Origin of the sequence: Clostridium zeae, assembly GCF_017312485.1 — a bacterium.
Classification (GTDB): Bacteria; Bacillota; Clostridia; order Clostridiales; family Clostridiaceae; genus Clostridium_AR; species Clostridium_AR zeae.
The window spans coordinates 173,015-230,685 of sequence record NZ_BMBA01000002.1; the positions used below are offsets into that span (position 1 = coordinate 173,015).

At 30.2% G+C, this 57,671-nt stretch carries 53 protein-coding genes, 1 riboswitch and 1 other annotated feature (2 of these 55 running past the window's edge); of the genes, 18 read left to right on the forward strand and 35 right to left on the reverse strand.

The window, feature by feature from the left end; translation table 11 throughout:
- Positions 1-1,582, reverse strand: partial view of an alpha-galactosidase gene (locus J3477_RS10115; RefSeq protein WP_206869840.1) — the 5' portion only. 614 nt of this gene lie to the left of the window's left edge; only the first 1,582 of its 2,196 coding nucleotides appear in the window; the start codon lies at positions 1,580-1,582; the stop codon falls past the left edge of the window.
- A 391-nt stretch (positions 1,583-1,973) separates the two neighbouring features.
- On the opposite strand from J3477_RS10115, the gene J3477_RS10120 reads away from it, so the two are divergent.
- Both J3477_RS10120 and J3477_RS10125 read left to right on the forward strand, forming a co-directional pair.
- Positions 1,974-2,468 (forward strand): RNA polymerase sigma factor, encoded by a 495-nt coding sequence (locus tag J3477_RS10120; RefSeq protein WP_206869841.1) that lies wholly within the window; start codon positions 1,974-1,976, stop codon positions 2,466-2,468.
- Entirely contained in the window at positions 2,461-3,849 is a 1,389-nt protein-coding gene (locus tag J3477_RS10125) for a serpin family protein (protein WP_206869842.1), read from the forward strand. Before J3477_RS10120 ends, J3477_RS10125 begins: the two co-directional genes overlap by 8 nt.
- A gap of 149 nt (positions 3,850-3,998) precedes the next feature.
- On the opposite strand, the gene J3477_RS10130 is transcribed toward J3477_RS10125, so the two are convergent.
- The 6 genes from J3477_RS10130 to J3477_RS10155 all read right to left on the reverse strand — a co-directional run bounded on the left by J3477_RS10130 (position 3,999) and on the right by J3477_RS10155 (position 9,356).
- Positions 3,999-4,388, reverse strand: a complete 390-nt coding sequence (locus tag J3477_RS10130; protein WP_206869843.1) for a (deoxy)nucleoside triphosphate pyrophosphohydrolase — start codon at positions 4,386-4,388, stop codon at positions 3,999-4,001.
- Positions 4,389-4,653: 265 nt separating this feature from the next.
- Positions 4,654-5,025 (reverse strand): DUF3052 family protein, encoded by a 372-nt coding sequence (locus J3477_RS10135; RefSeq protein WP_206869844.1) that lies wholly within the window; start codon positions 5,023-5,025, stop codon positions 4,654-4,656.
- A gap of 349 nt (positions 5,026-5,374) precedes the next feature.
- Positions 5,375-6,109 (reverse strand): amino acid ABC transporter ATP-binding protein, encoded by a 735-nt coding sequence (locus J3477_RS10140; protein ID WP_206869845.1) that lies wholly within the window; start codon positions 6,107-6,109, stop codon positions 5,375-5,377.
- A 17-nt stretch (positions 6,110-6,126) separates the two neighbouring features.
- Entirely contained in the window at positions 6,127-6,903 is a 777-nt protein-coding gene (locus J3477_RS10145; protein ID WP_206869846.1) for an amino acid ABC transporter permease, read from the reverse strand.
- Between the two features lie 245 nt (positions 6,904-7,148).
- Positions 7,149-7,985 (reverse strand): transporter substrate-binding domain-containing protein, encoded by an 837-nt coding sequence (locus J3477_RS10150; RefSeq protein ID WP_206869847.1) that lies wholly within the window; start codon positions 7,983-7,985, stop codon positions 7,149-7,151.
- A 250-nt stretch (positions 7,986-8,235) separates the two neighbouring features.
- Positions 8,236-8,419, reverse strand: a riboswitch (Lysine riboswitch).
- A gap of 196 nt (positions 8,420-8,615) precedes the next feature.
- Positions 8,616-9,356 (reverse strand): SDR family oxidoreductase, encoded by a 741-nt coding sequence (locus tag J3477_RS10155; RefSeq protein WP_206869848.1) that lies wholly within the window; start codon positions 9,354-9,356, stop codon positions 8,616-8,618.
- A gap of 229 nt (positions 9,357-9,585) precedes the next feature.
- Between J3477_RS10155 and J3477_RS10160 the strand changes: the two genes are divergently transcribed.
- Positions 9,586-10,521, forward strand: coding sequence for an AraC family transcriptional regulator (locus J3477_RS10160; RefSeq protein ID WP_206869849.1), 936 nt, complete (start codon positions 9,586-9,588; stop codon positions 10,519-10,521).
- Between the two features lie 158 nt (positions 10,522-10,679).
- On the opposite strand, the gene J3477_RS10165 is transcribed toward J3477_RS10160, so the two are convergent.
- Both J3477_RS10165 and J3477_RS10170 read right to left on the reverse strand, forming a co-directional pair.
- Complete coding sequence (locus J3477_RS10165; RefSeq protein ID WP_228731263.1) at positions 10,680-10,928, reverse strand: DUF1858 domain-containing protein; 249 nt, start codon at positions 10,926-10,928, stop codon at positions 10,680-10,682.
- 188 nt (positions 10,929-11,116) lie between these two features.
- A complete protein-coding gene (locus tag J3477_RS10170; RefSeq protein WP_206869851.1) occupies positions 11,117-11,488 on the reverse strand; it encodes a pyridoxamine 5'-phosphate oxidase family protein in 372 nt (123 codons plus the stop codon).
- Positions 11,489-11,628: 140 nt separating this feature from the next.
- On the opposite strand from J3477_RS10170, the gene pdxR reads away from it, so the two are divergent.
- On the forward strand, positions 11,629-13,056 hold the full coding sequence (gene pdxR / locus J3477_RS10175; protein ID WP_206869852.1) for a MocR-like pyridoxine biosynthesis transcription factor PdxR: 1,428 nt from the start codon (positions 11,629-11,631) through the stop codon (positions 13,054-13,056).
- A gap of 88 nt (positions 13,057-13,144) precedes the next feature.
- Here pdxR and J3477_RS10180 read toward each other — a convergent pair whose 3' ends face one another.
- The 3 genes from J3477_RS10180 to htpG all read right to left on the reverse strand — a co-directional run bounded on the left by J3477_RS10180 (position 13,145) and on the right by htpG (position 16,539).
- Positions 13,145-13,624, reverse strand: a complete 480-nt coding sequence (locus J3477_RS10180) for a hypothetical protein (protein WP_206869853.1) — start codon at positions 13,622-13,624, stop codon at positions 13,145-13,147.
- A 208-nt stretch (positions 13,625-13,832) separates the two neighbouring features.
- Positions 13,833-14,561, reverse strand: coding sequence for an alpha/beta hydrolase (locus J3477_RS10185; protein ID WP_206869854.1), 729 nt, complete (start codon positions 14,559-14,561; stop codon positions 13,833-13,835).
- Between the two features lie 97 nt (positions 14,562-14,658).
- Positions 14,659-16,539, reverse strand: coding sequence for a molecular chaperone HtpG (gene htpG / locus J3477_RS10190; RefSeq protein WP_206869855.1), 1,881 nt, complete (start codon positions 16,537-16,539; stop codon positions 14,659-14,661).
- 397 nt (positions 16,540-16,936) lie between these two features.
- On the opposite strand from htpG, the gene J3477_RS10195 reads away from it, so the two are divergent.
- Positions 16,937-18,847, forward strand: a complete 1,911-nt coding sequence (locus J3477_RS10195; RefSeq protein ID WP_206869856.1) for an NAD(+) synthase — start codon at positions 16,937-16,939, stop codon at positions 18,845-18,847.
- Positions 18,848-18,987: 140 nt separating this feature from the next.
- Here the strand turns inward: J3477_RS10195 and J3477_RS10200 are convergent, their stop codons facing one another.
- Positions 18,988-19,413, reverse strand: coding sequence for a YaaR family protein (locus J3477_RS10200; RefSeq protein WP_206869857.1), 426 nt, complete (start codon positions 19,411-19,413; stop codon positions 18,988-18,990).
- A gap of 357 nt (positions 19,414-19,770) precedes the next feature.
- Between J3477_RS10200 and J3477_RS10205 the strand changes: the two genes are divergently transcribed.
- Positions 19,771-22,389 carry a calcium-translocating P-type ATPase, PMCA-type gene (locus J3477_RS10205; RefSeq protein ID WP_206869858.1) on the forward strand — a complete coding sequence of 873 codons (2,619 nt, stop codon included), beginning with the start codon at positions 19,771-19,773 and terminating at the stop codon, positions 22,387-22,389.
- 140 nt (positions 22,390-22,529) lie between these two features.
- Here J3477_RS10205 and J3477_RS10210 read toward each other — a convergent pair whose 3' ends face one another.
- From J3477_RS10210 to J3477_RS10220, 3 genes are all read right to left on the reverse strand, one after another.
- Positions 22,530-23,384, reverse strand: a complete 855-nt coding sequence (locus J3477_RS10210; RefSeq protein ID WP_206869859.1) for a ComEC/Rec2 family competence protein — start codon at positions 23,382-23,384, stop codon at positions 22,530-22,532.
- A 185-nt stretch (positions 23,385-23,569) separates the two neighbouring features.
- A complete protein-coding gene (locus tag J3477_RS10215; RefSeq protein WP_206869860.1) occupies positions 23,570-24,403 on the reverse strand; it encodes a CvfB family protein in 834 nt (277 codons plus the stop codon).
- Between the two features lie 14 nt (positions 24,404-24,417).
- Positions 24,418-24,918, reverse strand: coding sequence for a gamma carbonic anhydrase family protein (locus J3477_RS10220; protein ID WP_206869861.1), 501 nt, complete (start codon positions 24,916-24,918; stop codon positions 24,418-24,420).
- A gap of 208 nt (positions 24,919-25,126) precedes the next feature.
- Between J3477_RS10220 and J3477_RS10225 the strand changes: the two genes are divergently transcribed.
- A complete protein-coding gene (locus J3477_RS10225) occupies positions 25,127-26,152 on the forward strand; it encodes a CehA/McbA family metallohydrolase (RefSeq protein ID WP_206869862.1) in 1,026 nt (341 codons plus the stop codon).
- 9 nt (positions 26,153-26,161) lie between these two features.
- On the opposite strand, the gene J3477_RS10230 is transcribed toward J3477_RS10225, so the two are convergent.
- Positions 26,162-26,494, reverse strand: coding sequence for a hypothetical protein (locus tag J3477_RS10230; protein ID WP_206869863.1), 333 nt, complete (start codon positions 26,492-26,494; stop codon positions 26,162-26,164).
- A gap of 355 nt (positions 26,495-26,849) precedes the next feature.
- Between J3477_RS10230 and J3477_RS10235 the strand changes: the two genes are divergently transcribed.
- The 3 genes from J3477_RS10235 (at position 26,850) to J3477_RS10245 (ending at position 28,842) form a co-directional block, all read left to right on the forward strand.
- On the forward strand, positions 26,850-27,308 hold the full coding sequence (locus tag J3477_RS10235; protein WP_183276733.1) for an Lrp/AsnC ligand binding domain-containing protein: 459 nt from the start codon (positions 26,850-26,852) through the stop codon (positions 27,306-27,308).
- A 131-nt stretch (positions 27,309-27,439) separates the two neighbouring features.
- The gene (locus J3477_RS10240; RefSeq protein WP_206869864.1) at positions 27,440-27,661 is read left to right on the forward strand and encodes a DUF378 domain-containing protein; all 222 of its coding nucleotides are present in this window, start codon (positions 27,440-27,442) and stop codon (positions 27,659-27,661) included.
- A 374-nt stretch (positions 27,662-28,035) separates the two neighbouring features.
- Positions 28,036-28,842, forward strand: a complete 807-nt coding sequence (locus tag J3477_RS10245) for a putative ABC transporter permease (RefSeq protein WP_228731264.1) — start codon at positions 28,036-28,038, stop codon at positions 28,840-28,842.
- Between the two features lie 49 nt (positions 28,843-28,891).
- On the opposite strand, the gene J3477_RS10250 is transcribed toward J3477_RS10245, so the two are convergent.
- Both J3477_RS10250 and J3477_RS10255 read right to left on the reverse strand, forming a co-directional pair.
- Positions 28,892-30,637, reverse strand: a complete 1,746-nt coding sequence (locus J3477_RS10250; protein WP_206869865.1) for a phosphoenolpyruvate carboxykinase (ATP) — start codon at positions 30,635-30,637, stop codon at positions 28,892-28,894.
- Between the two features lie 346 nt (positions 30,638-30,983).
- Complete coding sequence (locus tag J3477_RS10255) at positions 30,984-31,709, reverse strand: lysophospholipid acyltransferase family protein (RefSeq protein WP_206869866.1); 726 nt, start codon at positions 31,707-31,709, stop codon at positions 30,984-30,986.
- Between the two features lie 196 nt (positions 31,710-31,905).
- Between J3477_RS10255 and J3477_RS10260 the strand changes: the two genes are divergently transcribed.
- On the forward strand, positions 31,906-32,781 hold the full coding sequence (locus J3477_RS10260; protein WP_206869867.1) for a ComEC/Rec2 family competence protein: 876 nt from the start codon (positions 31,906-31,908) through the stop codon (positions 32,779-32,781).
- Between the two features lie 72 nt (positions 32,782-32,853).
- Here J3477_RS10260 and J3477_RS10265 read toward each other — a convergent pair whose 3' ends face one another.
- Together J3477_RS10265 and J3477_RS10270 are read right to left on the reverse strand one after the other, a co-directional pair.
- Positions 32,854-33,537, reverse strand: coding sequence for a ribonuclease H-like domain-containing protein (locus tag J3477_RS10265; protein WP_206869868.1), 684 nt, complete (start codon positions 33,535-33,537; stop codon positions 32,854-32,856).
- Positions 33,538-33,552: 15 nt separating this feature from the next.
- Positions 33,553-34,281, reverse strand: a complete 729-nt coding sequence (locus J3477_RS10270; protein WP_206869869.1) for an HAD-IB family hydrolase — start codon at positions 34,279-34,281, stop codon at positions 33,553-33,555.
- 332 nt (positions 34,282-34,613) lie between these two features.
- Between J3477_RS10270 and J3477_RS10275 the strand changes: the two genes are divergently transcribed.
- Genes J3477_RS10275 through J3477_RS10285 form a run of 3 tightly spaced genes read left to right on the forward strand, consistent with a single transcriptional unit; the run spans position 34,614 to position 36,809 of the window.
- Complete coding sequence (locus tag J3477_RS10275) at positions 34,614-34,835, forward strand: FeoA family protein (protein WP_200274054.1); 222 nt, start codon at positions 34,614-34,616, stop codon at positions 34,833-34,835.
- 26 nt (positions 34,836-34,861) lie between these two features.
- Positions 34,862-36,625 carry a ferrous iron transport protein B gene (feoB, locus tag J3477_RS10280; RefSeq protein WP_206869870.1) on the forward strand — a complete coding sequence of 588 codons (1,764 nt, stop codon included), beginning with the start codon at positions 34,862-34,864 and terminating at the stop codon, positions 36,623-36,625.
- 13 nt (positions 36,626-36,638) lie between these two features.
- Positions 36,639-36,809 carry a FeoB-associated Cys-rich membrane protein gene (locus tag J3477_RS10285; protein ID WP_206869871.1) on the forward strand — a complete coding sequence of 57 codons (171 nt, stop codon included), beginning with the start codon at positions 36,639-36,641 and terminating at the stop codon, positions 36,807-36,809.
- Between the two features lie 3 nt (positions 36,810-36,812).
- Here the strand turns inward: J3477_RS10285 and J3477_RS10290 are convergent, their stop codons facing one another.
- The gene (locus tag J3477_RS10290; RefSeq protein ID WP_206869872.1) at positions 36,813-37,616 is read right to left on the reverse strand and encodes a ribonuclease H-like domain-containing protein; all 804 of its coding nucleotides are present in this window, start codon (positions 37,614-37,616) and stop codon (positions 36,813-36,815) included.
- Between the two features lie 2 nt (positions 37,617-37,618).
- Positions 37,619-39,310: an arginine--tRNA ligase gene (gene argS / locus J3477_RS10295; RefSeq protein ID WP_206869873.1), complete on the reverse strand. Its 1,692-nt coding sequence runs from the start codon at positions 39,308-39,310 to the stop codon at positions 37,619-37,621.
- A 150-nt stretch (positions 39,311-39,460) separates the two neighbouring features.
- Positions 39,461-39,667: a binding site (T-box leader), on the reverse strand.
- 188 nt (positions 39,668-39,855) lie between these two features.
- Here argS and J3477_RS10300 point away from each other — a divergent pair.
- Positions 39,856-41,373, forward strand: a complete 1,518-nt coding sequence (locus J3477_RS10300; protein WP_206869874.1) for a Ppx/GppA phosphatase family protein — start codon at positions 39,856-39,858, stop codon at positions 41,371-41,373.
- 109 nt (positions 41,374-41,482) lie between these two features.
- Here the strand turns inward: J3477_RS10300 and J3477_RS10305 are convergent, their stop codons facing one another.
- The 9 genes from J3477_RS10305 to J3477_RS10345 all read right to left on the reverse strand — a co-directional run bounded on the left by J3477_RS10305 (position 41,483) and on the right by J3477_RS10345 (position 51,252).
- The gene (locus J3477_RS10305) at positions 41,483-41,722 is read right to left on the reverse strand and encodes a DUF3892 domain-containing protein (protein ID WP_206869875.1); all 240 of its coding nucleotides are present in this window, start codon (positions 41,720-41,722) and stop codon (positions 41,483-41,485) included.
- A gap of 271 nt (positions 41,723-41,993) precedes the next feature.
- Positions 41,994-42,632 (reverse strand): tRNA (guanosine(46)-N7)-methyltransferase TrmB, encoded by a 639-nt coding sequence (trmB, locus tag J3477_RS10310; RefSeq protein WP_206869876.1) that lies wholly within the window; start codon positions 42,630-42,632, stop codon positions 41,994-41,996.
- A gap of 17 nt (positions 42,633-42,649) precedes the next feature.
- Entirely contained in the window at positions 42,650-43,285 is a 636-nt protein-coding gene (locus tag J3477_RS10315; protein ID WP_206869877.1) for a site-2 protease family protein, read from the reverse strand.
- Positions 43,286-43,632: 347 nt separating this feature from the next.
- Positions 43,633-44,673: a hypothetical protein gene (locus tag J3477_RS10320; RefSeq protein ID WP_206869878.1), complete on the reverse strand. Its 1,041-nt coding sequence runs from the start codon at positions 44,671-44,673 to the stop codon at positions 43,633-43,635.
- An 11-nt stretch (positions 44,674-44,684) separates the two neighbouring features.
- The gene (locus J3477_RS10325) at positions 44,685-45,686 is read right to left on the reverse strand and encodes a phosphodiester glycosidase family protein (protein ID WP_206869879.1); all 1,002 of its coding nucleotides are present in this window, start codon (positions 45,684-45,686) and stop codon (positions 44,685-44,687) included.
- A 24-nt stretch (positions 45,687-45,710) separates the two neighbouring features.
- Positions 45,711-46,586 carry a M15 family metallopeptidase gene (locus J3477_RS10330; protein ID WP_206869880.1) on the reverse strand — a complete coding sequence of 292 codons (876 nt, stop codon included), beginning with the start codon at positions 46,584-46,586 and terminating at the stop codon, positions 45,711-45,713.
- A gap of 302 nt (positions 46,587-46,888) precedes the next feature.
- Entirely contained in the window at positions 46,889-48,265 is a 1,377-nt protein-coding gene (locus J3477_RS10335; protein WP_206869881.1) for a PhoH family protein, read from the reverse strand.
- Between the two features lie 393 nt (positions 48,266-48,658).
- Positions 48,659-49,768, reverse strand: a complete 1,110-nt coding sequence (locus tag J3477_RS10340) for an LCP family protein (protein ID WP_206869882.1) — start codon at positions 49,766-49,768, stop codon at positions 48,659-48,661.
- A gap of 530 nt (positions 49,769-50,298) precedes the next feature.
- A complete protein-coding gene (locus tag J3477_RS10345; RefSeq protein ID WP_206869883.1) occupies positions 50,299-51,252 on the reverse strand; it encodes an L-lactate dehydrogenase in 954 nt (317 codons plus the stop codon).
- 348 nt (positions 51,253-51,600) lie between these two features.
- Here J3477_RS10345 and rocF point away from each other — a divergent pair, with 348 nt between their 5' ends.
- Both rocF and J3477_RS10355 read left to right on the forward strand, forming a co-directional pair.
- Positions 51,601-52,503: an arginase gene (gene rocF / locus J3477_RS10350; RefSeq protein WP_206869884.1), complete on the forward strand. Its 903-nt coding sequence runs from the start codon at positions 51,601-51,603 to the stop codon at positions 52,501-52,503.
- Between the two features lie 209 nt (positions 52,504-52,712).
- Positions 52,713-53,324: a 3'-5' exonuclease gene (locus J3477_RS10355; protein WP_206869885.1), complete on the forward strand. Its 612-nt coding sequence runs from the start codon at positions 52,713-52,715 to the stop codon at positions 53,322-53,324.
- A gap of 97 nt (positions 53,325-53,421) precedes the next feature.
- Here the strand turns inward: J3477_RS10355 and J3477_RS10360 are convergent, their stop codons facing one another.
- On the reverse strand, positions 53,422-54,723 hold the full coding sequence (locus J3477_RS10360; protein WP_206869886.1) for a M48 family metallopeptidase: 1,302 nt from the start codon (positions 54,721-54,723) through the stop codon (positions 53,422-53,424).
- A gap of 159 nt (positions 54,724-54,882) precedes the next feature.
- Here J3477_RS10360 and rd point away from each other — a divergent pair, with 159 nt between their 5' ends.
- Entirely contained in the window at positions 54,883-55,044 is a 162-nt protein-coding gene (gene rd, locus J3477_RS10365; protein ID WP_206869887.1) for a rubredoxin, read from the forward strand.
- 103 nt (positions 55,045-55,147) lie between these two features.
- Here the strand turns inward: rd and pflA are convergent, their stop codons facing one another.
- Entirely contained in the window at positions 55,148-55,882 is a 735-nt protein-coding gene (gene pflA / locus J3477_RS10370; RefSeq protein WP_206869888.1) for a pyruvate formate-lyase-activating protein, read from the reverse strand.
- Between the two features lie 141 nt (positions 55,883-56,023).
- Positions 56,024-57,671, reverse strand: the 3' portion of a protein-coding gene (gene pflB, locus J3477_RS10375) for a formate C-acetyltransferase (RefSeq protein WP_206869889.1). Its footprint extends 578 nt past the window's final position; 1,648 of the gene's 2,226 nt are visible here — the last part of the coding sequence; its start codon lies beyond the right edge, outside the window; it ends in the stop codon at positions 56,024-56,026.

Consider the following 57,671-nt stretch of genomic DNA (forward strand, 5'->3'; position numbering starts at 1 on the left):
AACAACCCTCAAAAAGAATATCTGTAAACTCATTAGTTAGCTTATCCATAATCTTATATAAGCCCAAAATATATCGATGCGCAGTTTCTCTTTGTCTATCTGCTGAAAGAAGTTTTGATCCTACTTCTGTCATGTTTCTGTTCATATCCCACTTTACATAACTTATAGGTGCACTGCTTAACACCTGCGAAAGAACTTTTATTATATAGTCACAAACATCTTCCCTTGATAAATCTAATATCAATTGAGTTCTTGCAGTAGAACGAGTCCTTTCAGGCACATGTAAACACCAATCCGGATGAGCTCTATATAAATCGCTGTCAGGTGAGACCATCTCTGGTTCAAACCATAGTCCAAATTTCATATTTAAATCATTTATTCTATCACCTAAATTTTTTAGCCCATCAGGTAATTTATTCTTATCTACTATCCAATCCCCTAACGAGCAATCGTCACTATTTCTTTTTCCAAACCAGCCATCATCCAGTACAAAAAGTTCAATACCAAGCTTCTTTCCCTCTTTTGCTATATCTGTGAGCTTTTCTCCATCAAAATCAAAATAGGTAGCTTCCCAATTATTTATTAATATTGGTCTTGTCTTATCCCTATATCTACCTCTGCATAGTCTTGTCCTATATAGCTTATGATAAGTTCTAGACATTGCACCAAGCCCATCAGATGAATATACCATTACTACCTCAGGTGTTTGAAAATCTTGGTCTGGTTCTAATAACCATGAGAAATCAAATGGATTTATACCTAGTGAAACTCTTGTAGATTTATACATATTTATTTCAGCTTGAGCCAAGAAATTGCCACTATACACCAAACTTAACCCATAAGCTTCACCTTTTTCTTCTGTACAATCTTGGCTTATTATTGCAATAAATGGATTATGTTCATGACTACTTGATCCTCTTCTACTTTCAATTGTGTGCATACCTGGAGTCAGCTTCTCTCTGATGATATGCCTCTCTCTAGCCCAAGACCCATTAAGATGTAAGAAATCAAAATCGTCTCTTATAAAATCTACACTCATACTTAATCCGCGTAGGAGTTTTAAATTACTATTTCCTTCATTAACAAATCGCGCACTTCTTGTGATAACATTATATTTTTCAAACACAGTATATAATAGATGTACTCTTAAACCAATCAAGCTATCAATCAACACTATCTCCAAAGTTTCTGCTTCAGCTTCATCTTCAACATAAGTGGCCGGTAAACCATTAAGTTTTGGTTTACCTTTAAAAATCGTATATGATTCATATCTTAAATCAGTTATAGTTGAACCATTTTCAAGCTGAAGTTGATAAGCAGGAGTACGAAAATCAGTATTTCCGTAAGCTGGGTACTCCTGTGGAAGTGTATCTAGCGAGAATATCTTGTCTTTAACATCTGGGTTTGCAGAAAAAGAAGTTCTTCCCCTATAAACCAACATCTCTTTTGCATTTACATTTCTGATTTTTTTACCCCAGTATAGATGAGCAAGATATCCCTCTTTTACAATTTGCATGATATAACTTGTATCTCCTGCTTGTAAGTGAAAAACTTTATTATCTTCATTATATGCAATGCCCATAATCCATCCATCCTTTTATAAAAAACTTAAAAATATATGATTCATCAATACTCTGTTTATCTTAATTTTATGTAATATATTTTACCAAACCGCAATTAAAACGTATACAATGAGATATGATGAATTATTTTTATAAATTTATATAAAATTACAGTGCTTTTTCAACCTGATCCATTTCCACATATTGACTATTATGAAAAATCAATTAACCTTAATATAGATGAACCACTTCCTACTTAAATTTATATTTTCAAATTCTTCTCTCTGAACCCAGAAGAGTTTTGAAAATAGATTACGGATTGAAGTGTTTCATCCTTATATACAAATTTATTACATTAACTGAAACATTTTGAAGTTGCCAATCGTTTATATATTGGAGGGGGGTTAAGGTATGTATACTATATCCCAATATGATAGTGATTACTTTTACGAAAAAATAGAAACCCATGGAAATACAGTTTATAAAATATGTAGATTATATTTGAGGGAAAATGCAGATATTGAAGATGTATTTCAAAAAGTATTTTTAAAACTTATTGAAAAGAAACCCTACTTTAAAAACCAAGAACATGAACATGCTTGGTTTATTAAAGTCACTGCAAATACATGCAAAGATTTTTTAAAAAGTTTTTGGAACAAAAATACTGTTTCTATTAATGACCTTGATTATGTTACAGAGGATATTGAGCTTAGCGAAGTATTTGAGGCTGTATTTAGTTTAGAACCTAAATATAAGATTGTAATTTATATGTATTATTATGAGGGCTATTCTACCTCAGAAATATCTAATATATTAAAAGTTAATGAAGCTACAATTCGTACTCGCCTAAAGAGAGCTCGTGAAAAGCTTAAAAACAAATTAGAAAGGGATGAGTTTTATGAGTGACAAATTTAAAAAAGATTTAAACAATATACAACTAAATGATGATTTAAAGAATAAAACAATGGATATGATAAAACAGACATTAGCTAAAGAGCAAACTTCAAGAAATATATTCTCCCCCAAAAAATCTTTTATTTTTGCTTTTACTTCTTTTATACTAGTGCTACTTATTATAGGCATAACTGTTATTAAGGGACCTTTTAATAATTCAGTAAAAGCAAAAGATTTAATGCAAGGCATTAGTTCTGAAAATATAACCTTAAAAGAAAACCTTTCTAAAGAGTTTTTAGATTCAACTTCAGAATTTTCCATATCAATGTTTAAAGAACTTTCAAAAGAAAAAAATGCTGTTTATTCACCTTTATCATTATGTCTTTCCTTAGGTACTATACTCAATGGTTCTGATGGCACCTCAAAGGATGAGATTTTAAGAACATTATCTAAGTATGGCGTAAGCGAGGCGGATTTAAATATCTACTATAAAACTTTAACTTCAAGATTAATGAAAAACAGCAAAAATCCAATATTAAATATATCAAATTCTATATGGTATGATAATGAGCTTAATATAAATAAAGATTTTCTTGAGCTAAATAAGACTTATTACGAAACTAGTGCTTACAAACTTGACCTTCAATCAGATAACGCTCCAAATTCCATTAATGCATGGATTAATAAAGTTACAAACAAGAAAATAGATACAATGGTAGATACTATAGATAAAAATGCAGTTATGCTCATATTTTCTACTCTTTATTTTAATGATACCTGGAAGTTTCCTTTTACTGAACCCACCCATAAATCAAATTTTACAACAAGTGATAATAAAACTATTAATGCAGATTTCATGACTAATGAAATGAATATAAAAAACATTTCAACTGAAACCGAACAAATTATATCACTTCCATACAAAGAAGGAAATCTATCCTTTATAGCAATGATGCCTAATGATAATATTAACATCCGAGATTATATCGCAAAGCTTGATAAGGATACACTAGCTACTAAAATTAATTCTTTACAAGTAAGTGATACACATGTTATACTTCCGAAATTCCAAGTTGAATACAAAAAATCACTAAATAAAGATTTATCTTCACTTGGAATAAATACTATATTTGATGAGGAAAAAGCTAACCTTTTAAAAATGGGCTCAACAAAAGGCAACATTTTTGTAAAAGATATAGCTCAAAAGACCTACATAAACGTAGGTGAAAAAGGAACTGAAGCAGCTTCTGCAACCAAAAGTGAAGCGATCTCCAAAGGTATTTCTACAGCCAAAATAATAAACTTCAATCATCCTTTTGTATATCTTATTATAGATAATGCTACTAATCTTCCACTATTCATGGGAGTTATGGATGCTCCAAATCAAAAATAAATCTAACACAATATAAGTTCTTAAATTATCTTTAAAGCTTTCATAAAATATGTGAAAGCTTTTTTATTGTAAAGGACCTAAAATTTTTATGGACGTTAAATATATAAATTTCAATAATTTTAGATTTTGGCTATGTTTAAGAATATTGTTTAAATAGCACCTAGATTTTTAAGTTTCTTAACTAAAGGTACATCTGCAGGTGCAAAATTGAATTTATCTATCTCTTTAATAGTAACCCATCTTATTGAACTATGGACTGAGAGTTTAATCTCACCACTTATAAATTGTGCAAAATATGCAAGAAGTTTTATCTCACCATATGAGTAATCATATATACTTTCACCAAAGAAATCACCCACTTCAATATCTATATCAAGTTCCTCTTTTATTTCTCGTTTTAGGCACTGCTCATCTGTCTCACCTATTTCTATCTTGCCTCCAGGGAATTCCCACATTCCTTCTTCTTTTTCATCTTTTCCTCTTTGGGCTATCAATATCAAATCGTCCTTTATGATAATAGCTGCTGTTACTTCTTTCATATGGTACTTCCTTTCAAAATTTGGTTTATAAATTCTAATATAATAATTATAATACTTTTAAAACCAGTCATACCAATTATCTAATAATTTTATTTATCCTTGTCTCATAATAAAATCCACCACTATGTATAAAACTTAGCGGTGGATTTAAAGAGTTCCTATATCGAAACTTAATTTATACTTGTACGAAAATCCCGGCTTCTATGGACTTTCGGGCATATATAAATTATATAGTTGAGTTAGGAACTCTATATAATTTTGAATTCTATATTCTTTTAAACCTCATTGCAGCCCAGGTTTCATTTAATGCCACACTACTGCAAGCTATAAAACCATGCTCAGGAGTAGTAGCAAAAAGAATATCCCTGTTTATATCATATTTGTTCTTTCTATCAGACTTTGGATACGAAATCCATAGAACTCCGACTTCTGATAGGTTTCCTATAGCTTCTTCAATTCTATCGTAATAATCTCGCTTTGAATTCACAAAAAGATGTACAAATCCATATTTATCTTTTTTTGAGAAATCAACTACTTCTTGACTAATTGCCATTGTTATATATTCCTCAGGTGCGTAAAGATAAATTCCCGTTGTGCCTTCCTTCAATCTCATTTTTTTATATACTGTACTTTCCATAACATTCTCTCCTATGTAAAGATGAAACACTTCAATCTCAAATTTATTTTCAAAACCCCTCTGTATTCTGAGAGGAGAATTTGAAAATATAAGTTTAATTATGAAGTGATTCATCTAGATAATCCTATTATAAATTCATAGTACCATATTTGCTTAAATATATAAATTACATTGTTAAGTATACACTTCAATATTACGCAAAAAAATTCCAACAAATATTTTTATATACATATTTTCAATTGTATAAATAAATCTATATTTATTTATATTACGACGCTTTAAAATCTCTATAAATAAAAGAGCAGTAAATTTTTTTAATTTACCGCTACTTAAAAAAGCTTGAATCTTATTATTTTAATGTACGCTTTAAGAACTCTCTAGTACGTTCTTGAGTTGGGTTCTTAAATATTTGCTCTGGAGTTCCTTCTTCTGCTATAACTCCTTTATCCATAAACACTACACGATCAGATACTTCTTCTGCAAAGCCCATTTCATGAGTTACTATAAGCATTGTTAGTCCACTTTCAGCAAGCTCCTTCATAACCTTAAGAACTTCTCCTACCATTTCTGGATCAAGTGCTGAAGTTGGTTCATCGAATAGCATTACATCTGGTTCCATAGAAAGTGCTCTAGCTATGGCTACACGCTGTCTTTGTCCCCCAGATAATTGCTTTGGCTTCGCATTTATATATTGCTCCATACCTACAACCTTCAAATACTTTCTTGCAACTTCTTCTGCTTCTGCCTTTGAACGTTTTAGCACTTTTACCTGTCCAACAACACAATTACTTAAAACATTATGATTATTAAACAGATTAAAGGATTGGAATACCATACCTAATTTTGTACGGTACGCATAAATATCGTGTTTATCATCCAGGATGTTTTCACCTTTATATATAATCTCCCCGCCAGTTGGTTTTTCAAGTAAATTAACACAACGTAGAAGGGTGGACTTTCCTGATCCTGATGATCCTATTATACATACAACTTCTCCCTTTTTCACTGAAAAGTCTATGTCCTTAAGTACTTCATGAGTTCCAAAAAATTTACTTAAATGTTTAATATCAATTACATTTTCCATACTATTCCCTCCTTCGTTTAATACATATTAACTTCTTTATTTTTTCTAGCTGCATCTTCAGGTGTTTCTACCTGCATTTGATTTGCATACATAATGTAGTTATCTGGTCCATCTAATTTTCTTTCAATTAATCTCAATATTCTTGTTACTGTAAAAGTCATTATGAAATAAAGTATACACGCAACAAAGAATGATTCAAAATATCTATAGTTATTTCCTGCAACAGATTTTGTTTGGAAATATAATTCTGTTACTGAAATTACGTTAAGCACTGAAGTATCCTTTATGTTGATCACGAACTCATTACCAGTTGCAGGTAATATATTACGTATAGCTTGTGGTAATATAACATTAGTCATAACTTGAAAATGCTTCATACCTATTGCATCTGCTGCTTCAAATTGTCCTTTATCTATAGAAACAATACCACCACGAATAATTTCTGACATATAAGCACCAGTGTTTATTGATACTATAAGTATAGCAGCAAAAAGTCTATCCATATTTAAATTAAATGCCATAGCTGTACCATAGTATATTACCATAGCCTGTACAATCATAGGAGTTCCACGGAATATTTCAATATAAATAAATAAAAGTGCATTTACTAACTTTAAAAAATATCTTTTAACACCCTTTTCAGGCATTGGCACAGTTCTTATAACTCCTATTAATAAACCTATTACAAATCCTATTATAGTACCAGTCAGTGCAACTAACAGTGTAGTTCCAGCTCCTCTAAGGAACATCTGCCAGTTTTCTGAAACAATTTTTACAACCCAATCAAAACTCATATTTTTCCTCCTTCAATAATGAAACCGAATGTGGTACAGAGATATACTGCTTCATAATTACATAACACTTTTCAAATCTTTTCCTCATAACTTAGGAATATTCTAAAAAGTTTAAAAAGAAGCGGCACACCCTTAAATACATTCGGTTCCTAATAAAAAACTGTTTTTATAACTTTCATTAGTGATTTTATCAAAGCTACCTTCCAAATCTTATCTTTGGAAAATCTAGTATGTCTGTAACATTACTATTTTGCTGCTGGTTGATTCTTTATAGCTGTATCCATTATTGTCTTTCTTTGTTCTTCTGAGATACCTGCTAATGTTTTATTAATCTTTGAAGTTAAATCACTACCCTTTGCAACACCTACAGCTATAGCTGTATCATCATCAGATGTATTAAATCCAGTTTTGAATTCTACCATTTTGTACTTTGAATTTGCAGTTTCAGCACTTACACCTTCTGGACGTTCTGAAACATAACCATCAATTATACCTGATTCAAGTGCAACTCTCATTGCTGGGAAGTTATCCATAGCTGGTTGTTTTTGAACACCTTGTATTTGATCTATAACTGAATAGTGGAATGTATTTAATTGAGCAGTTATTTTTGCTCCTTTGAACTCTTGGATTGATGTAGCATTTTCATACTTACCACCATTTTTAACTACCATAACTAAATTTGATTTGTAGTAGTTGTCAGAAAAATCTATAGTCTTTTTACGTTCTGCAGTAGGTGACATACCTGCTATAATCGCATCAATTTTACCTGAAGTTAATGCTGGTACAAGACCATCCCATTCTGTTTTTACTACAACTAAGTCCTTACCTAAATCCTTAGCTATCTTTTTAGCTATTTCTATATCGTATCCACCTGCATACTCTGCGTTTCCATCTATTTTTACTGCTCCATTTGAATCATCTTTTTGAGTCCAGTTAAAAGGTGCATATCCAGCTTCAAGACCTATCTTAAAAGTTCCGTTAGAAGCTGAGCTCTTGTCAGCATTTGCCTTTGTTCCACAACCTGCTAAAAGCACTGTAGCTGATATTGTAATTGCTATTAATAACGCTAATTTCTTTTTCATGTTTAAATATCCCCTTTTTATTAAATTTAAATTTGTAATATGTTACTTGTCCTAACTTAAGACATTATTTACTTCATTAATAAGTTCTCATTACTTACTTCGTTTTAAATTTTATAAAGTTATTAAGCTTAATAATATGTAAATTTATCCGTATATTATAATTTCTGCAAATTTCATTGTAATAAAAAAAGACCTGAGATGAGCTCAGGTCCTAATACACAAAAACAGCCTAATACCCCTTCTTTTTCCCAAATGAGATAGCACAACTCAATAAACCGGGATGTTTATTGAGACAGTCCTGCAGTTCTTAACTGCAGACCCAGCAAATAATACCGAGAAATATTATTAACTTCGGCGACATTTCCTTCTTCTTAAAATCATAGTACTCTCAAACTCCTCTAAGAACTATTAAACACCGCGCCTCTACCTCACTAAGTTAAAGTGAGGCCTTATTAAATTATATAAACAGTGTACAACAGGACATTCTATATGTCAATATAGATTTGTTCATTATTAATTAACAATTTTTGATATTCAGCACAATTATATACACATTTTATTAAAGTTTTGTAATAAATCCTGTAAGTTCAGAACTTTTACCATTAACCCTACACTATTCCAAAATCAATATTATACAACTCCACCATTAACTCTAAGAGTTTGCCCTGTAACCCATTGTGCTTTATCGCTTACTAAAAATTCAATAACATTTGCTATATCATCAACTTCACCCAGTCTCCCGAAAGCATTAGCCTTTCTAGCAGCATCTATTTGCTGTTCTGTTTTCCCTACAGTAAATAGTTCTGTGTTAACAGGTCCAGGTGCAACAGTATTTATTGTTATTCCCTTAGTCCCAAATTCCTTTGCCAATTGACGACTTATCTGCTCAACCGCACCTTTAGTAGCTGCATATACACTATATGTTGGAAGCATACTTCCTACTACAGATGTTGAGAAATTAACTATCCTACCGTTATTCTCCATTAACTTCATAGCCTGCTGACACGCAAAATAAGTTCCTTTTACATTTATATCAAAAAGTCTATCAAAGTCCGCTTCTGTAACATCAGTAAGTAGTTTATATAGTATTACACCTGCATTATTGATTAATATATCTATCTTTCCAAAGGCTTCAATGGTCTCTGAAAACAACTTTTCCACATCACTTACTTTACTAACATCAGCTTGTATTGCAACAGCTTCTCCACCATTATTTCTAATTTCATTTACTACCTCAGCTGCTTTATCAGGGCTACTAGAATAATTAACTACTACTTTAGCACCAGCTTCAGCTAATTGTTTTGCAATAGAACTACCTATACCTCTTGATGCTCCTGTTATAATTGCCACTTTCCCATTTAATTCTTTCATTATATATCCATCCTTTCATGCATTAACTTATTATTCCCAAAATCGTGTTAATTCTTGAACTAGTTACTCTAATTATCAGATATAAATATTCCTCAGCTTCAACACAGTTATTGGATTAATTTAATTGTAAGAGATAATGAGCTTTAATAGGTAGCCTATTCTTGTTTAATCATTGCCTAATTCTCCAAAAAGAACTATAATCTTTACATAATCTAAAGGAGAGTTCACTATGGAAAATGAAAAATTAGATAAGCAAAGTGTGTTGATTGAAGATAAACTAAAACAATTAGCTAATCTCATAGAACGTTTTACTGATAGAGAAGGACTTCAAGCCTCCTCAATACCATCACTAGACTTTATCCGTTCCTCTGAAAAATCAGAGCTTTTACATTCTATTTACACACCATCCTTATGTGTAATAGTTCAAGGGGCAAAGATGGTTATACTGGGTACTGAAAGTTATAGATATGATAAAAACTCCTATTTAGTTGCTTCTGTACACTTGCCTATTACTGGTCAGATCATTGAAGCTTCACCTGCTGCTCCATATTTAAGCTTAAGACTTGGTTTTAGCAGTGATCAAATTCTCGATATAATAAAAGAAACTAAGCAAATAGCAAAAGAAAAGCAGAATCCCCCTCGTGGACTGATTGTAAATGAGACTAATCTATCCTTACTAGATGCTCTTTTAAGACTTGTAAGTCTGCTAGATACACCAACGGATATTCCAGTTCTTGCACCTTTATTTATTAGAGAGATTCTTTATAGAATTTTACAAGATAATCAGGGGTATGTGGTAAAGCAATTTGCTATGATTGGAAGCCATGCACAAGCAATCTCAAGTGCTATTAACTTAATTAACAAAGATTTTTCAAAGCCCTTGAGCATTGATGAGCTGGCAAAAACGATAAATATGAGTGCCTCCTCATTGCATCATCATTTTAAAAAAGTTACTGCAATGAGTCCTCTTCAATATCAAAAGCAAGTGCGACTGCAAGAAGCACGAAGATTATTGCTTTCAGAAACCTTAGAAGCTGCAGATGCAGCGTTTCAAGTAGGTTATGAAAGCCCTTCTCAATTTAGTCGTGAATACGCAAGAATGTTTGGCTTACCACCTATAAGCGATATAAAAAGATTGAAAAATTCTGTATATGTAGATTTTTAATGAGGTAATGATGAAACACCCTGTAGAATAGCTATTCTACAGGGTGTTCTTTTACTTATTTAACTCTCTTCACCTAATGATTGACAGCTTTAAGCCTAAAGCCATTTTTGCAGTCCTCTAGATTATGAACAGATGCTTTAAAGGCATATGTAATCCGACTATATACTTTTTTCTTTAATATGGTTAGTTATCATATCAATTAAATCCTTAACTTCAAAACCACTTTTTTCGCTAACAAGTGCTATTGTTGCCTTTGATGACATAGCTTTAAATAAAATTGGATTTTTTAACTTTTCAAATTTAGGTGATAGTTCAATTAAAAATTCTCTTATAGACGGATATTTTTTAGCAATATCTCCTATTAATGTTTGCTCATTAATATCAAATTCTTTTATATCGTAACTCATAATGTACCATCCTTTCATAAACATATATCTTCATATAATAATTTCATTATGCCCATAGTACCATTTATAAAAATTGTTTTCTGTGACTTAAGTTACAGTTTTATGATTTTATTTAAACTTATCATAAAAAAACAAGCACCTTTTCTACTCACATTGAATAGAAACGGGCTTGTTTTATATGTAGTCTTTTAAATAGTTTGTTTTGCGGATACTACTGTTATTTCTAATACTCTACTTAAAAATGGGAACTTTTCTTTCATCATATCGTAATCTGAACCTGATTCTAGGAACTTTGCAGTACCTTCAATTAAAAATCCAGCGCCTATATATTGATGCCCCATTACTTCTTTGCTACCAAAAGTAAGCTTAACATTATTATTTAGTTCTATATTTTTTTGAGTTCTTCTCATTCCTGCCGCAGGTATAAGTAATCTTCCATCTTCTGTAGCATTAAGATATGAGTTCCAGGTATTAGCTACGTGAGCTTCATTATTTGCACATGTTACAATAGCAACTACCCCTTCATGGGAAATAACTTCAATTAATTTTTCATTAAACATAAAAATTCCTCCTTATACAAAAGCTCTTATTAATTTAGTAATTGACTTTCTTATGAGACAATTATACAATCAAACTGGCATTATCAAAAGCGCCAATTTCATTTATTTTTTTGGATACAGTTAAAGGAGTATAAATAATTATGATTATTTTAAATAGTGATTCAGATAAACCTTTATATCAACAAATATATGAGCAACTAAAGAAACAAATAATATCCGGAGAGCTTTCAGCTGGGGCTAAAATCACCTCAACTCGCTCTCTTTCTACAATATTAGATGTTAGTAGAAATACTGTAGAAAATGCTTATCTTCAACTATGTTCTGAAGGTTATATTGAAAGTAAGCCTGGTAGTGGTTACATTGTCTTAGAAGTACTCCCTGAACTATTACCAATTGATAATAAATCCAACCTTGCTCTCAATAATTTTAAAAGTACCGAGGATAATTCAATTAAGGAAATTAACACTACCAACTCTAGTTATAATTTCGAATATGGGAAGCTCAGCAGTTCTGATTTCCCTTTAAAGACTTGGCGTAAAATATCAAATAAAGCATTAGCAACGTTAACTGCTGAAGATATGACTTCATATAGCGAAAGTAAAGGAGAACTTAATTTCAGAATCGAAATCATGAAATATCTAAATAAATCAAGAGGTGTATCTTGCAATACAGATCAGATTATTATATGTACAGGATTTGCATATTGTCTAAGTCTAATTTGCCAACTATTTAGACAGGATTTTGATGAGATTGCAATTGAAGACCCTGGTTACTTCGGCACTAGAGACATATTTGCTAATAATGGTTATAAAGTATCTCCTATATCTCTAGATAAAGATGGGATAAATATTACTGAACTAGAAAAATCAGCAGCGAGGATAGTATATGTTACGCCTTCACATCAATTCCCTACTGGATCAGTAATGCCTGTCCATAAGAGATTAAAACTTTTAGATTGGGCCATTAAAAATGATGGAATAATTATCGAAGATGATTATGATAGCGAATTAAGATATAGCTCAAGACCTATCCCCTCAATACAAAACATCGGACATAAAGAAAAAGTTATATACATAGGTACTTTTTCAAAGTCACTATCACCTAGCTTACGAGTAAATTATATGGTACTACCAGAAGCATATTTAGACAGATATGATAAGCTATTTAGGATTTATCAATCTTATGTTCCAATAATACAACAGAGAGTGCTTTATCAATTTATGCACTTAGGGCACTATGAAAGTCATCTTAGAAAAATAGCTCTAGCAAATAAACGAAAACATGATTTATTAATCAGTGAAATCCACAAAACCTTTGGAAATAAAGTTATAATTCACGGAAGAAATGCTGGTCTCCATGTTTTAGTCGAGGTTAACAATGGCCTTAACGAACTTGAACTAATAGAAAAAGCAGCTGAATTTGGTGCAGTTGTTTATCCTGTATCTATGTTCTGGATCAACTCAGAAAAATATTCAAACAACATGGTTTTACTTGGCTTCGGCGCAATGACTGAGGAGCAAATCATTAATGGAATAAAAGCGTTAAAAGAAGCATGGTTTGATAATTAACTTTGCCAAAGTTTTCAATTTACCACTACTTCAAATTAGAAACACTACAATGTATAAAATCACTATCCAGCTAAGGATAGTGATTTTATTACCTTCTAACAGCATTTGGATTCTTCTCATCAAACTTAATGATTGAACTCATCTTAATTGCATCTTTGTATTCTTTTTCTTTTCCATCTATTGTATACCTTATCATGACCATCATTTTAGAGTCTTTAGATATTTTAACATCATCAGTAAGATTAAAAGTATCTATAACCATCTGATCTGATTTCTTAAAATCATCTCTACTCCCAAAATTAACAACTTTTTTTCCAGCTACTTGGATATCAATATACATTGAGTCTACTTTATTTTCTTCTCTGGTAAGTTTAACTATATACCCTTCTTGAACATACAACTTATCATCAAATGATACCAGCGTTAAATTATTAATTCTTAAGTCATCAGCTATTACATCGGTTTTATAGATAACAACTGGATTGCCTTTAAAAAGTTTTATCCCCAGTAGAATTGTTAATATTAATATAATGGCGATTAATATAACTATAATACCTCTTCTTTTCATAACACCCATCCATAATTAAATTTAGTAACTAGCATATGATTCATTATTACTTGCTTAGTTTCTTGAACTCTATAGTTTTAATGTTCATAAGTCAGTTATCCTCAAAATTATTATACCATAATAATCCTTTTTTGTATTCATTTTATAGATACCAGATTAATCCTCTGCGTTTTCGTAAAATTTTAACTATGTATTCATAAAATTATATCTATTTTATATCTTTCACAAGCCATAAAATTGCCTTTATAAATCTTTCAGTTATTTCTGTAAAATGTCCTCCATTATTCCACTCTAATTTAACATTCTCTTCACTGCTAAGTTGCTCTTGTAGTATTTCGAATGCTTTTTCCGTACACACTCCTACATTAGCCATACGTAGGTTTCTGCTTTTACTTTCTTTTATTCCAAGTGACAAATAAACTTTAGCGTCTTTATTATATGGATTATTTAAACTCATATATTCTGTCCATTTGTCATACCATAAGGAGCCTGAAAGACTTCCTACTTTACCAAAACCTTCACATCTATAAAGTGCATATAAAGCTAAAAGCCCTCCAAGAGAATATCCAAGCAGTACATTATTTTTATAATCAGACTTAGTTCTGTAGTTAGTATCAATATATGGTTTTATTTTATATAAAAGAGTCTCAATATAATTATCAGCTTTACCCCCAAAGTCTTCCCCATCCCTAGCTATGCCTTTTGCAGACCAAGGAGTGTAATCATCATTCCAACTTTTAGGTTTAATATTTACTAGAATAAAAGGAGGACAGTCTTTATAAAAATATGGCTCAATAGCGTAAGCTATATCTCTTATATCATTTGCTCCATTTACATATACAACTGGAAACCTTGCTTCTCCTTCAATATATTGCTCTGGAACATATATACTGCAATTATAACCATCACAAGTAAACAAATCTATATTACCTCTCATCTTGTACTCCTTTTAATATATTTAGTCTATGTGTAAGAATATAGTTGAAATTAATAGAGCCATCCTCTATCAAGTTATAGTGAGGATGGCCTTATTATTATTTCATTATCTTACAAATATTATTTGTGAATTCTACAGGGTCTCCAATTGATAGTCCCTCTATAAGTAATGCTTGATTATATAGTATATCTGTATATAAATTGAACTTATCTTTATCCGCTTCATGAGCAGCTTTTAGTGACTTGAAGACATCATGATTTACATTTATCTCTAATACCTTATCAGCCTTAACCCCTTGATTGTTTGGCATTGAATTTAGTATCTTTTCCATCTCAATTGAAAGCTCGCCATCATTTGCAAGGCATACTGGATGGTTCTTTAATCTTTTTGAAGCTCTAACCTCTTTAACTTTTCCAGTTAATATAGATTTCATTCCTTCAAAAATATCTTTGTTTTCTTTTTCTTCTTCTTGAGAAGTTTCTTTGTTGTCATCTTCTTCGATTCCAAGATCATTGCTTGATACTGATCTGAATTCTTTTTCTTTGTATGCCATTAGCATCTTTATAGCAAATTCATCTACTTCATCAGTAAAGTATAATATTTCATATCCTTTATCAAGTAAAAGCTCAGTTTGAGGAAGCTTTTCTATTCTCTCATTGGATTCGCCTGAAGCATAGTAAATATACTTTTGACTTTCTGCCATTCTACTTACATACTCAGCAAGAGTAACCATCTTCTTTTCCTTTGAAGAATAGAACATTATCAAGTCTTGAAGAACATCTTTATTGCTGCCATATTCACTATATAGACCGTACTTTAATTGTCTTCCAAAAGCTTCATAGAACTTTTCATACTTCTCTCTATCATTTTTAAGCATGGTTTCAAGTTCGCTCTTAATCTTATTCTTTATGTTCTTTGCAATAAGCTTTAGTTGTCTGTCATGCTGTAATATTTCTCTTGAAATATTTAAGGACAAATCTTCTGAATCAACTATTCCTTTTACAAAACCAAAGTAGTCTGGAAGTAATTCCCCACACTTCTCCATTATCATAACACCACTTGAATATAATTCTAAACCTTTTTCATATTCCTTAGTATACAAATCATATGGAGTTTTTTCCGGTATAAATAGTATTGCATTGTAACTAATAGCACCATCAACACTTATATGAACATGCTTTAGCGGCTTATCAAAGCCAAAATGTTTTTCTGAATAGAAATTGTTATAATCTTCATCCTTAAGCTCTGACTTATTTTTTCTCCATATTGGAACCATACTGTTTAAAGTTTTTTCTTCAGTATAGTTTTCATACTCACTTTCACTGCCTTCTTTAAGCTTGCTTTCAGTAACATCCATCTTAATTGGATATCTAATAAAATCAGAGTACTTCTTGATTATGGACTTTAGTCTATATTCTTCTAAGTATTCATCAAAGCTCTCATCTTCTGTATTATCCTTTATTTTAAGGATTATATCTGTACCAACTGTGTCCTTTTCGCAAGGTTCAATTGTGTAACCTTCTACTCCTTTGGATTCCCATTTATTTGCTTCTGTACTACCAAAAGCTTTACTAATAACAGTAACAGTATCTGCTACTAAAAATGCAGAATAAAATCCAACACCAAACTGACCAATTATATCATATCCATCTTTTATTTCATTTTCTTTTTTAAACTTCAAAGAACCACTTTTTGCAATAACCCCTAGGTTATCATCAAGGTCTTCCTTAGTCATTCCTATACCTGTGTCAGATAGTTTTATAGTTCTACTTTCTTTATCAACGCTAACCTTAATAAAGTAATCATCTTTTTCGAAAGATATAGATTCGTCAGTTAATGCTTTGTAGTAAATCTTATCAATAGCATCACTAGCGTTTGATATAAGCTCTCTTAAAAATATCTCCCTGTGAGTATAGATTGAGTTAATCATAAGATCCAAAAGTCTCTTGGATTCTGCTTTAAATTGTTTTGTTTCCATTGTAAAACCTCTCCTTCCGCAATTGAGACTAGGCATTTATATATGTGAGCCTAGCTTTATTTAAATGTACAAGGTACCTGCCCTCTAAAAACTTGTTTACTTAACTTCTTTAATTTTTAAAAAGCAACATACCTAATAAACAGTTTCTTATTTGTTTATACTAACACAATAAGAAACATATTATTAGCACTCATACTTAGTGAGTGCTAACCCCTATTTTTTATATATCACTTTTTGAATTTTATGTCAATATATTTCAGTTTGAAAATATCCATTTATAGATGAAACATACCTCTTTATATTGTAATTTATTTTCACAAATATTGCTTTTATTTGTATTTACAATTAACATTAATATATAAACTTTCAGATTGTTTAATAGGATGGAGTTGATTATATGGAGTTTATAAAAGTTGGGGCTGCCTGCCCTAAAATAAAAGTAGCAGATATAAAATATAATGTTGAAAATATAAAAAAGTGCATTGATGAAGGCTTAAAACAAGAAGTTAAGGCTTTAGTTTTTCCTGAACTTGCTGTGACAGCTTATACCTGTGGCGATTTATTTTCCCAGTCTAGATTAATAAGCGAGTCAATAAAAGGTGTAGAAGCTATATGCGAATATACTATGGGAAAAGATATGCTCATAGCTATAGGTAATCCAATTATATATAATAATTGTCTCTATAACTGCGCTTTTATTATATTTGAAGGCAAAGTTCTTGGTATAGTACCAAAAAGTTATATACCTAATTATACAGAGTTCTATGAAAAAAGATGGTTTACTGAAGGAATTGGACTCAAAGGTAAAAATATTGATCTACCTTTCCAAAAAGCTGTTCCTTTTGGTACAGATCTTATTTTTAGTTACGAAGATGCACGTTTTGGATTCGAAGTTTGTGAGGATTTGTGGACTGTAGTGCCTCCAAGCTCATATTTAGCTATAGCTGGTGCAAATATAATTGGCAATCTTTCAGCATCAAATGAACTTGTATCTAAAAGTGACTATAGAAAATCTTTAGTCTCAGATCAAAGCGCTAGATGCATGAGTTCTTACATTTATAGTTCTGCTGGGGTACATGAATCCACTACCGATTTACTTTTCAGCGGACACATGCTTATCACTGAAAACGGCTCTAAATTAAATGAAAATGATCGTTTTCAAAGAGATAATGAAGTTATTTCGTCAATAATAGACTTATATAAATTAAATTCAGAAAGATTGAAAAACGTAAGCTTCAGAGATACTGCAAGACTTACTACCTTTGAATTTAGAAATATTGAGTTTGCTTTTGATAATGTCAACATTACTGATTTCAATAGATTTATTGATAAACATCCTTTTGTTCCTTCTTCTGAAGCACAAAGAAAAGACAGATGCAAAGAGATATTTAACATTCAAGCATCAGCTTTAGCAAAGAGATTAGAACATACTACTTTAAATAAAGTTGTGATAGGTATTTCAGGTGGACTTGACTCTACACTTGCACTTTTAGTGGCAGTTAAAACCTTTGATATGTTAAACTTACCAAGAAAAAATATCATAACAATAACAATGCCTGGCTTCGGTACTACTGACAGAACTTACAACAATGCGCTTACTCTTTGTACTGAACTCGGCTGCGATCTTAGAGAAATAAATATAGTAAATGCTGCTCTTCAACATTTTGAAGATATAGGTCATGATAAAAATATTCATGATATTACATATGAAAATGTTCAAGCAAGAGAAAGAACTCAAATCCTTATGGATTTAGCAAATAAAGAAGGTGGTATACTTGTAGGAACAGGTGATCTTTCAGAACTTGCACTTGGCTGGTGCACATATAACGGAGATCATATGTCAATGTATTCTGTAAACTGCTCTATACCTAAAACTTTAGTTAGATACTTAGTTGATTACGTTGCTAAATACGAAGTAAGTAAAAATGCTTCTGATACTTTGTACGATATACTAGATACACCAGTAAGTCCTGAACTGTTACCAAAAGATGAGAATGGTGATATAGCACAAAAAACTGAAGATATTGTTGGACCTTATGAACTTCACGATTTCTTCTTATATCATTTTATAAGACATGGTTCTTCACCTGAAAGAATAATGTTCCTTGCAAAAACTGCTTTTAAAGATCTATATGATGAAACCACCATTAGAAAATGGCTAGATAAATTCTTGAATAGATTCTTTTCTCAACAATTTAAGAGATCTGCTTTACCTGATGGTCCAAAGGTTGGTACAATTAGCCTTTCTCCAAGAGGCGACTGGAGAATGCCATCAGATGCTTCTGTTAGCAGTTGGCTAAAATATTAAAATTGTATAGTATAAAAAGCTTCTAAAAGCATTGAGACCTCTAGATTTACAGTAAAAAAACAAGAATACCTGCGATATATCGCAGGTATTCTTGTTTTATATTTATGGATAACTTTTCTTAAAACTTTGAATAACAAGTATTACTTGTAAATATCCACCATAAGTCCTTGAATTTCATCCACAGTAGATGCAATAGAAATATTATCTTTTTCTTCAGATAAAAGAGCATCAGTAATTTCTTGAAGTTTTTCATCGATTGTATCAACTGTTATGAAATACTGAGTCTGCCAGAAACTTATATCTTTTTTTACATTATACATATATTCTAGTACTGACTTTAAGTACTCTTTTATTTGATTTTTATATGCTCTAACGTCAGCATAACTTTTAGTAATTACAAGTCTATTACCCTTTTTCTTTATATCATCCATCAAATCTTTCAACTGCTCTTCAGATTTTTTTTGTCTTTCTTTATTAAAACTCTGTGAAAAATCCTTTTTGCTATCGATTTTCTTTCTCTCTTCACTCTGGACAGCAGTTTTTCTACCTACTCTTGATATCTCCATAAAATCCCACCTACTTATCAATTTTTATATCTTTAAGTACTATTTAAAAATCGCTGAAGTGACTTTCTTCAATGATTTTTTGAGCATCTTTCTCAACCTAATTTATTTTAATCGTTTTACTGTCAAGCAAGGAAAGTTTTAGAATTTATATACTACTTGCATATTTATTTTATTAATTACTAATATTAATGTGTATTATTATATCAAAATATAATTAAAGTAACAACTAAGTTTATGGTATATTATGTCGAATTGTTTTTTCATAGCAATTATTTCATAATATTCAATATGTGATATACTTATATTAGATGTCCTAATTAAGGTTATTTTATACTATATAATGAGGTGATATATTCTATGTGGTACACAAAAAATACTGCCGAGGTATTGAAAGATTTGAACGTAGATGAATCTATAGGTTTATCTACTGAAGAAGCTAAAAAGAGAATCGAAAAGTATGGTGAGAATAAATTAGCCAGTAAAAAGAAAAAAAGCATATTTCAGCTATTCGTCGCACAATTAGCTGATTTTATGATTTATATACTTTTAGCTGCTGCTTTTATATCGGGAATAATGGGTGAAATCAGCGATGCTATAATAATCATCATTGTAATCTTTGTAAATGCAGTAGTTGGAGTTGTTCAGGAATCTAAAGCCGAAAAAGCTTTAGAAGCTCTGAAGGAACTTTCAACTCCAAAGGCTGTTGTTAAAAGAAATGGAGAGCTAACAGAGATTCCATCTGAAGAAGTAGTTCCAGGGGATATTGTTGTAATAGATGCTGGCAGGTATATACCTGCAGACTTAAGATTAATTGAAAGCGCAAATTTAAAAATGGAAGAGTCTGCTTTTACAGGAGAATCAGTACCAGCAGATAAAGATGCAAATGCAATAATCGATGGAAAAGTAGGTGTTGGAGACCAACACAACATGGTATTTATGTCTACTCTAGCTACTTACGGAAGAGGGATAGGTGTTGTTGTCGGTACGGGAATGGATACTGAAATAGGAAAAATAGCAAAAATGCTTGATGAAGAAGTTGAAGATTCTACTCCACTTCAAAAAAAGCTTGAACAGTTAGGCAAATATCTAGGTATAGGTTCTATCGGAATATGCCTTATCATTTTTATAGTATCAATGTTTCAAAAAAGAGATGTTTTTGAAATGTTACTTACCGCAATAAGCTTAGCTGTTGCAGCTATACCAGAAGGACTTCCTGCAATAGTGGCAATTGTTTTGGCTATGGGTGTCCAAAGAATGATTAAAGAGAACGCTATTATAAGAAAACTTCCTGCAGTTGAAACTCTTGGTTCAGTTAATATAATATGTTCGGATAAAACAGGCACGCTCACCCAAAACAAAATGACTGTAACTAAATTTTATGCAAATGATAAGTTGCTTCATATAGAAGATTTAGATTTCAACCTTGAAACTAATAAGCTATTAATTGAATGTATGATGCTCTGCAATGATGCTACATATTCAGAAAGTTCAAAAACAGGTGATCCAACAGAAATTGCTTTATTAGAAGCTGGATTTAGATATGATATTACTAAAGATATTATAAATGCTCAACATAAAAGAATTGACGAAGTCCCTTTCGACTCAGACAGGAAGCTTATGTCAACTGTTAATTCATTTGGAGAAAAATATAAGGTCTTTACTAAAGGCGCTATTGATAGCATTCTAAAAATTTCCACTAAGCTTATGCTTAATGGTCAAATCCTTGATTTAACAGAAAATATGAAAAAAGATATTTTAAAAGCTGTAGATTTAATGTCTGACGATGCACTTAGAGTTCTTGCTGGAGCATATAAAGATATTGACGCTCCACCACACATTGGATTAGATGAAATAGAAAAAGATCTAACCTTTATAGGAATGGTTGGAATGATTGATCCTCCAAGATTAGAAGTTAAAGACTCTATTGCATTATGCAAAAAGGCTGGAATTACACCGGTTATGATTACTGGTGATTATAAAAATACGGCCTTTGCCATTGCTAAAGAGCTTGGAATTGCAGATAGTTTGAATCAATCAATTTCTGGTGAAGATATAGATAAATTAAATGACGAAGATTTCAGTAATAAAGTAAGAGACCTAAGGGTATTCGCAAGAGTATCTCCCGAGCATAAAGTAAAGATAGTCAAAGCTTTTAAATCACACGGCAACATTGTTTCAATGACTGGTGATGGAGTAAATGATGCTCCATCGTTAAAAGCTGCTGATATTGGTGTAGCTATGGGTATAACAGGAACTGACGTTGCAAAAGGTGCTGCTGACATGGTGTTAACAGATGATAACTTTACAACCATAGTCTCTGCCGTAGAAGAAGGAAGAAACATTTTCAGTAATATAAAGAAGTCCATAGTTTTTTTGCTTTCTTGTAATCTTGGTGAAATTATAACTTTATTTGTAGCTATACTATTAAACTGGGATTCACCACTACTTCCAATACATTTACTTTGGGTAAATCTAATAACCGATAGTTTACCTGCCTTAGCGTTAGGTGTTGATCCTGGTGACAAAGGAGTTATGGATCTTCCTCCAAGAAATCCAAAGGAGAGCATTTTTGGCGGAAGCACAAAGTTAATGCTGCCACTTAACGGAATACTAATAGGAGCATTAACATTAGTGGCATTTAGAGTTGGTGAATATCTATATCCAAATTCAGTTCCACATGCTAGAACCATGGCTTTTGTAGTACTTAGTGTTTCACAATTATTTTATGCACTTTCAATCAGAAACGATAGAAAATCTATCTTCCAAATCGGTTTATTTTCTAACAGATTCTTGATTATAGCTATAATAATAGGAATTATCCTTCAAGCTTCTGTAATTACAATTACACCTATAGCAGACTTATTTAAAGTATATTCACTTACCTTTAAAGATTGGGGATTTGTAATATTATTATCTCTAGTACCATTGGTAATTAATGAATTATTCAAGATAATTTTAAGAAACAAAGAAATATAATAAAAACCACTGTAGAATTTTCCAAATAAAATCATCTACAGTGGTTTTTATTTTTTATTAATTTACAATATAACAAAATATTCAATATATAAACAAGCTTAGTTTTCAGCTAATAATCTATAAACATCTTAATCTACACACTAATTTTTTCTCGAATAAACTTCTAAGTGAACAACTCCAGCATCATCTTTTTCGCTTAAAACCATTATGTCTCCGTACTGGTCAGTTCTAAAAACATTGCATTTAATATCTGTAAGATTTTTCACAACTACACTATTAGGACTTTCATCACCATTAGAAGTTATTATTGCTACGCTTGGCTTAACCTTTCTTACAAAATCTTTATATGTTCCACTGCCAATACCATGATGAGCAACTTTTAAAACATCTATATCCTTAATTTCTTTGTTTTTCATAATCTCTTTTTCTAAATCTCTTTCAGCATCTGCCATAAATAAATATCTTAAATCAGCTATTTCTCCTAAAAGCACCATTGAATTATTGTTTTCTAGAACCTTACTTGGTTTTGTTGGAGTAAGTGCTTTAAGATGTATATCATTGTGTTCTAGATACCATCCAGCCTTTACATATTCATATTTTACATTGGAGGCTTCTACAACTTTCATAACTTTCTCTTTTTCAACTTTATTTACGCAAAATTCTGGAAGCATCAAATGTGATACCTTCACAGATTTTAAAACAGCTTCTAGTCCTCCAAAATGATCATTGTGATAATGCGTAAGTATTACATAATCTAACTTATCAATTGATTCACTTTTTAAATGTGCTATAAGCTTGGAACTATAATCTTCAACACCAGTATCAATAAGAATATTAAAGTCTTTACTAAGTATCAATATAGCATCACTTTGCCCAGTATTTAATACCTGAACTCTTGTGACATTTGAAAGATTCTCTATTCCAAATACCTTGAAACTTGTAGTAAATAGAAATAAAATCATAATTGCGATTATTCTCTTGCTAAATTTTCTCATATGTATGAACCTCCTTTTTTTCCTTTGCTACTAGTATGGTTCATATAACTTCTATAGATACACAAGTTTATCAATTAATTTATATTTTCATATACTATGCTAACAACTTATAATAAGCCTCATTTGTACATATACTAATAAACGTGCTTTTAATATAACAACAAAAAAATAGATAGCTAAGCTATCTATTTCTCTATTAATTTCGTTCCATTTTCATCTTGACTTATAATTCCTTCTCTCATAAGTCCTCCTAATGCTATCTTAAAGTAATTTTTACTTGAGTTAAAAACTTCTTTTATAACATCTGGAGAAGACTTATCGTTATACTTCATGACACCACCGTTATCTTTAAGATATTGTAATATCTTATCTTGAAGCACACTTCTCTCTTCAAGCTTTTGTTTTCTAGGTGTTAGCCCAACTTTGCCATCTTCATATAGCTTCTTTACCCTTGCCTTTATTTCATCACCAGGCCTTACATCAGAGAAATATTCATTATTAAGAATCACTCCTCTACATAGACCATTTACTGCTACCATAAGAGAGCCATTTGTTTGATATCCATATACAATACCAGTTGTTTCTTCACCTAAAGTAACATCTTCCCATATATCAAGTGCTCTATCAATATCAGTTGTTGCAGCTAATCTCTTTGTTTTATCTTCATATATGTAGAACAAATATTTCTTTCCTATTTCTAGTTTATATTTCTGTTCTCTTATAGGTACAAATATGTCTCTCTCAAGACCAAAATCAATAAACGCACCTAATTCAGTTATAGATTTAACTTCTAGATAAGCTACTGTATGAATAGTTGCAAGAGGTGTCTTAAGAGTGGCAATCAGCCTATCTCTAGAATCTCTGTATATAAAAGCATGAACCTCTTCACCTACTGCAAGTTTTCTATCTAGAGTATTTCCGTATGGTAACAATATACCATCATCAGTTCCACTTAGATAATATCCAACTGAACTTTCTCTTACAACCTCTAGATTGTTAAAATCACCTAATTTAATCATACATCCTCCGTACTTTACTTATATTTTTTTGAAAGTTTTATATATCTCTCTGCAGACGCACCTACGTTCTTAATTTCCTCTTCTGAAAGCTCTCTTATAACCTTCGCAGGAGAACCAAAACATAAGACACCTGAAGGTATATTTTTATTTTCTGTTACTATGCTGCCTGCCCCTATTATTGTATTTTCTCCAATAGTTGCTCCATTTAGTATTATTGATCCCATTCCAATCAAAACATTATTTCCTATAGTGCACCCATGAATAATTGAATTATGCCCTATAGTAACATTCTTTCCAATTATTACTGGATTATTAGTATCTACATGCACAGTACTGTTATCTTGAATATTTGATCCCTCATCTATACTTATACTATTAATATCGCCTCGTATGACTGTGCCAAACCAAACGCTTACATCCTTCTGGATATCTACTTTACCTATTATATCTACAGTATCTGCAATATAAGCTTCATTGTGTACCTTTGGATAAACTTTATCAAATGAATATTCCATTTTATATCGCCTCCTATGCATGACTATTATTTTACCATAGTAAAGGTTTTATAGCCATATTTTATAAAACTAAATTTTATTTAAAATTATTTTTAATAAAAATGTATTTGTTGTTCCTAATAAAATTTATTATTTATATGTAATTGGAGGTTAATAAAAATAAGAAATAATAATATTATATAATAAAGCAATTTATAGGAGTCATAATTTGAGCAAACATAGGAAACATAGATCAGATGATTTACAAAGTTTTGATCCAAAGAATATTAAAATTTTATATGGAATACCTCACTGCCACACCAATATATCAACCGGAAAATGTTCAGCTGTAGAAGCCTTAGAATATGCAAAAAGAAACAGGCTAGACTTTTTAATAATAACTGATCATAATCGCTATTTCTCAAGTAACTCACATAAAGAGCATAATACCAAATGGGATGAGTTAAAGAAATCATTGGATAGATTTAATAAAAAAAATGAAGACTTTGTAGGAATAGTTGGTTTTGAGGCAAGCTCTAACCCTTGGGGCCACCTAAATATAGTTAATCCTTCATCATGCTTTTCAAGTGTTATTAGAAACTTTAACAACCTAATGCTTTGGATGATTGCAAACGGGAATTGTTATATATCAATTAATCATCCTGGAAGTATCGTAGAACAGATCCCTTTTAGTCCTTTTTTAAATAAATTTATTAATACAATAGAAGTAGGTAATGGCTCTTATCCAAATAAGTATCGTAGATATTCAAAAAGATATTTTTCAATGCTTGATAAAGGGTGGATGCTGGGAGCAGTAAATGCTCAAGACAATCACCAATTGAACTTTGGTGATACTGAAAATCTTACAGGAGTTTTAGTGAACAAATTAGATAAAACTTCTATAATAAGCTCCCTTAGAAATAGGAGATGTTTTTCAAGTGAATCTAGAACATTAAAATTTTATTTTACCATCAATAGTTCCTTTATGGGAGAGGAACTTATTATTGAAAAAAATAACAAATTAAACTTCTATATCCATGCTGAAGATAGAGTTAACATTATCGAAGAAGTTCAAATAATCACCTCGGGAGGAAAGATACTTAAGGTTCTCAAAGAAATTTCTCTTCATAATTTAAAATACTCAATTTCATTTCCTGCTTCTGAAAAAGAGAGATGGTACGTAATTAGACTAATCCAAAAAAGTAATAGAGAAGCTATGAGTTCTCCTATATTTATAAAAATAAAAAACTCCTGATGGAGTTTTTTATTTTTTATCTTTATTCATATTCTTAACCCTATTAGGTTTAGCCTTAGGTCTTATAGTAACTTTGTTTTCTTGCTTTTTCTTAGCAGTCCCTTGATGTATCTCCATAAACCATAATATTAATATTACAAATAAACCTGAAGACACTGTGCTTGCTATAGTACTTTGCAATCTTAATACAATCGGTAAAAGAAATACTACAATTGCAATACCTAAAACTATCCACTTATTGATTTTTACCTTACCCAAAACAAATATCTTCAAAAGATTAAATATAGCTAAAACAACTACTGCAAATAATAAAAGAAAACCAATACTTCTAGCAACTTCCATTCTACCACTCCTCTAATCTAGCAAAATTAACATCCTATAATCTATATTAGACGAAAATCTAAACATTTTCAATAGAATAAATTTAACTTGTACACGTTTCATATAATCTATGTATTTAAATTTACTTTATAAAAAACTTAGATGTAAAACAAATACTTACATCAATTTCTACTATAATCAAGATTATGCAATTACTTTACAATAATTATGAAGAAAATGATGATTATAAAAAATAGTGCATCATTATTTTAACTTTTTAGTAGAATTAAAATACTTTTTTTGATAAAATATAAATTGAGTATATAGATACTTACAATAATAGGATATAAAACATAGAAGAGGTGAATTTTTGCTTATGCAAAATGTTAATTTGGATGAATTAGATTTACAAATATTAGATATTTTAATTAAAGATTGTAGAACTCCTTATTTAGAAATAGCAAGAATGTGTCATGTTAGTGGTGGAACTATTCACGTTAGAATGAAGAAGATGGAAGACTTAGGAATAATAACTGGGACAAGGATTCTTTTAAATCTTCCAAAACTAGGTTATGACGTTTGCTGCTATGTAGGTATTTATGTAGATAAGACATCATCTTTTTCTTCAGTATTTGATGAATTATCTAAAATTAAAGAAGTGGTTGAGCTTCACCTTATTACAGGAAACTATTCTGTTTTTGCCAAAGTAATTTGTAAGAGTATTTCTGACCTTCAGGATATATTAATGAATAAAATAAATACAGTTACAGGAATTGAAAGAACAGACACATTCATATCATTATCTCAACCTATAGATCGTAACATACAACTTTAAAGAGCTACTTAGCTCTTTTTTTTATTGTTTTTGCGATTTTTTATTTTCCATTAAACTTCTTTTTTATCACTACATAATTTATTTATTTTCGGAAAAAATATAAGAGAAAAGTAAGTAAAGGAGTGATTTAAATGAAAACTCTAGATATAATAGCGCTAGTATTAGTTATAATTGGTGCAATTAACTGGGGGCTAATTGGCTTCTTCCAATTTGATTTAGTAGCTGCTCTATTTGGCAATATGACAGCTATAAGCAGAGTGGTTTATGCACTTGTTGGTATTGCTGGACTTTATGCTATTTCATTTTTTGCTAAAGATAGATACACTAACACAAATAACAATAACATTGACTAATTAATAATAAATCCCCTTATTTATAAGGGGATTTATTACGTATAGATAAATACTACAATATCTCAACTGCAAGTAGCATCTAAAGTGGCTATCAGCTTTAACATGACAATTAATAAAATAATTATTGTAATTTAAAAAAATAGAACAATTTCTCCATTAGCCCAATGAACCATATCTATCCTTAGCACAAACAATTCTATAACAAAGCAACTCATTTGAACAATATTCCAATACTTCCAATATCGCACAATTCTTATGATATTATCCCTATTTTCTTATATATTATATATTATTTACATTTTATTAAATCAATATTGATAATTTTAGTATATAATAAATAGTAAATGTCTAGAATTTTCAAAGGGAGGTGAATTATGCTTATACAAGTACTAAATGGATTTTCATTATATGAAATAGTTTTTTTCTTTGCTATTTACTCTTTTTTAGGGTGGTGCATTGAAGTTGCTTATGCTTATACAAATAGAGGCTACTTTGTAAACAGAGGTTTTTTATATGGTCCTTTCTGCCCAATATATGGACTTGGATTTGTATCAATTATTGTTTTTCTTGACCATTATAAAGATAACTTGATTGCATTATATATATTATCTACATTATTAACATCAGTAATAGAGTATGTTACAGGCTACCTATTAGAAAAGATATTTAAATCCAAATGGTGGGACTACACCGAAGACCCATTCAATCTTCACGGCAGAATATGTCTTCATTTTTCACTAGCTTGGGGAGTAGCTGCAGTTGCAATTATAAAAATAATTCATCCTATTTTCTTTATCTTTGTAAATATCTTACCTTTAAATATAGGTATTTATATTTTTTATGTTCTTATTAGCTACTTTATGATAGATTTAATATTAACAATTAGTTCATTAATCCAACTTAATATAATTCTATCTAAATTAACATTTATAAGTGGAGAATTAAAAAGAAGATATTCATATATAATATCTGTAACTAAAGAAAAAGCTATTGGAACTGCTCAAGATATGGAAGATGGATTTAGAGATTTAATTGATAGCTACAATAAAAATCTGTCAAAAATTAATTTTAACCATAAACGTCTTATAAAAGCTTTTCCTAATATGAAATCAACTTATTTTGATTCTATAATAACAGAATTAAAAGAAAAAATTTCATCATTAAAAGATTTAATAAAATAAAGGTATATCAGTATTAATACTGGTATACCTTTATTCCTGTAATTTAAAATTAAAGTGATTTTATAAGCTCAAACAATTCAAGTGCTGCAGTCTTAGGTCCATTTTTTTCAAGCCCTGAAACTGCTAAACAAGTCTTTATTTGACCAACCTTTATACCATCTTCAAAACTTCTATTGAAGTATTGATCAATTAATATATCAGTTTCTGCCTGTTTTTGTGCTGGTCCAAATGGATTTGCGAAATATGATGTAACCAATCCTGTTTCAGTAGTTGTACCTTTAGCCATTCTTGCTCCAGCCTTAAATACATCAATAGCTTTAGCAGGAGATTCAAATAATTCGATGGCATTTCCACCTTGCTCAATTCTGTCATAATTGTTAGCATAAAGTAAAATATCTACTTTGTAGCCTTTTATAATTTCCTTATAAGTTGAAACCGGCATTACAAGTCTTGCATTTATCTTATCAGGATTCATAAATATACTTCTATCAATCTCTTTAAATGCATATCCTTGATCTAAATCGTCAAGTCTAACAAAAGCACCTACTTCAGTTCCATATCCATAAATACCTTCATTTTTAAGCTTAAATGATCCCATATCATCAAAAACTACAGTCATTTCACTTACGTGATCTTCACTTAAGGCTCTGAATGCTTCTAAGCTTTCTGACTTACCTGCTCCACTATCTCCTATAATTACTACATTAGCGTTCTTGCCATTCTTAAGAACTATATTTACCATTGCACCATGTATAGGCAAATATCCTCTTTTTATCATTATTAGATTGTGTAAAGTTAAACACATCTTTTTCATATATCCAAAGTAATCTATATTTTCATTATGGTTAACATAACCATACATTATATCATTCTTTTTATCTTCGTAGAAAACTGTTCTAAGCTCTTCTGTATCTTCTTCCACACCAAAAGTGTATACAATATCAGGCTTTCTGCCTTTATATTCATCTTCTCTTGCAAGCTCAAATAAGTTACTTAAAGTAATACCATGTTCCATAAAATCTCTATGGAAATAAACAAAAGCTAAAAGTTCTCCAATCTTTGCTGGATAACAGAACCAATTATCTTTATCTATCTTTCCATTAACTAGAGGATTCTCATAAACTTCAGTAAACATACCATCTCTTGTATTTTTCTTAGGATATGTTATAAACGGAGTTTCTAACGCTATTGTTTCAATAAAAGGAACCTCTTCTAAAACCTTATATTCCTCTGGCACTGTCCATATAGGGTTATTTATAAGAATACATGCGTTTCCACCTGCAGGTAGTTGTCTAAATATATTTGGCATAGTTCCGATTACATTTTTTTCTATGGTTCTATAAAAATTCAATATAAGCATTGAAAATTGAGAATTAGCATCTAAAAAGCTAACTGATGCAATTCCATCTCTAATTCTATTATTATGAATAATTGTATATCTCTCTAATCTTCTCCAGAAAGAATAAATGTCTTCAATTATAGCAAAAAAGCCTTCTCTATCTTCAATTATCTTTTCAACATCCTCATTGTAAGAGATTATTTCGTCTGCGCTCATTATAGTTAATAATTGAAAGGTTCTTACCAGTGCTTTTCTGATTTCTCTTGTATCTTTAGTCCCCAACTTTTGTGCAAGTAATTTATAACTATGGGAGTTTCTCACCTGAGCTCTCTTTAAAAATGTATCTAACACTCTCTTAAATCCATAGCTTTGCAATAAACTTTCATAATTACTGCAATATTTCTCTGTAAAATTAATTGTTACCTTATCATTGCTCATTGAAAATTCTTTACGCATTTTCGGCCCCCTCATGCATGATTTTTTTTTATAAATTGCATATTCATAATAAATACATAAACCTTATCTCGATTATATCACAACTTATGCAATTTAACCAATACATTTTTTTCATTTTCTTTCATATTAGCATATTCATTTATCACCTAATATGCTATCATTTAATAGTATTTTAACCTGTTCTTAAATTGATTTTTGAAATTTTATCAAATACAAATAGCTTTTTATTAAAAATACTATCAATTTTCAAATAAAATCCTACTGTTATACTATTTGCTTTTATAATAATAAAAAAACACCGAATAGATTGTTAATAAAACCCATCAATCTATTCAGTGCTCCTATTTTATGACTCTAACCTTATTCTTTTCAAATTCGCTTCTATTTTATCATGTACAATTGTTGCCAATTCTCTTTGCTCATCCTTAGTAAGTTTATCCGGATATATTGGTTGATCAAATATTATTTTGATATTAGTACTCTTAAATTTATTATTTTCCTCAAATCCTTTATATGACCCATCTATTGTTACAGGTACAATTGGAACATTAGCTTTTGTAGCAAGCTTCAAGCTTCCTTTTTTAAATTCCTTAAGCTTACCATCCTTTGCTCTTGTTCCTTCCGGGAAGATAGCCATCGAATACCCATTTTGAAGGTTTTCAACACCTTTATTAATAACATTTATAGCTTCTCTTATATTCTCTCTATCAATAGGCACGCTATGTACAGCCTTGAGCCATTGTCCTAATATAGGAACCTTCAGTAATTCCTTCTTAGCAATAAATCCTATTAGTCTATCTGCATTTAATACCAAAGCTGGAATATCAAATAAACTTTGATGGTTCATTACAAATACACATGGTCCTTCAGGGATATTTTCCACTCCCACTGAATCAACTTTATGATTTAAAATATTGATACTAAATTTCGCCCATGCTACATACTTATCTCTTACATATTTATCTGCGGCTTTTTCGCCTCCAAATTTTTTAAGAACAAATATAATTCCACCTCTAAAGAACTCTAAAATCATGTATAAACCATACCAAATCATCAAAAAATAAATTTTCACTATATTACACCTCAAACTTTTTCTTATATCTTGCATATATTATTATACTTGGATGACTTATTTAAAGCAAGATTTCAGTAATTTACCTTTACATTTACTTAACTTGATAATACACTATTTTTGTTAAGGCCACTTTTATTATAATATATATTTATACTTAACACACTATATTAACTTACTAGTCGAAAGGATTATCATGAAAAAAATATTTAAATTACCTATTATACTAATTTTATTACTATCTCTATTTATAGCTGGATGTTCTAATTCAAAAATAGAAAATAGTACTTCAAATGCTTCGAATACTTCAATTTCAGGAAAACTTGTAGTTCATTATATAGATGTAGGGCAAGGTGATTCAATTTTGATCCAAACTAAGGAGAAGAATTTTCTTATAGATGCTGGTCCTAAAGAAAATGAAGATAAGTTACTGTCATACTTAAAGAAACTAAATATCAAAAGATTAGATTATGTTGTAGCTACTCATCCACATGAAGACCATATTGGTGGTATGACTAATATAATAAAAACGTATGATATTGGCAAGTTTTATGCTCCTAAAGTAACAAATACTACTAAAACCTTTCAGAATATGTTACTTGCGTTAAAGGACAAAAACATGAATATTAATGTTGTAAAACCTGGGATGGGTGGCGATATAGATTTAGGCGAAAATACTAAGGTAGAAGTTTTCTCTCCTAACAGCTCAAAGTACGATGATCTTAATAACTATTCGCCAATTATCAAAGTTACTTATGGAAAGAACTCTTTTCTTTTCACTGGAGATGCTGAAAAATTAGAAGAAAATGAAGTGCTTCAAAAAAAATATGATATTAAGGCAGATGTTCTAAAGGTAGGTCATCATGGCAGCAGTAGTTCTACTGGAAAAGACTTTCTTTCTAAGGTTTCTCCTTCAATAGCTATCATATCATGTGGAAAAGGAAATGATTACGGTCATCCTCATAAAGAAACTCTAAAAACTCTTGCAGATGCAAATGTAAAAGTATATAGAACTGATCTATCAGGTACAATAGTAATTACATCAGATGGAAATAACATTACAGTAAAATAAGACCTATAATATTCAAACGCATTTTAATTTCATTAACTTGTTAAAACATAATATAAAATAACAGCACCTGTATTATTCATTAATACAGGTGCTGTTATTATCTCCCTCATCTACTTTTATGTATTTGTTCCAATTCATACATATATGAAAGAGATTGACCACGTCTTGCTCATTATATTGTAATATTTTATCAACCTTTTCCTTTGGCATTCTCAGTATATAATCTTTGTCCTTTATAACCTTATGGAATGTTTTAGCTAGGTTTGAACCACTCATTAATTCGCCTTCCCTAACTATATCAAACTTTTTCTCTAAGGCCTTAAGCCCTATTCCCATTTTTATGAGCTTTTCATATTCTTTTTGAAGATCTACCGAAACAAAATAATCATCAAACTTAAACTCAACACCATATTGATTAAATAGATAATTAATGACAGTAAAATCATTGTTTCCAGAAAAAGTAACTATGTATCTCTTCCCATCTTCGTAAGCTTTTATAAAATATTTTTGTGCTAAAATAAGTATATCTCTAATTTCGTACTTATTCTCAATCATATATTGAGTAACTAATAACTCTGATTTTTCCTTATCAAATATACAAGCTCCAAAAACACCAACACATTTAGGTTTCTTATAAACATAATGCTCTAAATCAAAGAATATTGATTTAGAGCATTCAAACTCTTCATCATTGACTTTGATGATGGAACTATCATCAGTTTCCCCTACGGGTACATCTCGCTCCTTTATTATCACTTTATCACTCTTTCCTTATAGAATTTCAAATCTGTCAGGTTTTAAACTATAAATAAGATCTTTTCTTTCAACTATTATATTTATCTTCTCTTTAACCTCCTTATCATTTTGTATTTTGTTTAGCAATTCTCTTGTAGGATTTATGCAGTATGGATTTTTTACAAGACTCATCATTGTAAAATCTCCTGCAGTGTCTCCATAGGCAAAACTATTATTTAAGTCTATATCATATTTATTTACAAAACAATTTATAGCATCCATTTTACTTTTATGATCCCACATTGGCATCACATCTCCAGTGTATCTTCCTTTACTATCCAATAAATATTTTGCCCCTTCATAATCATCGAATCCATGTTTTAAGGACATTTCTTTAACTAATTCTTCTGGACTACCTGAAATAGTTATAAGCATATGACCTTGTTCTTTGTGCCACTTAATTCTATCTCTTGAAAATGTATATAGCCTTTCACCTTTTTGTTCAATTACCTTTTTTGCAATAAATTCTATTTGATGTTTGTAAAGACCTTTTATAGCTTCAAGATATATATCAATCATCTTTAGTAAATATCCATCATAGTCTCCCTGTCTTTTATCCCACTTCAAAAATTCAGGCCTAACTTCATTATACCATTTTTCTGACTCTATTATTTCATATTTTATCATTTTCTTGAACATTTCTGTTATTAAGCCTTCTCTATATAATGTTCCATCAATATCAAAAAACGCTGCTATCTTCTTCATATTACCCCTCCTATAAATTATAGTTCAATTATTAGTATTTTGTATAATTTTGCATTCTATTATATATTGAAACTTATTGCAAAGTAAAGTTATGTTTATATTTTAACAATCATTTATTATTAATAATGTTTATTTACGAATAATTATTATTTTAATCCTTCTATTTCTACTACATATATTATTATCTTATTCGGCAATTTAATTGTGATACTGAACTATTTTCTTAATATTCTTTATTTTAAAAATATTATTATTTTGTGTATTACCTTGACTTTTTATTAACAGGGTGGTATTATTTTCTTGAGAATGATTTTCAATGTGAGGTGGAAAGAATGTGCGTTTACGATTTAAGACCAGGTCAAGTTGGTGTTGTGGACAAGATTTCTGGTGATGATAAATTAGTTAAAAGATTACTAGCACTAGGTTGTATCGAAGGAACCGAAGTAACTCTTAAGAGAGTAGCTCCTTTAGGGGATCCACTAATAATAAATTTAAGAGGTTTCAATATAGCAATAAGAAAAAACGATGCAAAAAATATACTATTAAAGAAGTAATTAATGTTCAAAAAGGAGGATTTTTGATGACTACAGTAGCACTATTAGGAAACCCAAATGTGGGTAAAACTACTCTTTTCAATGCACTGACTGGCTCGAATCAATATGTAGGAAACTGGCCTGGTGTAACAGTAGAAAAAAAAGAAGGTAAGCTTAATAATATAAAAATTGTAGATTTACCTGGAATTTACGCCATGGATACATTTTCAAATGAAGAGAAGGTATCAAAATCTTTTTTAGAAAATGAAAATGTAGATTTAATAGTCAATATAGTTGATGCTTCAAACTTAGATAGAAATCTATATCTTACTCTTCAACTTAAACAATTTAAAAAGCCTATAGTTGTCTTGCTAAATATGGTTGATGTCGCTGAAAAGAAAGGTTTTAAAATAGACTATAAAGCCTTAGAAGAAAAACTTAAGGTTAAAGTTATTCCTATGGTGGCTTCTAAGAAAAAAGGTATTGATCATGTAAAAAATATGTTAGTCAACAATGAATTACCTCTAACCATAGATGATAATGACTATTATTTCGATTCTGAAAAAGATGCTTATACTTTTATAGATGGAATTATAGATGCTTCAAGAATGAAGAATGGAAAAGGAAACCTTTCTTTTACAGATAAAATAGATAAAATAGTGCTTAATCCATTTTTAGCATATCCAATTTTTATCGCAATCATGATTTTTATGTTTCAATTTACCTTTGCTTGGGTAGGCCAACCTCTCGCAGATTTATTAGATGGACTTTTAAATGATAATATAATTCCATTCTTATCTAATCTTTTATCGGGAACAGCACCTTGGTTCCAATCATTAATTGTTGATGGAATAGTTGCTGGTGTTGGTGGAATAATGACATTCTTACCTATAATTATGGCATTATTCTTATGTGTTTCTGCATTAGAAGACAGTGGATATATGGCAAGATCAGCATTCATAATGGATAGCCTTATGAGAAAAGCTGGACTTTCAGGAAAAGCTTTTATTCCAATGCTTATGGGCTTTGGATGTAACGTTCCAGCAATAATGTCAGCAAGAACACTTGAAAGCGAAAAAGACAGAAAACTTACAGCTTTACTTATACCACTTATGAGCTGTAATGCAAGACTACCAATATATGCAGTATTTGCTCCACTTTTCTTTGGATCAAAAGCAGGACTAGTTGTAGGAGCTCTATATTTCTTGGGTATCGTGGTAGCCTTCCTAGTTGGTATGCTGTTTAAGAATACTTTATTCAAAAAAGATGAAGAACCATTTATAATTGAATTGCCAGAATATAAAATCCCTGAATTTAGAACAGTTATGAAAAACACTTGGGATAAAGGTAAGGGCTTCTTACAAAAAGCTGGAACAATAATATTTGCAATGACAGTTTTAATATGGCTTTTACAAAGCTTTAACTTCTCAGGTAAAGTTGATGATATAAATCAAAGTTTCTTATTTAATATAGGTAATTTCTTAGCTCCAATTTTCGCACCTTTAGGCTTTGGAAACTGGCAAGCTTCAGTTTCATTATTGACTGGTATTTTAGCAAAAGAAACTGTGGTTTCTACTATGACAGTTATATACGGCGGTAACTTAGATGCAGCTATAGGTGCAACTTTCACTACAGTAAGTGCATTAGGATTTATGGTATTTGTATTACTTTACACTTCATGTGTTACAGCTTTAGGAACTATGAAAAAAGAGTATGGCACAAAAATGGCAGTTTTCTCAGCAGGTTATCAATTTGTACTTGCCTGGTTAGGAGCCTTTGTAGTATTTACTATAGGTAATTTAATATTTTAAAGAAGGTGTTTATATGGAAATACTAATAACTCTTATAATTGTAGCAGTAGCAGGTTTTATATTATTTAAAAATGTAAAAAGTTCAGCTAAAGGAGAATGTAATTGCAGCAGCAATAGTAGCTGCTCAGCTACACATTGTCCAAAATACGATTCAAAAACTGATACCATTTCAATAAAAAAGTGAGCATCATAGATGCTCACTTTTTTTATTTTCTAAAATCTCTTCTATCTTATTTATATTTACTTTATTTTGTATTAGCTCATAAATAATTCTTGAGGCTACTTTCTTAGGCATATTAATCAATACAGACTTGTCAAAAGTTATTCCCTTTTTTCTAACCAAGTATTTTATATATTGCTTTTGGTTCTTCGAAAGCATATCATCTCTTTTTAAACCTCTATCTTCTATATCCTGCAGGATTAGAAACAAAAGAGGTAAATTTGATACATCTTCTTGATTATGAAGAATTATCTTGTTCTTTATAGCTTCATCTCCAGTACTTAAATATTCGAAATATGCATCTCTACATTCCTTTCCATTGAAGCTATCTTGCCTTTGAATCCCTAGATATTTCTCCATATCTTTTAAAGAATATCCCTCTAAATCCAATGAATTTCTATAGGGAGATATTTCCCTATAGAAATCTATGTGCTTATCTATAATTGGAGTTTTGAACCCATTAATCGAAAGTCTTTGGAACATAAAAGGTTCATCAAATGCTAATCCATTAAATGTGCACCATATCTTCTTTCCCTTGATTAATTTCAAAAACTTTTCTAACAACTGTTTCTCTTCATTGTGTTCACAAAATATAATTTCATTTATAAATATGCCACCTTTAAACTTACCTACTGAAACAGCGAAAACCTTATTGTTTATTTTATCAAAGCCAGTAGCCTCAATATCAATAAACGCTATATTATTGAAATCATATTTATTATACAAAGCCCTATCAAGTTCCAATACATTTTGAGTTGTTACGAACTCCATCTTTACATCTTCTCAACAGTTTCTACGCCTATCAATCCAAGGCCATTTTTAATTACCTGGCAAGTAGCTTCTACTAGCTTTATTCTTGCACTCTTTAATTTCATATCATCAACATTTGCAACAGAATGTGCATTATAGAACTTATTGAAAGCTTTTGCTACATCAATTACATACCTAGTCACAACTGATGGCTCAAGTTTTTCAATCGCATATAATATACTACTTTGGAATCCATCTAAAGTTTTTACAAGTTCAAATTCTTCCTTAGACTGTAGTTTTGCAAAGTCACTTTCTTCAGTTACCTCTCCTACTTTTCTTAATATACTCTTAGCTCTTGCATAAGTATATTGAACATATGGACCTGTTTCACCTTCAAAGTTAAGGATTTCTTTCCAGTCAAAGACTATATCTCTTTCTCTACTATTTTTTAAATAAGTAAATACAACTGCACCTATTCCTACTTTTTTAGCTACTACTTCTTTATCCTCTAGTGTTGGGTTTTTTTCGTTTATTACTTCCAAAGTCTTCGAAACAGCTTCTGACAATAATTCATCTAGAAGTATTACATCCCCTTTTCTAGTAGATAACTTTTTCTCTGCAAATCTTACTATACCAAATGGTACGTGTACACAGTTTTTAGCCCAATCGTGACCTGCTAGTTCTAATACCTTAAATACTTGATTGAAATGTAGTGATTGATCCTTTCCTACTACATATATAGCCTTTGAAAAATCATAAGTTTTCTTTCTATACATTGCAGCTGCAAGATCTCTAGTTGCATATATAGACGCTCCATCTGACTTTAACACAATGCATGGAGGCATGTTGTACTCATCTAACATAACAACCTTAGCTCCATTACTTTCAACTAATAGACCCTTTTCTGCAAGTTCTTTTACTATACTATCCATTTTATCGTTGTAGAAACTTTCTCCAGCCCAAGAATCAAAATCTACATTCAGGATTTCATATATTTTGTTAAACTCTTTCAATGATAAGTTTCTGAATCTTTCCCAAAGCGCAACAGCTTCACTATCTCCATCTTCAAGCTTCTTAAAGTACATTCTTCCTTCATCTTCTAAAGAAGGATCCTTTTCCGCTTCATCGTGGAACTTTACATATATTCTTAATAATTCTGCGATTGGATGCTTCTCTAAAGCTTCTTCATCAACCCATTTCTTATAAGCAGATATAAGCTTTCCGAATTGTGTTCCCCAATCCCCCAAATGGTTTATTCTTTCAACATCATACCCTTCGAAAGAAAACATTTTGTATAAAGAATTACCTATTACTGTAGTAGAAAGATGTCCAACATGGAATGGTTTTGCAATGTTTGGAGATGAATATTCAACTATTATATTTTGACCATCACCCATTGTTGATGAACCGTAGCACTCTTTTTCTTCTAATATCTTACTTACAGTATTTTTTGAAAAAGTTCCTTTGTCTACAAAGAAGTTTACATATGGTCCTAAGTTCTCTACCTTCTCATATCCTTCTACATTTATCTTATCTTTTAGTTCTGCTGCAATTATATTTGGTGCTTTCTTTAAAGTCTTTGCTAACTGAAAACATGGAAATGCAAAATCCCCCATCTCCGGTCTTGGTGGAACTTCAATTAATCCTTCTAATGTATTTACATCTATTTCTAAATGCTCTTTTAATCTTTCAGCTGTAAGTTTTTTGTAATCCATAATATCTCCTCCTGTATATCTTATATAAAAATCCTAAGGCCAATAGCCGTTGATTTTATTTCGTATTAAACTACCACAATTTGCTCGTCTATTTATCTACTGATCTCATTGAATTATGTCTTCTATGCAGTAAAAAAAGCCCATCTCTTTTTTAGAGACGAACTTATATCCGCGGTACCACTTCTATTGGTTTAAAAAACCCACTCATATATTTAACGCATATTGCGGCATGCCCTACTTTTAATTTCAAGCAGCATCTCCAAGGCTCTCTTCCTTTAATCTTATCTTACAGGGCTTACACCATCTCCTGTTCGCTTTAAAACTCGAATAAAGTACTCTTCTTTTCTTAGATTTTAATTATTTAATTATTTATATTATATCCAAAAAAAAATTTTCTTGTCAATATAGATTTCTTATTTCCAAAATCACAGCTTAAAACTCTTTGAGTTTTGAAAATAGTTTTAAAATAATAATTCAAAAGCAGTTGAAAACTTTTAACTTTTTATATACTATCTTATTATATGTTACATTAAGGAGATTTGTCTATGAAAAGATTTGGGGTAATTGACCTTGGCTCTAATTCAGTACGAGTAATGCTTGCACAAGTTGAAGATACAGGATACTTTAAGATAATTGATGAAATAAAAGAAACTATACGACTTGGAGAAGATATTTCTAAGACCTCATCTATTTCAGTAGAAAAAATTGAAAAGACTTTAGCAACATTAAAAGCTTTTAAATCCCTATGCATCGAGTCTGGAGCATCTGAGATTATCTTAGTTGCAACAGAAGCACTAAGATGTGCTACTAACAAAAAAATCCTTAGAGATAAAATAAAAAGGGATTTAGCGTTAGATATAAGGATTTTAAACTTTGATGAAGAAATATATTATAATCACCTAAGTATAAAAAATAGCCTTTACTATAATAATTCTCTTATGGTGGATATAAGTGGCAATCATACGCATTTAGCTTGGATAAGAAATAATGAGATTATAAAAAAGATAACTATACCTTTAGGTTGTATAAATCTTTCAAATGACTATGAATTTACTGATGTTATTACTTATGCCAATTCCTTAGCTGCAACTAAATTTGTCCAAGATACTATAAAAAATATACCTTGGCTTTTTGAAACAGAATTTGAAAGTATAATAGGAATTGGAGGAACTATAAGAAATATTGCAAAAATACAAAAGCATACAAAAAGATATCCAATAGGAACCTTACATAATTATTCATTTGATGATTATGATCTCTGTCAGATATATAATCTATTAAAATGTAAAAACCTAAAAGGACGAAGTAAGGTAGAAGGTTTATCCATTGACAGAGCTGATGTGATATTCGGCGGACTAATTCTTTTAAATAAATTGGTAGAACTTCTTTCAATAAAAAACATCAAAATTTGCGGGAGAGGTCTTAGAGAGGGTATAGTTCAAGAATATCTTAATAATAATTATACGACTGCCTGGAATGACATTCTGGACTATAGCATTGAAGGGATAATTGAGACTCTTAATATAAATAAAAAACATGCTGAAAAAGTCTACAGCATTACAAAAAAGCTTTTTGAAGAGTTAAAACCAATCCACAAACTTGGTGATGAATATAACAATATAATTAAAACAGCTTCCCTACTTCACGATTGTGGAATCAGTATAAGGTATTACGACCATCATATACATTCGTTTTATATTATACTTAATTCAGGAATAAGCGGTCTTTCTCATAGAGAGCTTTTAATGAGTGCATTAGTTGCCTCTATGCATAGAAATAATAATTATCAGCTTCCTTTTATAAAATTTACAAGTATCATTAATAGATTGGATATTGAAGCTGTAGAAAGTATTGGAATACTACTAAGAATTGCTGAAGGTCTTGATAGAAGCTTAGAAGGCGCCGTAATTGATTTTGATGTATCAATTAGCGATGAGACTATCAACCTAATTTTGAAATCAGAATCTGAACTTATTTTAGAAATTGGTCAAGCACTAAGAGCTAGAAATAAATTCCACGAAATATATAACAGAAAATTGCTTGTATCAAAACAAAATAAGTAATTGTTTAAGTTTATTATATTTAAAAATACTTTTCAGATTGCAGTGATATCTATATAGATGCCCCCAAAGTTTTATTATTTATAAACTTTGAGGGCATTCTAAAGCTTAATTATTCTATTTCAGGTAAATTATCTAAGTTATTATTTTTTGTGCCATCAGGATTACTTCTAAGGTATTTTTCTCCTTTACGAGAAGTTGACACCTGCACTCCACTTATTCTTCCTTCTTTAGCTAAACTGATTGCTTCTTCTTTCTGCACTATTTCTCCACTATCAAGCTTATACGCTTCTATCTCATCATTACTGTCTTTTATAACTCCTACTATGGTTCTTGTTGAATTTTCACTCATATCTATCACTCCTTTATATAAAATATATAAACTGAAAACTGCTTATTGATATTTATATAATACATTTACTTATTTTATTATATTATTAATTTTTCTTACACTTTTTATGTATCACGTATAAAAAATTACTAATAACTCAAATGTATATAAAAAAACTTGGCTTATGAGTAAATTTAAACTTCTAAGTTTGCCAGCATAAAATTTTTAGACTTTCCTTATGTGATAAAAATAGAGACTATCATATATTTTATATATAATAGTCTCTAATATCTTAAGAATTAAGTCTTGCAATTAAAAACATTGTTTTCATCCCTAAAGAAGTAAACTTTGCTTCGTATTCAGTCATTATATTTTCTTTGAACTCATCATTATGTAAATCATAGGTTAAGTATTCTAGTGTAAATCCACTCTCTTTAAAGTATTCTTGCGATTCTTCAAAAAGCCCTCTATCATCTGTTTTAAACCAAATCTCACTATTTGGCTTAAGAAAAGATTTATATATCTTTAAAAAGCTTGAATGTGTTAACCTTCTCTTCTTATGCCTTTCTTTAGGCCATGGATTACAAAAGTTTATATAAATCTTGCTTATTTCATCTTTATCAAATACATCACCAATAAAAGATATATTCATAGGTATAAGCCTTACATTAGGAACCTCAGCTTCATTTACCTTTCTAAGGGCATATATTAACACTTCATCCTTTAAATCTATAGCAACATGATTTATATCAGGATTTGCAGCAGCTTTTTCACTTATAAACTTACCTCTACCACATCCTAATTCCAAATGCACTGGATTATTATCACCAAATGCTTCATTCCATCTTCCTTTAAATTCGGATTGGTTCGTAACAACATTTTTTGCCTCTTCTAATTCTGGTCTTGCCCACCATTTTTTCCTAAGTCTCATATTTTCCTCCTAATTGATTATGAAATAATACCATTAACTATTTTCGAGCAAAGTTCTAATATAATTCCAGTTGGTTTATTTAAGAACCTTGCTCCACCAAAAGCTATTAAAGCAAATATTACAATTTGGTATCTATATAAAGAATCTGCTATTCTACCAAAAGTTGATGGGAATAAATCCTCAAGGATTCCAAAACCATCAAGTCCAGGTAAAGGTAATAAGTTAAATACAAATAAATTTACATTTATAACGATTATTAAATTAAATATTTTAACTAAGATATCAGTATATTCATTATAATTGTACATGAAATAAAATTTAAAGACTAATCCAAATATAACTGAGAAAATGATTGCTACTAATAAATTTGCCAAAGGTCCAGCTATTGTCACCTTTAAATCATCTTTGTAGCCATTTTTAAAAGCTCTTCTATTTATTTGTACAGGCTTCGCCCATCCAAACTTCATTATTAATATCATGATTAGTCCTATTGGATCTATGTGTGCTAAAGGATTAAGGGTAAGTCTCCCCTGGAATCTTGGTGTCTTATCGCCAAGCATGTCTGCAACTTTTGCATGAGCATATTCATGAAAAGTAAATCCAATAAGTATTGCTGGAATAATCAAAATTAATTCTAATAATTTTTCTCTCATACTTTATTTTATCTCCCATTCTTAAAATTTCTATAATATCTGTTGCTTTTTCAAAATTTTCTTTGCTACACTTCATAATATTAAAACAAATAAAATTCCATTGTATATTTCAGGTACCCAATTATCTTAATTTATCAAATTAACACAGTTAATCAAAAAATTAAGCTTTAATGTCTCCTAATACTATAAACTCAACAAATGACCTAGTTCAAAATTATAACACATATACATATGTTACTTCAATGTTTAAACATCTCTAGATAAATGATTACAAACCTAGTCTCAAAATAAACTAAAACACACCACTTGCTAGCTTTATATCAAGTAGTGCGTTTTAGAAAAATCCATTAATTTATATATACATTTCCATTTTCTATACTTAAAACTTTTCCATTACAGATCTTTAAGAACTTCCCCTTAAAGCTAATACTAGTTGTCCCATTTAGATTTTCTAATTTATTTTCCGTACTGTTAAGTTTATATATAGAATTTTCTACAACTATTAAATCTTCTGGTTTTTCAATATTATTTAAAGATATTTGTTTCCAGGAAGAAGTTTTTTCACTTATTGAACCATAATATATTTTGCTTATATTACCACCATTCACTAATCCTATATATACGTTCTCTGATTTATCCACTCCAAGTATTTTAGTAAGGCCCTTTTGCGCTAAAGATAGCTTTTGTTCCAAATATGTAACATATACATTACTATTTAAAGCTGAATTATATATTAATTTGTCTTCATGGGGAATTAAATAAATATCTTGAATTTTACTTTCTCTTAAAGCTATTTTTTCAAATTCATTTCTTACATTCAATTTATACAATTCACTACTACCATTACTTAAAGCCACCTTAACAAATATCAAATCTTTAAGTGGAGAGCTTATTATACTATCAATTGAAGACTTTTTGTCTTTAAGTTGAATCGAAGCCAAAAGTTCTTTTTCCTTAGTGGATATATTATATTTATAAAAAGATATCTTAGTACTATTTTCTTTTGAAGCTGCAATAACTAAATTACCTTCATCTAACCACTGATATTTCAGTAGTTTAAGATCTTGGAGATCCACGGTATTATTTTCCGTTTTACCTACTATTTGAAGAGCAGAATCTTTAATATATGCAATCTTGTCATTTTCCTTAGAAAGCTCTACTTCAGTAGAATCTTCTGGAACTGCAAATTTAATAGTATTATCAACTTCATTTTTATCATTAGATTTTGCACTTGTTGTATTAGTACTGTTTACCGCTACAGTTGATTTATCTTCACTATTGCTACTAAAACCACTTAAGTAAAAATTATTAATGTAATACAAAACTCCAACTTGAAGAATAACTGCTATTATAAAATATAGTCCTAAATTTTTTATATATTTAGCCATAAAAATCTCCCCTATTTGATAATGAATGAAGTTGGAATAAATCTAACCCCATCTTTACTAGAAGGATTATTAATTATCTTACCATCAACCACCATGGTTGTGGAAGAACCTCCATCTAAGTTTGCAGCATTATAGGCACCATTTTCAAGCATTATGTTTTGTACATCCTTCAGAGTTGCCCCTAAACTTCCAATTTGCCTACCATCTATAACTAGCATAAGTACAGTACCATCTTTCCTTTGACCAATGGCTGTTCTTGGAGCAATTCCCCAACCACCATTTCCACTTTTAATAACACCTTCTCCATTAATCACCAAAAACGGACTAAATGAAACTGCATCTTTAATATTTAGTCTTGTTATATCACTTCTACTATACTTTCCAATAACCATAATACCATCCTTATTGAATCCAATAAGGGATACTTTCTCCTCTAATTTATCGTCAAAAACAATCTTTCCATCCTTCACCACTATCCCAGTTGGAACTCCACCATTACCTTGTCCATTTTCATCTTGAAATCCACCTGCATTTATTCCAGCTACTGCATTCTCTTTTTTTACTATGTCATCAAGCTTCATACCAAAACGTCCAAGATTGTCAGTAAGTCCAAGCTGAATTCTCTTCGCATCATTTACTATCAGCAAATGCCCACTAAATGAATTACCTTGTATCTCTTTCACTTCTATTCCTTTATCACCTTGATTATCAGCAGTTACTGAATTATTAATGCTAATCTCATCCAAATTTGAATTCTTACTATCATCAATTTTATTGCTTACCATAATACTCTTTATCTCTGTTTCATTTAGGAATAATGTGGCTAAATATTGATGATTAAGCGTAGTCATTGCAGAGGTTACCACTAACTCCTTTATGTTTTTAAATGGTCCATAAAAGACCATTGGTATAGCAATGATCAATCCAATAATGATGTTTGCAAAAATAAAATTAAATAAATTTAAACTTATTTTATTGAAAAGATTTCTCTTCTTTTCTTTATTTTCTTTCATTGTTTATTCCTCCAGCCGTATAACTTAATTTCTTTTATCTGCCGCAAGTTTGTCTATATATTCTTCAAGGCACAAATTATTTTCATACATATATTTAGCATTCTCTTGTCCTACATATCTCAAATGCCATGGTTCATAATTATATCCAGTTATGTCACTCTTACCTTTTAAGTATCTAATGACAAATCCATATTTAAAAGCATTTTCTGCTACCCATTTTCCTTCTTTAGTTTTTTCAAAATCTTCAGCTAAATCATAGTAAGGTGAAGAATTTATATCTACTGCAAGCCCCGTCTGATGTTCACTTGAACCTTGTCTTGCAACGTACTTACTAGCTTCTGTAGCACCGTCACTTTTCACTTTTCTTTCATAAACATCTGCTTGGCTCTCAAAGCTTCTATAACCTGATACAAATATTAAATTAATTTTTTCTTTCTTTGCATCACTAAACAAATTTGCTAAAGCTTCCGCAGCTTCTTTTTTAAGCTTTCTATTTTCATTTGCAACTGAGCCTAGCATTTTCACCTTAGGAACTACCAGGTTATCTGGTTTATATGTATCATCTAAAGGATAATCTTTATTTACTAAAAGAAGTCTGTAATCTTCTGATGATATTTTATTCACTAATTCACTTGTAAGTTGAACCTTTCCATCATCATTAGAATCTCCGTTTTGTTTAATTACGCTTGTATCACTTCCATTGTTTATAGAAATGTTATTCGTACTATTCTGGCTAGATATGTTTTCTTTGTTAGTCATTACTTGAGTATTCTTTTGGGACTTATTAATTGAAATTATAGATGCTGACAATACTACAGACATGGTAAAAATAAATGTATATAAAAAAATTATTTTTTTTATAATAGATGTTTTTATCTTTGTAGTGTTATTTTTATTCATTCGACCATACACCTCTTAATTTTATCTACGGTTTAATTTGATTTTAGCAAAAATATATTTCATAGTCATTAGTTCTTTAATGGTTATATATTATATAACTGTATAACATATAACCTGAACTTATTTTTTAACACGCAATCTTGCATCAATCAGATTTATAAAAATAATTTTTATAATTCTGGTTATACATTTAATAGACTAAACACAATTAAAATTAATATAATAAAGCAGGTAAACAATATCGTCCACCTGCTTTATTATATCTGTAATGAAATTATAATTCAATTGAGTTTATAGTTTTTTTACAATCTTTTTGCTCCCTCAAATGCAATAGCGCTTCTTTCACATTCATCATATTTCAAAGTTACTTGGTAACAAAGTTTACTTCCCTTCATCTTCTCAGATGCATAACATAATCCATTTGATCTAGAATCTAAGAATGGTTGATCTATTTGATCTGGATCGCCTATTAATATTAACTTTGTTCCTTCCCCCACTCTAGTTATAATTGCCTTTACTTGTTTTGGTGTAAGGTTTTGTGCTTCATCAATTATAACCCAGTTTTTAACTATTGATCTTCCTCTTAGATAAGCAACTGCTTCAGTAGTTATAATTTTTCTATCAAACAATTCCATTATTTTGTCATTTAATTCTTTTTCATTTCTATATCTTTCATTTTCATCTGAATCTATTAAAATCTCCAAGTTATCAAAAATTGGCCTCATAAAAGGAGCAATTTTTTCTTGCTCAGAGCCTGGTAAATACCCTATTTCTTCATCCATTGTAACATTAGGTCTACATACCAATATTCTTCTAAACTGGCTATTTTGCTCTTCTAATATTTTTTGAAGTCCTGTTGCTAAAGAAAATAGAGTTTTAGCTGTTCCAGCAGGTCCTTTAATTATTGCCAATGGTGCTTTGGATGCATCTGCCCATAAGCACTCCATCATGAACTTTTGTCCAACATTTCTAGCTGAGAGTCCAAATGATTTACTATCTTTATAGATTAAAGGAACTATCATTTGTCCATCAAATCTACCTAATGCAGTTTGCTTGTTATTGTCTGCACAATGCAAAATCAAAAATTGATTTATTTCTAATTTTGGTTCTACATATGTCTGGTTACTTTTATCATATACAGATAACTCACTTGGCTTTAATTGCTTTTCTTTATAGAACTTCTCTATTACTTCTTGTGTTGCATAAACTTCAATTCTACCAGTATATTGGTTATCTTGTTCTGGCACTACTTCTTCATGAAAATCATCCACTTCAATTCCTACTGTATCTGCCTTAATTCTCTCAAATATGTCTTTTGTTATTAAATGAACGTCCTCTCCACTTTCTTTAAGTGCAATACACACTTGTATTATTCTATTATCAGCTTTCAAAATATCCCAGCTTGGAGGCATTTTAGTTCCATAGTGATTTGATTCAACTCTTAAACTGCCCCCACCAGGCAATTGAATGCCTTCACTTAAATTACCTTCTTTCCTCAATTTATCCAATAGCCTTGCAGCATGCCTAGCATTTAATCCCAAATCATTATTTGTCTTCTTCAAATTATCCAGCTCTTCTAATACAACTTCTGGAATGACTACATCATTATCCTCGAAGGTTAACACAGCCCCTGGTGAGTACAATAAAACGTTGGTATCAAGTACATAAGTTTTTTTCAAACTAACAACCCCCTTATATAGATTCGCTTCATAAAAGTATTTTAGATAAGTCACTATGCTAAAATTAAACTGTAATCCATTTGTGCTTGAAGCGTTTATATTAATAATATTCTGCTTAAACTTTTAAATGTACCTTTATAAATGTATATGTTCAATAATTGCAACTTAGTTTAGCAAATTTAATATAATTATTAATTATTATTTATCAATATATAGATATAAGAATTATTAGTTTATTTGATTTTATTTAATTTTGCTATATGTTTTATCATACAAAAGGAGGAATTTTTAATAATATGTAGAATATAATTACTTGAACGGAATTTAATTTGCCCTCTTAACTTTATTTTTACTTTATATTTCGATATAGGATTCTTCCTATATCTTATTTTTTTACTCCCTGTTTGAGTATTCATTCATTATATATTGAACTTGTTTTCTGTCGAAATTTTTAGGATCGTATTTTTTATCTTTAAAAATAAAGTCGTTTAGCATCTTAGCATTTTGTTCTTTATCTATCAATAGTACCCATGCCCCTCTATAGATCTTACCTTCGCATAGTTCATTTGCAGGAAGCTGCAACCCTTCAAATTCTACATTCCCCATTGAATATGCAGTATAAGCGTAATTCATAAGTTGTATTGGTTCTACGTTGGTTTTTATATATGGAAGTACTGCTTTTAACATATTAGGATATTGTATTGGATTAATATTCATTATCTTTTTACCAACTTCAGTCATTACTGTCCTTTGTCTTTGAGTTCTTTCATAACTTCCATTTCCTACTTTTCGTATTCTGGAATAAGCTAGTGCTTGTTGTCCATCCAGATGCTGCATTCCTGCATGGGCAATTGCAGGTGACTTGACCTCATCTACCTCACCTATATATTTATTTATCTCTTTAATTTCATACTCTTTAATATTAATATCTATACCACCTAATTCATTTACTATATCTTCAAATCCCCAAAAATTTACGATTATATATTTATCTATTTTAATATTAAAATTTCTATAAATAGTATCAGTCAATAATTTGACACCTCCATATGCAAAAGCGCTGTTTATCTTATCTTCTCCATGCCCTTTTATTTGTACATAAGTATCTCTCATTATGGATGTGTATTTTATCTTCTTGTGATTGTTATCCAAGGTAGCGATTATTATAGAGTCTGACCTTGAATTTTCATTTAAGGTTCTCCCATCAGTTCCTAGCAAGAGTATATTGGTTACCCCTTCTTGTTCTTTATATGTTTCAGTGTTTGCATTCTCTTTTACTTCACTACTCGGAATACTCCCTGTTATAGGATTAATTCCTTGAAATGCTTGATTAAAATACTGACTTACTTTAACTTTTTCCTCAATCTGTTCCTCTGTAAACTTAATCTCATCATTAGAATATATAGTATTTCTTAGGTACCAATATCCCAAAGAACAAAATATAATAAATAATAACATTATTATTGCAACAAACTTTAATAAACTTTTTGCTCTTTTTTGCATCACCATCACCCTAAGCTTATTTTATTTTCACATTTTGGATAAAGTTGTTTAAAAAATCATTCCTAGATTTATTACTGCCTACTGTTTTAAAGTATAAATTTGTTAATATATCTTATTTTTCATAAAGGATTCCAAATTAGTATATCCAAAATTTTTTAAAAAAATCGTTGCAGTGACCTTCTTCAATGATTTTTTTGCGCATCTTCCTTTCTGAATTTATATATGGAAACTTACAGGCGAATAAGTTTTAGGTTAATTTATATATTTATATGTAAACTAGATGCTACTTGCTTATCACTTTCATTAAAATTTTCATAAATTTAAACTATTTCTTTAATTTATTCTCATTTAAAATAATTAAGAAATAATTTTAAGCATAAGATTATTCCAATTATAAGCTTTGGAAAAATAAAAAAATCACCACTTATACCTAGTTCACTATTCTTAGATTTTTTAACAAACTTTATTTGAACAATCTAAGAAGTTGAATTTAGATAAAGTGGCAATTTAAATATAAATTATATTTAAAATTACTGCAATTTAGCATCTTTTAAGTGGGATTTTAATATTTCTGCTGATTCAGTTAATTTATTTTTCTCTTCTTCAGATAATGGTACTTCTAATATCTTCTTAGCACCATCTCTATTTACTATAGTTGGTATAGCTAAATAGACATCTTCTAAATCATACTGGCCTCTAAATAAAGATGACACTGTGAGGATTGAATTCTCATCTCTAAGAATAGCTTCTACTATTCTTCTTATTGCTAGAGCTACAGCATAATTTGTATATCCTTTTTTATTGATTATATCGTATGCAGCATTTTTAACTTTTTCTGGTATAGTGAATTTAAAGTTTCCATCACATTTCTCACAAGTTTTCTGGCAATAATCTTCTGCACTCATTCCAGCTATATTAGTTAGGCTCCAAGCTGCAATTTCTGAATCCCCATGCTCACCTATAATATATGTGTGAATGTTTCTTGCATCAATTTCGAAATGATCACTAAGCATTGATTTAAATCTAGATGTATCTAATACTGTTCCAGATCCAATTACTCTATTCTCTGGTAGCCCTGATAACTTATATGTTATATAAGTTAATATATCCACTGGATTTGATACAACTAATAAGATTGCATTAGGACTATACTTTACAATTTCAGGAACTATTTGTTTAAACACCGCCAAGTTCTTATTTATAATATCTAATCTAGTTTCTCCAGGCTTCTGTCCTATTCCTGCAGTTATTATAACTATATCTGAATTTTCTGTATCTGAATACTCTCCCGCCATCACATTTACAGCCTTCACAAAAGCTGCTCCATGTGCTAAATCCATAGCCTCTGCTTCTGCTTTATCTTTATTTATATCCACTATAACAATTTCTGAAGCTAACCCTTCTAGCATTAATGCATATGCTGTAGTAGAACCAACAAAGCCTGCTCCTATAATTGATATTTTACTTGCTTTATCTTTTAACATTTACCTCTTCCTCCTTTTTGACCTAATTTCTTTATTATGACTATATTATGACTATGATAGAAATATAAACTGTTTATGGTTTTTCTTACTGGTATAAAATACTTTTTATACTCAAAACTATATATTAATTAGTATCTTTTTTTGTTGTATTTAATATACTATTGTATATTAATATTTTATATCATTTGACAATTATTATCAAGATGTAATGATAATTTTTTAACATATATTTTTATAAAAAATTTAAAATAGCATTTTTTTTATTTTTTTTTCAAAAATACTTATATTTTGCAAGAATATAATATATAATCTTTTTTGGCTAACAAAAGATTATTGGAGGTGCTTCATATGAACATTAATTTGATAGGTGTTCCTCTTTTCTATGGATGTGATAGACCAGGCGTAGAATTTGGACCAAATGCCTTAAGAGATAACGAATTAAAAACAGTCCTTAGTGTAGATGGTAAACACAAAATTTATGATTTAGGAAATCTATATGTCGAGACCGTTGATGAAAAAGATAAATATACTAACCATAGCGTAATGAAGTATTTATCTCCAATAACAGAAGTGAATACTAATTTGGCTCACGTAGTATATAATTCATTAACATCTGATTGTTTTCCTTTTACAGTAGGTGGTGATCACTCCCTAGGTCTTGGTTCAGTTGCTGGATCAGCAAGATACTTTGGAGATGATTTCGGCGTAATATGGATAGATGCTCATGGTGATATAAACACTGACACAACTTCACCAAGCGGAAATGTACATGGTATGCCATTAGCTGCTTCAATGGGACTAGGTTATAAAGATCTTGTAGATATATATTTTGAAGGAAGAAAAGTTAAGCCATCAAATATATTCATACTTGGAGCAAGAGACTTAGATAAGGGCGAATTAGACCTTATTGAGGAACTTGGACTAAATGTATGGACTACTAAAGCTATAAAAGATAAAGGAACAGATAAGGTTATAAGAGAATTTTATGATGCTTTAGACTCTTCTAAAGTAAATAATTTTCATTTAAGCTTTGATATAGATTGTTTAGACTCAGCTTTAGTTCCTGGTACTGGTACTCCTGTAAGCGAAGGATTATCGTTAGATGAAGTTACTTCAATTACAGAATCAGTGCTATTAACTAAAAAGGTTCGTTCGATGGATTTTGTAGAGTTTAATCCTAAACTAGATATTGAGGATACAACACTAAAAAATTGCCTTAAGATGCTTCAAGTTATAGCTGAAAATCTCTAATCTCGGATTCATATCCGAGATTTTTTCATTCTCATTTTTACTAATTTACTGATTAAACTTTTTATTATATTATGTTATTATATGATTTATAATTGAAAAACTATCAAATAATTTTTCAAAAAAATAGTCACTAGCTATTTTCCATAATTATTAACGTGTGAATTTAAATATTCATTGAATTTTCATGGGATGCTATTAGGAGGAAATAAATGAAACTCTTATTTTTTGATACTGAAACAACAAGTATAAGACCAGGTAGTATATGCCAATTAAGTTACATAGTGGTTGATTCTTCTGTGAAACCACAAACAACCATAGGCAAGAATTTTTTCTTTACAGTAGATCAAATGGATCCAGCTGCAGAAGAGGTTCATGGCTTTTCTATGGAAAAATTATATGATTTAAGTAATGGGTTGTATTTTGAAGATTTAGTTGAAGAATTCTATGAAGACTTTATAACAGCGGATTTTGTTATAGGACATAATGTGTCTTTTGATATCAAGTTTTTAAAGCATGAATTGTTCGGAATGGGTGAAGACTGGGAACCTCAAAATACCTTTTGTACAATGAATTACTATAAGAATGTATGCAAATTATTAAGACCTAACGGTGAGTACAAGAACCCTAAATTAGAAGAACTAATAAAGTTTCTTAATATTACTAAAGAAAAGATTGCGCAAACTGCAGATAATCTTTTTGAAGGTAGCGGCAATTATCATGATGCACGTTTTGATACTGCAGCCACTTACCTTGCTGTTATTGAAGGTATAAAGCAAAAACATATTCCAGCTGGTTACTTTAGTAAAATGATTAATAAATAAGAAATGGTTGTCTTAAAATAAATTCTTCATAAAAGAGTTATTTTAGACAACCAGTTTTTATTTGGGCTATTTTTAAGAGTATTGTTTAACAGCACCTTTATTTTTCATTTATTATTTTATCGAATTTATAATCTCCCGTCTCCCAAGGCTTATAATCATTGCTCATATCAATTCGTTCCTTAGGCGTAGGATGATCATAAACCCAAAATTTATAAATTGGATTCACATCATTCATAGATAAATTTGTTTCCATAAATCTAGCTTCTAGCTTTGCGTTAGTTAGATTATCATGTGTTAGTTCTATTGCAAACTTATCTGCATCCATTTCAATTTTTCTAGAATACCAATTTGTGAGCGGGTCAGACACTGTGGATAATATTGTGAAAATAAGTATTAGTATAGGTACTGTAGCTAAAGATTTATAATTTCCTATGTTATTTTTGAAAAATCCTACCTTCATCACTATACTTTTCGAAATCAAATCTGTAAGCCCCAACAATATTATTGAAAGTATTCCTGACAGTGCTATTGATTTAGGAATATGATTAAGCTTATAATGGCCTATTTCATGTGCAACTACAGATTGAATTTCTTCTGAACTTAATTGATTCAATGTATTATCCCATATAACTATTCTCTTAGTATTGAATATGCCAGACATATATGCATTTAATGCTTTAGTTTCTTTACTCTTATCTACTTCCAATATAGTAACATCACCAATATTGGCCTTTTTAGCTAAGTTTAATATCTCCTGTTTTATCTGGACGTTCTGTATAGGCTTAAAATCGTTAAATAAGGGGTCTATAAACACAGGTGCTAATATACTACCTACAAAGCCTACGGGCACTGTAAGAAGCCCTAAGACTATATACCAGCGTTTAAACTTTATAAATATAATATAAGGAATTATTACAAAGACTATTGTTATAACAAAATTTAAAGCAAAGCTTTTAACATAGTTTTCACTCCATAAAGAAAATGTTGAGTTAGATATACCTATAAGCTTCAATCTATAAAAAGAACTGAAGAATGATAACGGAATAGATAAAAATAAATCAAAAAATAAATAAAGTGAAGTTAATTTAATAAGTCTAAGAAATTCATTTCCTTTAAACGAATTTGCCAGCTTCATCGCACCCAAGTATATAAACAAGGCTGGTATTAAGAATGTTGTAATCAGTCTTATAACTAAAAAGACTTTTGAGAATTGGTAATTTGCTATTGCTCTTTCTGAGGAGTTAGGAACCTGTACTTTGTTATCAGATACCTTATACTCCACCTTATTACTAGCCTTAAGTTGTGGTTTCACACTTAATTCTGTAGCAAAAGTTAAAATGCACGTTATAAAAAACATAAAAATGCATATTATAATAGTATTGAGTAAAAATTTTTTCATTACTAAGCCTCCCTCCATTACTATTATTATAGTATAAAATCTGCTAATTATGAAAAAATATACTTGATTTATTGTTTTCATATGATATAATAATATTGAATTAATTAATAATTATTATTTGTTAATAACACTTTATATAAATTTAGGAGGTAATTTAAGATGAAAAGTTTTGTTTGTGATGTATGTGGTTATGTTTATGATCCAGCTATAGGTGATGAAGACAACGGAGTAGCTCCTGGAACTTCTTTTGAAGATATTCCAGAAGATTGGTTATGTCCACTATGCGGAGTTGGTAAAGATCAATTTTCAGTAGTTGAATAATAATCACTAAGGAAAAAAAGCTCTATCTAAAATAGGGCTTTTTTCTTTTTCCATTAAATTTCAACGGTATGAACAAATTTAACTAAACTAAAAACGCCAAGGTTTATATTCCTTGACGTTTTTTTAGACTTTCATTTATTTTGTCTTGCCATTGTTTTGTATATTCTTTGTTCATAGGCTTTACATCCTTAAGCCTATAATTGATATTCATTATTTCGTATTTGTTTACACCCAATACATGGTAAGGAAGTAATTCTACCTTTTCTACGTTACGAATATTCATTATATATTTAGAAAGTTCTTCCAGATGTTCTTCACTATCAGTCATACCTGGCACCACAACATGCCTTATCCACATTTTCTTTTCTAATCTTTGTGCTACTTCCAAAAACTTTAAGGATTCATCAATGTTAGATAATGTTAATTCCTTATATTTTTCTTTTTTAATATGCTTTACATCAAATAATATTAAATCAACATAGTTTAATATTTCTTCATAATTTCCTAGTCCATATCCTGCTGTATCTAATGCTGTGTGTATTCCGTTTTCCTTACATAGCCTTAAGCACTCTATTAAAAATTCTGGCTGTAATAGCGGCTCACCACCTGAGAACGTCACTCCGCCTCCTGATTTTGAAAAATACGGTTTAAATCTCAATATTTTTTTAATCAGTTCTTCAGCACTTATTTCAGTTCCACTGCCTTTTTCAGCCCATGTGTCTGGATTATGACAATAAGCACATCTTAGTTTACACCCCTGAAAAAAGACTACTACTCTTATTCCAGGTCCATCTACAAGCCCCATCGATTCTATTGAATGAATTGTTCCTTTTATCATACTCATTCTCCTCTCTTTCATGATACCATTGGGTATTTATGTGAAACTAATTCAAATTTAACCCCATACATGAAATGACTTGTCAAAAAACTATCAATTCTTTTTAATAAAGGAAGCTCTACCGAGCTTCCTTAAATTATACTATAAACTTTCGTGGAATGTTCTGCTTATAACTTCTAATTGTTGGTTTCTTGTTAATCTATTAAAGTTAACAGCATATCCAGATACTCTAATTGTTAATGTTGGGTATTTTTCTGGATGATCCATAGCGTCTACTAGAGTTTCTCTATTAAACACATTAACATTTAAGTGGTGTGCTCCTTGTGAGAAATATCCATCCATAACTGATACAAGATTTTCTACTCTTAAATCAGCTTCTTTACCTAATGCATCTGGTACTATTGAGAATGTATTTGATACACCATCTTCACAATATGGAGTATATGGAATCTTAGCTACTGAGTTCAATGATGCTAACGCTCCATTTGCATCTCTACCATGCATTGGATTTGCTCCTGGTGCAAAAGCTTCTCCTGCTTTTCTTCCATCAGGTGTAGCTCCTGTCTTCTTACCATAAACCACGTTTGAAGTTATAGTAAGTACTGATAAAGTATGCTTAGCATCTCTGTATAATGGGTGTCTCTTAAGCTCAGTTGAGAATTTTTCAACTAATTGAACAGCTAAATCATCTACCTTATCATCATCATTTCCGTATTTAGGGAAATCACCTTCGATTTCAAAATCAACTGCAATACCATTCTCTCTTATTGGTTTAACCTTAGCATATTTTATAGCACTTAATGAGTCTACTGCAACTGATAGACCAGCTATACCAAAGGCCATTAATCTTCCTACTTCTGTATCATGTAAAGCCATTTGACCTGCTTCATAAGCGTATTTATCATGCATGTAGTGAATTACATTCATAGTATCAACATAAAGCTTAGCTACATATTCTAAAACCTTATTATAGTTTTCTTTTACCTTTTCAAAATCAAGTACTGCATCTGTAATTGGCTCAAGTCCTTTAATTACTACAGTTCCTTTCTTTTCATCTACACCGCCGTTTATAGCATATAATAGTGCTTTAGCTAAATTACATCTAGCTCCAAAGAATTGCATTTGCTTTCCAACCTTCATTGCAGAAACACAGCAAGCTATTGCGTAGTCATCTCCGTATATAGGTCTCATTACATCATCATTTTCATATTGAATTGAATCTGTAAGGATTGACATTTCAGCGCAATACTTTTTAAAGTTTTCAGGAAGCTTTTCTGACCAAAGTATTGTTAAGTTTGGTTCTGGAGAAGTTCCAAGATTGATTAGTGTATGAAGATATCTAAAGGAGTTCTTTGTAACTAATGGCTTACCATTAATCCCAACACCACCTATTGATTCAGTAACCCAAGTTGGATCTCCTGCAAATAATTCGTTATATTCTGGAGTTCTTAAGTGTCTTACAAGTCTTAATTTGATTATAAATTGATCTATAATTTCTTGAGCTTCTTCTTCAGTTATTATGCCGTTTCTTAAATCTCTTTCTATATAGATATCTAAGAAAGTACTAGTTCTTCCTAGTGACATTGCAGCCCCGTTGTTTTCTTTAATTGCTGCTAAGTAAGCTAAATAAACTGCTTGAACTGCTTCTTTTGCATTTGCTGAAGGTACTGATAAATCAACGCCATATCTAGCTGCCATTGACTTAATATCCTTAAGTGCTCTTATTTGTTCTGAAACTTCTTCTCTTTTTCTTATTAACTCATCTAAGAAGTCACCTTTTAACTCTTTT

Excerpts from the sequence above, each read along its gene's own strand:
- J3477_RS10120 (WP_206869841.1), top strand. The coding sequence starts at position 1,974 with ATGTATACTATATCCCAATATGATAGTGATTACTTTTACGAAAAAATA.
- J3477_RS10125 (WP_206869842.1), top strand. The coding sequence starts at position 2,461 with ATGAGTGACAAATTTAAAAAAGATTTAAACAATATACAACTAAATGAT.
- J3477_RS10130 (WP_206869843.1), bottom strand. The coding sequence starts at position 4,388 with ATGAAAGAAGTAACAGCAGCTATTATCATAAAGGACGATTTGATATTG.
- J3477_RS10135 (WP_206869844.1), bottom strand. The coding sequence starts at position 5,025 with ATGGAAAGTACAGTATATAAAAAAATGAGATTGAAGGAAGGCACAACG.
- J3477_RS10140 (WP_206869845.1), bottom strand. The coding sequence starts at position 6,109 with ATGGAAAATGTAATTGATATTAAACATTTAAGTAAATTTTTTGGAACT.
- J3477_RS10145 (WP_206869846.1), bottom strand. The coding sequence starts at position 6,903 with ATGAGTTTTGATTGGGTTGTAAAAATTGTTTCAGAAAACTGGCAGATG.
- J3477_RS10150 (WP_206869847.1), bottom strand. The coding sequence starts at position 7,985 with ATGAAAAAGAAATTAGCGTTATTAATAGCAATTACAATATCAGCTACA.
- J3477_RS10155 (WP_206869848.1), bottom strand. The coding sequence starts at position 9,356 with ATGAAAGAATTAAATGGGAAAGTGGCAATTATAACAGGAGCATCAAGA.
- J3477_RS10160 (WP_206869849.1), top strand. The coding sequence starts at position 9,586 with ATGGAAAATGAAAAATTAGATAAGCAAAGTGTGTTGATTGAAGATAAA.
- J3477_RS10165 (WP_228731263.1), bottom strand. The coding sequence starts at position 10,928 with ATGAGTTACGATATAAAAGAATTTGATATTAATGAGCAAACATTAATA.
- J3477_RS10170 (WP_206869851.1), bottom strand. The coding sequence starts at position 11,488 with ATGTTTAATGAAAAATTAATTGAAGTTATTTCCCATGAAGGGGTAGTT.
- pdxR (WP_206869852.1), top strand. The coding sequence starts at position 11,629 with ATGATTATTTTAAATAGTGATTCAGATAAACCTTTATATCAACAAATA.
- J3477_RS10180 (WP_206869853.1), bottom strand. The coding sequence starts at position 13,624 with ATGAAAAGAAGAGGTATTATAGTTATATTAATCGCCATTATATTAATA.
- J3477_RS10185 (WP_206869854.1), bottom strand. The coding sequence starts at position 14,561 with ATGAGAGGTAATATAGATTTGTTTACTTGTGATGGTTATAATTGCAGT.
- htpG (WP_206869855.1), bottom strand. The coding sequence starts at position 16,539 with ATGGAAACAAAACAATTTAAAGCAGAATCCAAGAGACTTTTGGATCTT.
- J3477_RS10195 (WP_206869856.1), top strand. The coding sequence starts at position 16,937 with ATGGAGTTTATAAAAGTTGGGGCTGCCTGCCCTAAAATAAAAGTAGCA.
- J3477_RS10200 (WP_206869857.1), bottom strand. The coding sequence starts at position 19,413 with ATGGAGATATCAAGAGTAGGTAGAAAAACTGCTGTCCAGAGTGAAGAG.
- J3477_RS10205 (WP_206869858.1), top strand. The coding sequence starts at position 19,771 with ATGTGGTACACAAAAAATACTGCCGAGGTATTGAAAGATTTGAACGTA.
- J3477_RS10210 (WP_206869859.1), bottom strand. The coding sequence starts at position 23,384 with ATGAGAAAATTTAGCAAGAGAATAATCGCAATTATGATTTTATTTCTA.
- J3477_RS10215 (WP_206869860.1), bottom strand. The coding sequence starts at position 24,403 with ATGATTAAATTAGGTGATTTTAACAATCTAGAGGTTGTAAGAGAAAGT.
- J3477_RS10220 (WP_206869861.1), bottom strand. The coding sequence starts at position 24,918 with ATGGAATATTCATTTGATAAAGTTTATCCAAAGGTACACAATGAAGCT.
- J3477_RS10230 (WP_206869863.1), bottom strand. The coding sequence starts at position 26,494 with ATGGAAGTTGCTAGAAGTATTGGTTTTCTTTTATTATTTGCAGTAGTT.
- J3477_RS10235 (WP_183276733.1), top strand. The coding sequence starts at position 26,850 with ATGCAAAATGTTAATTTGGATGAATTAGATTTACAAATATTAGATATT.
- J3477_RS10240 (WP_206869864.1), top strand. The coding sequence starts at position 27,440 with ATGAAAACTCTAGATATAATAGCGCTAGTATTAGTTATAATTGGTGCA.
- J3477_RS10245 (WP_228731264.1), top strand. The coding sequence starts at position 28,036 with ATGCTTATACAAGTACTAAATGGATTTTCATTATATGAAATAGTTTTT.
- J3477_RS10250 (WP_206869865.1), bottom strand. The coding sequence starts at position 30,637 with ATGCGTAAAGAATTTTCAATGAGCAATGATAAGGTAACAATTAATTTT.
- J3477_RS10260 (WP_206869867.1), top strand. The coding sequence starts at position 31,906 with ATGAAAAAAATATTTAAATTACCTATTATACTAATTTTATTACTATCT.
- J3477_RS10270 (WP_206869869.1), bottom strand. The coding sequence starts at position 34,281 with ATGAAGAAGATAGCAGCGTTTTTTGATATTGATGGAACATTATATAGA.
- J3477_RS10275 (WP_200274054.1), top strand. The coding sequence starts at position 34,614 with ATGTGCGTTTACGATTTAAGACCAGGTCAAGTTGGTGTTGTGGACAAG.
- feoB (WP_206869870.1), top strand. The coding sequence starts at position 34,862 with ATGACTACAGTAGCACTATTAGGAAACCCAAATGTGGGTAAAACTACT.
- J3477_RS10285 (WP_206869871.1), top strand. The coding sequence starts at position 36,639 with ATGGAAATACTAATAACTCTTATAATTGTAGCAGTAGCAGGTTTTATA.
- J3477_RS10290 (WP_206869872.1), bottom strand. The coding sequence starts at position 37,616 with ATGGAGTTCGTAACAACTCAAAATGTATTGGAACTTGATAGGGCTTTG.
- argS (WP_206869873.1), bottom strand. The coding sequence starts at position 39,310 with ATGGATTACAAAAAACTTACAGCTGAAAGATTAAAAGAGCATTTAGAA.
- J3477_RS10300 (WP_206869874.1), top strand. The coding sequence starts at position 39,856 with ATGAAAAGATTTGGGGTAATTGACCTTGGCTCTAATTCAGTACGAGTA.
- J3477_RS10305 (WP_206869875.1), bottom strand. The coding sequence starts at position 41,722 with ATGAGTGAAAATTCAACAAGAACCATAGTAGGAGTTATAAAAGACAGT.
- trmB (WP_206869876.1), bottom strand. The coding sequence starts at position 42,632 with ATGAGACTTAGGAAAAAATGGTGGGCAAGACCAGAATTAGAAGAGGCA.
- J3477_RS10315 (WP_206869877.1), bottom strand. The coding sequence starts at position 43,285 with ATGAGAGAAAAATTATTAGAATTAATTTTGATTATTCCAGCAATACTT.
- J3477_RS10320 (WP_206869878.1), bottom strand. The coding sequence starts at position 44,673 with ATGGCTAAATATATAAAAAATTTAGGACTATATTTTATAATAGCAGTT.
- J3477_RS10325 (WP_206869879.1), bottom strand. The coding sequence starts at position 45,686 with ATGAAAGAAAATAAAGAAAAGAAGAGAAATCTTTTCAATAAAATAAGT.
- J3477_RS10330 (WP_206869880.1), bottom strand. The coding sequence starts at position 46,586 with ATGAATAAAAATAACACTACAAAGATAAAAACATCTATTATAAAAAAA.
- J3477_RS10340 (WP_206869882.1), bottom strand. The coding sequence starts at position 49,768 with ATGCAAAAAAGAGCAAAAAGTTTATTAAAGTTTGTTGCAATAATAATG.
- J3477_RS10345 (WP_206869883.1), bottom strand. The coding sequence starts at position 51,252 with ATGTTAAAAGATAAAGCAAGTAAAATATCAATTATAGGAGCAGGCTTT.
- rocF (WP_206869884.1), top strand. The coding sequence starts at position 51,601 with ATGAACATTAATTTGATAGGTGTTCCTCTTTTCTATGGATGTGATAGA.
- J3477_RS10355 (WP_206869885.1), top strand. The coding sequence starts at position 52,713 with ATGAAACTCTTATTTTTTGATACTGAAACAACAAGTATAAGACCAGGT.
- J3477_RS10360 (WP_206869886.1), bottom strand. The coding sequence starts at position 54,723 with ATGAAAAAATTTTTACTCAATACTATTATAATATGCATTTTTATGTTT.
- rd (WP_206869887.1), top strand. The coding sequence starts at position 54,883 with ATGAAAAGTTTTGTTTGTGATGTATGTGGTTATGTTTATGATCCAGCT.
- pflA (WP_206869888.1), bottom strand. The coding sequence starts at position 55,882 with ATGATAAAAGGAACAATTCATTCAATAGAATCGATGGGGCTTGTAGAT.